Origin of the sequence: Pedobacter alpinus, assembly GCF_042684645.1 — a bacterium.
GTDB lineage: Bacteria > Bacteroidota > Bacteroidia > Sphingobacteriales > Sphingobacteriaceae > Pseudopedobacter > Pseudopedobacter alpinus.
In genome coordinates, this window is sequence record NZ_JBHULV010000051.1 from 1 (window position 1) to 57,671 (window position 57,671).

34 protein-coding genes (1 of these 34 running past the window's edge) are annotated in these 57,671 nt (G+C 33.0%); 4 read left to right on the forward strand and 30 right to left on the reverse strand.

Annotation, left to right across the window (positions count from 1 at the left end):
• Positions 1 to 183: 183 nt before the first annotated feature.
• From ACFSSE_RS14945 to alaS, 18 genes are all read right to left on the reverse strand, one after another.
• Entirely contained in the window at positions 184 to 1,782 is a 1,599-nt protein-coding gene (locus ACFSSE_RS14945) for a family 43 glycosylhydrolase (RefSeq protein ID WP_379041674.1), read from the reverse strand.
• 71 nt (positions 1,783 to 1,853) lie between these two features.
• On the reverse strand, positions 1,854 to 3,806 hold the full coding sequence (locus ACFSSE_RS14950; protein WP_379041672.1) for an alpha-L-arabinofuranosidase C-terminal domain-containing protein: 1,953 nt from the start codon (positions 3,804 to 3,806) through the stop codon (positions 1,854 to 1,856).
• A gap of 89 nt (positions 3,807 to 3,895) precedes the next feature.
• Positions 3,896 to 6,646 (reverse strand): glycosyl hydrolase 115 family protein, encoded by a 2,751-nt coding sequence (locus ACFSSE_RS14955; RefSeq protein ID WP_379041670.1) that lies wholly within the window; start codon positions 6,644 to 6,646, stop codon positions 3,896 to 3,898.
• A 168-nt stretch (positions 6,647 to 6,814) separates the two neighbouring features.
• On the reverse strand, positions 6,815 to 8,578 hold the full coding sequence (locus tag ACFSSE_RS14960) for a RagB/SusD family nutrient uptake outer membrane protein (protein ID WP_379041668.1): 1,764 nt from the start codon (positions 8,576 to 8,578) through the stop codon (positions 6,815 to 6,817).
• Between the two features lie 25 nt (positions 8,579 to 8,603).
• On the reverse strand, positions 8,604 to 11,801 hold the full coding sequence (locus tag ACFSSE_RS14965; RefSeq protein WP_379041667.1) for a SusC/RagA family TonB-linked outer membrane protein: 3,198 nt from the start codon (positions 11,799 to 11,801) through the stop codon (positions 8,604 to 8,606).
• A 23-nt stretch (positions 11,802 to 11,824) separates the two neighbouring features.
• Positions 11,825 to 13,249 carry a fasciclin domain-containing protein gene (locus ACFSSE_RS14970; RefSeq protein WP_379041665.1) on the reverse strand — a complete coding sequence of 475 codons (1,425 nt, stop codon included), beginning with the start codon at positions 13,247 to 13,249 and terminating at the stop codon, positions 11,825 to 11,827.
• Between the two features lie 80 nt (positions 13,250 to 13,329).
• On the reverse strand, positions 13,330 to 15,009 hold the full coding sequence (locus ACFSSE_RS14975) for a fasciclin domain-containing protein (RefSeq protein ID WP_379041663.1): 1,680 nt from the start codon (positions 15,007 to 15,009) through the stop codon (positions 13,330 to 13,332).
• A 19-nt stretch (positions 15,010 to 15,028) separates the two neighbouring features.
• Positions 15,029 to 16,558, reverse strand: a complete 1,530-nt coding sequence (locus ACFSSE_RS14980) for a RagB/SusD family nutrient uptake outer membrane protein (RefSeq protein WP_379041661.1) — start codon at positions 16,556 to 16,558, stop codon at positions 15,029 to 15,031.
• A 20-nt stretch (positions 16,559 to 16,578) separates the two neighbouring features.
• Entirely contained in the window at positions 16,579 to 19,872 is a 3,294-nt protein-coding gene (locus tag ACFSSE_RS14985) for a SusC/RagA family TonB-linked outer membrane protein (RefSeq protein ID WP_379041659.1), read from the reverse strand.
• Between the two features lie 2 nt (positions 19,873 to 19,874).
• Positions 19,875 to 22,094 carry a fasciclin domain-containing protein gene (locus ACFSSE_RS14990; protein ID WP_379041657.1) on the reverse strand — a complete coding sequence of 740 codons (2,220 nt, stop codon included), beginning with the start codon at positions 22,092 to 22,094 and terminating at the stop codon, positions 19,875 to 19,877.
• 319 nt (positions 22,095 to 22,413) lie between these two features.
• Positions 22,414 to 23,730 carry a rhamnogalacturonan acetylesterase gene (locus ACFSSE_RS14995; RefSeq protein WP_379041655.1) on the reverse strand — a complete coding sequence of 439 codons (1,317 nt, stop codon included), beginning with the start codon at positions 23,728 to 23,730 and terminating at the stop codon, positions 22,414 to 22,416.
• 107 nt (positions 23,731 to 23,837) lie between these two features.
• Positions 23,838 to 24,236: a glycosyl hydrolase family 95 catalytic domain-containing protein gene (locus ACFSSE_RS15000; RefSeq protein ID WP_379101011.1), complete on the reverse strand. Its 399-nt coding sequence runs from the start codon at positions 24,234 to 24,236 to the stop codon at positions 23,838 to 23,840.
• A gap of 230 nt (positions 24,237 to 24,466) precedes the next feature.
• On the reverse strand, positions 24,467 to 26,026 hold the full coding sequence (locus ACFSSE_RS15005) for an alpha-N-arabinofuranosidase (protein ID WP_379041653.1): 1,560 nt from the start codon (positions 26,024 to 26,026) through the stop codon (positions 24,467 to 24,469).
• A 10-nt stretch (positions 26,027 to 26,036) separates the two neighbouring features.
• Entirely contained in the window at positions 26,037 to 28,382 is a 2,346-nt protein-coding gene (locus ACFSSE_RS15010) for a beta-galactosidase (protein WP_379041651.1), read from the reverse strand.
• A gap of 162 nt (positions 28,383 to 28,544) precedes the next feature.
• A complete protein-coding gene (locus ACFSSE_RS15015; protein ID WP_379041649.1) occupies positions 28,545 to 30,914 on the reverse strand; it encodes a glycoside hydrolase family 2 protein in 2,370 nt (789 codons plus the stop codon).
• Positions 30,915 to 30,951: 37 nt separating this feature from the next.
• Positions 30,952 to 34,647, reverse strand: a complete 3,696-nt coding sequence (locus ACFSSE_RS15020; RefSeq protein WP_379041647.1) for a DUF4450 domain-containing protein — start codon at positions 34,645 to 34,647, stop codon at positions 30,952 to 30,954.
• 17 nt (positions 34,648 to 34,664) lie between these two features.
• Complete coding sequence (locus ACFSSE_RS15025) at positions 34,665 to 35,951, reverse strand: BNR repeat-containing protein (protein WP_379041645.1); 1,287 nt, start codon at positions 35,949 to 35,951, stop codon at positions 34,665 to 34,667.
• Between the two features lie 1,387 nt (positions 35,952 to 37,338).
• Positions 37,339 to 40,008, reverse strand: a complete 2,670-nt coding sequence (gene alaS / locus ACFSSE_RS15030; RefSeq protein WP_379041643.1) for an alanine--tRNA ligase — start codon at positions 40,006 to 40,008, stop codon at positions 37,339 to 37,341.
• Between the two features lie 253 nt (positions 40,009 to 40,261).
• Here alaS and ACFSSE_RS15035 point away from each other — a divergent pair, with 253 nt between their 5' ends.
• The gene (locus ACFSSE_RS15035) at positions 40,262 to 40,696 is read left to right on the forward strand and encodes a YMGG-like glycine zipper-containing protein (RefSeq protein WP_379041642.1); all 435 of its coding nucleotides are present in this window, start codon (positions 40,262 to 40,264) and stop codon (positions 40,694 to 40,696) included.
• 341 nt (positions 40,697 to 41,037) lie between these two features.
• Here the strand turns inward: ACFSSE_RS15035 and ACFSSE_RS15040 are convergent, their stop codons facing one another.
• Both ACFSSE_RS15040 and gltB read right to left on the reverse strand, forming a co-directional pair.
• The gene (locus tag ACFSSE_RS15040) at positions 41,038 to 42,516 is read right to left on the reverse strand and encodes a glutamate synthase subunit beta (RefSeq protein ID WP_379041640.1); all 1,479 of its coding nucleotides are present in this window, start codon (positions 42,514 to 42,516) and stop codon (positions 41,038 to 41,040) included.
• Between the two features lies 1 nt (position 42,517).
• Positions 42,518 to 47,038 (reverse strand): glutamate synthase large subunit, encoded by a 4,521-nt coding sequence (gltB, locus tag ACFSSE_RS15045; RefSeq protein WP_379041638.1) that lies wholly within the window; start codon positions 47,036 to 47,038, stop codon positions 42,518 to 42,520.
• 360 nt (positions 47,039 to 47,398) lie between these two features.
• Here gltB and ACFSSE_RS15050 point away from each other — a divergent pair, with 360 nt between their 5' ends.
• From ACFSSE_RS15050 to ACFSSE_RS15060, 3 genes are read left to right on the forward strand one after another with little or no spacing between them, the layout of a single operon-like run.
• On the forward strand, positions 47,399 to 47,890 hold the full coding sequence (locus ACFSSE_RS15050) for a D-glycero-alpha-D-manno-heptose-1,7-bisphosphate 7-phosphatase (RefSeq protein ID WP_379041636.1): 492 nt from the start codon (positions 47,399 to 47,401) through the stop codon (positions 47,888 to 47,890).
• Between the two features lie 45 nt (positions 47,891 to 47,935).
• Positions 47,936 to 48,523: a nucleotidyltransferase domain-containing protein gene (locus ACFSSE_RS15055; RefSeq protein WP_379041634.1), complete on the forward strand. Its 588-nt coding sequence runs from the start codon at positions 47,936 to 47,938 to the stop codon at positions 48,521 to 48,523.
• A complete protein-coding gene (locus ACFSSE_RS15060) occupies positions 48,516 to 48,854 on the forward strand; it encodes a HepT-like ribonuclease domain-containing protein (RefSeq protein WP_379041632.1) in 339 nt (112 codons plus the stop codon). Before ACFSSE_RS15055 ends, ACFSSE_RS15060 begins: the two co-directional genes overlap by 8 nt.
• Position 48,855: 1 nt before the next feature.
• Here the strand turns inward: ACFSSE_RS15060 and ACFSSE_RS15065 are convergent, their stop codons facing one another.
• From ACFSSE_RS15065 to bamA, 10 genes are all read right to left on the reverse strand, one after another.
• Entirely contained in the window at positions 48,856 to 49,824 is a 969-nt protein-coding gene (locus tag ACFSSE_RS15065; protein ID WP_379041630.1) for a YpdA family putative bacillithiol disulfide reductase, read from the reverse strand.
• A 69-nt stretch (positions 49,825 to 49,893) separates the two neighbouring features.
• On the reverse strand, positions 49,894 to 50,136 hold the full coding sequence (gene iscX, locus ACFSSE_RS15070; protein WP_379041628.1) for a Fe-S cluster assembly protein IscX: 243 nt from the start codon (positions 50,134 to 50,136) through the stop codon (positions 49,894 to 49,896).
• A gap of 15 nt (positions 50,137 to 50,151) precedes the next feature.
• On the reverse strand, positions 50,152 to 50,484 hold the full coding sequence (locus tag ACFSSE_RS15075) for a 2Fe-2S iron-sulfur cluster-binding protein (protein WP_379041626.1): 333 nt from the start codon (positions 50,482 to 50,484) through the stop codon (positions 50,152 to 50,154).
• 34 nt (positions 50,485 to 50,518) lie between these two features.
• Positions 50,519 to 51,289: a Rossmann-like and DUF2520 domain-containing protein gene (locus ACFSSE_RS15080; RefSeq protein WP_379041624.1), complete on the reverse strand. Its 771-nt coding sequence runs from the start codon at positions 51,287 to 51,289 to the stop codon at positions 50,519 to 50,521.
• Entirely contained in the window at positions 51,286 to 53,730 is a 2,445-nt protein-coding gene (locus ACFSSE_RS15085) for a heme lyase CcmF/NrfE family subunit (protein ID WP_379041622.1), read from the reverse strand. The genes ACFSSE_RS15080 and ACFSSE_RS15085 overlap by 4 nt, the downstream gene beginning before the upstream one ends.
• Before the next feature lie 12 nt (positions 53,731 to 53,742).
• Complete coding sequence (locus tag ACFSSE_RS15090) at positions 53,743 to 54,144, reverse strand: cytochrome c maturation protein CcmE domain-containing protein (RefSeq protein WP_379041620.1); 402 nt, start codon at positions 54,142 to 54,144, stop codon at positions 53,743 to 53,745.
• Between the two features lie 93 nt (positions 54,145 to 54,237).
• Positions 54,238 to 55,050, reverse strand: a complete 813-nt coding sequence (gene murI / locus ACFSSE_RS15095; RefSeq protein WP_379041618.1) for a glutamate racemase — start codon at positions 55,048 to 55,050, stop codon at positions 54,238 to 54,240.
• Between the two features lie 165 nt (positions 55,051 to 55,215).
• Positions 55,216 to 55,728, reverse strand: a complete 513-nt coding sequence (locus ACFSSE_RS15100) for an OmpH family outer membrane protein (protein ID WP_379041616.1) — start codon at positions 55,726 to 55,728, stop codon at positions 55,216 to 55,218.
• A 49-nt stretch (positions 55,729 to 55,777) separates the two neighbouring features.
• Positions 55,778 to 56,305, reverse strand: a complete 528-nt coding sequence (locus ACFSSE_RS15105; RefSeq protein WP_379041614.1) for an OmpH family outer membrane protein — start codon at positions 56,303 to 56,305, stop codon at positions 55,778 to 55,780.
• A gap of 26 nt (positions 56,306 to 56,331) precedes the next feature.
• On the reverse strand, positions 56,332 to 57,671 hold the 3' portion of the coding sequence (gene bamA / locus ACFSSE_RS15110) for an outer membrane protein assembly factor BamA (RefSeq protein WP_379041612.1). The gene runs 1,189 nt beyond the window's last position; only the last 1,340 of its 2,529 coding nucleotides appear in the window; its start codon lies beyond the right edge, outside the window; the stop codon is at positions 56,332 to 56,334.

Below are 57,671 nucleotides of genomic sequence, written 5' to 3' on the forward strand. Positions count from 1 at the left end.
TAACTGTAAATCAATTAGTTAATAATTCCGTTTTACGAAATCGGAAATTGTTCGGACAGATATGAAATAGATTAAAAGATTTTTTTTTGATATCCTGATTATATTTTAGGAAATGTATAGGAAGCTTTTAATTAAGCACAATAAGAACAATCATCTTCATCAATTATCATTTAAAAAAATAAATTAGTTGGTTCCCATTTTCACTAAAGAGACATCATCTATGTAACAGAAAGAGTTAGCCTTAGCATCTGCTTTAAAACCAATTTCTACCCTACCACCACTTACACTAATATTGTCTATTGTAACAGTTTTCCAAGATTTATTCTCTTCCTTAATTATATAACTTATTAACTTTCCATTAGAAATAGCAAACATAGATAGCTTAGAAAAACCAGCACTATTTTTCACCTTTGCGGTAAGCACATATTTACCATCATGTAATTTTACATAAGGCGAAGATTCTATAACTTGAGTCACAATTCTTTTAAAATTCACTTTATCGCTTATGTTAAGGCTTTTTTCTCCAATTACTGTTTTTCTATCTATAGTATTGTTAAAATGATTTAATTGGGGAGAAATGGCAGAGTCTAGATTTATTGAATTTCCTTTAATAACTTTAGATGCCCAACCGGTTAGCTGTTGTTGTAGTGGTTTAACCTTGCTTGGTATAGATCTCCTATCTGCTTCAAAGCTTCCATTTTTTACATAATTGTTATCATCATTAACTTTCCAATTGCCAGTTTTTTCATTTAAACTCCAAGAGCTTATGGAGTTAAAATAAGGTTTTACGCCAGTAAAAGATAATGGCACCCATTGATTGTAACCTAAACCATTACCTGCAAAATTAGACCATCGGTCTCCACAATATATGACAGTTTCTTGGGCTGTTCCTTTTACGGTATAAAAAAATCCAGTTTGTGATACATGGGCGAAATCTTCTGTACAACCATCCATTATTTGCATGTTATTGGTGGGCATATATGGTCCAAGAATATTATCAGCCACTAAATAATAGGCAAAAGAGCCATCCCATCCATAAATATTAGAAGCGCTCATGTAGAATTTATTTTTATACTTAAATAAGCAATTGCCCTCTCTACTTTCACCTTCAAAAATTTTGTTACAATCTAACAAATTCACCATTCCATCTTTTAATCCTATTTCCGAGATGTAAATTTTATTTCTGCCGTTACCATAAGAATATACCAAGTAAGATTTCCCTGTATCTTCATCTGTAAAGACTGTTTGATCGCCAGTGTTTGAAGTCCCAATCATGCTGGTCATATCAATTTCTTGTTGATATTTAAAGGTCTCTGTTGGTGTACCTGCAACAGCAAAAAGAACTTTATTCCCTAACTGAATAACCATAGCATATTTATTTTGTTCTTTAAGATAAGCCACGCCCAATCTACCAACCCATGTTGGTTTACGATTGTTGAATAACTGTTGCTCTGTAAGCACATCGCCTTCAAAAACCCAATTAACCAAATCTGTAGAGCTATAGCAGGTAACAGATTGAAAGGAGGCATTTTTATTTGTAACCGCAGGGTTATGCCTGTAAATATCTGCTTCTTTATACTGTACACCGTACCAAAAATATTTTTGTAATCCGGTTTTTGGATCTTTAAATTTAAAAATACCACCTCCTTGGCTGTAAAGTGGCTTACCATCTGCGGTATTCCAAAATGTATCATTTTTAATGTTTAAATTTTGACCTAATACATTGTTTGCGATTAAAAAGACAATAAATAACTGTAATGAGTATTTGATCGAAGTCTTCAAAAATTTTAACATAATTTATAATGGTTTTTAAACAAAATTTGTTGCTATTAAAAAACAAAAACTTTATTAAACTAAAAATCTATAGTATAAATGGTAAAACTATATGGCTTTAATGTTTTCTTAAATTCTGATTTAACAGATTTGTATATTGAATTATTTAACGGTTTAATCTTATCAGGCTCATCTATCCCATTAAAATCATTTAAATTATTAGCAGTAAGTATTTGTTCTGTTAAAAGATTTAATTTTTTAGCTCCATTAATTTTAAATAAAACCTGTTGCGCTGTAGATTTTGTATTTACTATTTTAATAAATAACTTTTTAGCAGTTTGATTTATAGTTGAGCTGGCATATAAGCTATCTTGTCCAATTAATGGTTTTTGGTTTATTAATATATCTACCACTTTATCTCCTCTATTTAAAGCATACATTTTTTGCACAAAATAATTTGCAGTTTTTACGGCTTTTAAATTATCAAACCAAATTAAATCTGGTCTCCATTGCCAAGCATTAACATGAGCCATTAAAGGAGCATAAGAAGCCATGGTAACTATATCTCCGTTTCGCTCTAACCCCGTAATAAATGCCGCCTCTGATAAAGCACTTAGCCAAGAGTTTTTTCCTTCCGCGGGGTTAACATCTTTAATATGCGATGCATATTCTCCAGCAAACACTTTAGGTCCTTTTCTATCGTAATTATCATATCTATTGGCATTTTTAAAAAACCATTCAGGGTTTTGATAATAATGTTCGTCTAATAAATCTACTTTGGTGTTTTTGAGTTGTTGCCAAGCATATTCAAATCTTTCTCCGTCTGGTGAAGGGCCAGAAGCGGCTATTAACTTAACTTCTGGGTGTTTGGCTTTTAATACTTTTTCAAATGCAGCATAACGCTCTATGTATTGAACGTCCCATTGTTCGTTTCCTACCCCTAATAGCGTTAAATTAAAAGAAGCGGGGTGTCCCATTTCTGTCCTTAATTTCCCCCACTTGGTATTGCTGTCACCATTTGCAAATTCAATTAAATCTAAAGCATCTTGTATGTACGGCTCAAGCTCGTTCATAGCTACAACTTCGCCAGTGTTAAATTGGCAGGCCATACCGCAGTTTAGAATAGGTAACGGTGCAGCACCAATATCTTCAGAAAGTAAAAAGTACTCGTAAAAACCTAAACCAAAAGACTGAAAATAATCTGGTGCAGAGCGATGTGAGAATTCTGTATTCCAACGATTTATCTCCAACCTGCGATCATTAATATCGCCAATGGTATTTTTCCATTGATAGCGATTTAATAAATCTCTTCCTTCTACAATACATCCGCCAGGAAATCTTAAAAAACCTGGTTGCAATTCATTTAATACCTCTACTAAATCCCTTCTCAAGCCTTTTTCTCTGTTTTTCCATGTATTTTGTGGAAAAAGAGATACCATATCTACATCTATACTGCCATTTCCAACAAAAGAAATAGCTAATTTTCCTTTTTCTGCATTTGCATTAGATTTAACCGTTACTTTATATTCTTTCCAATCTTTTCCGATTTTTGTTAAAGTAGCCGAACCTAAAGATTGATCATCAGCGGAAAGCAAATCAATTTTTAGGCTTATATCTGGAGTTTTTGTTTTTGCTGTGATGTAAAAAATATAACTTTCATTTTGTTGAAAACCCATTCCTCTAAACCCTTCGTTCATTAATTGAAAAGTCTTTTTATCATTATTAAAAACAATATGTGCGTAACGGTTATTATTAATTTTCTCCAAACTTCTATTAATAATTAACACCTGATTTTGAGTGTTCTTGTTAAGTTCTTTCCAACCCATTAAAGGTTTGTCAAACTCAAAAGATCTATTTTTCACTAACTCAGCATACAAACCACCGTCAGCAGAAAAATTAATATCTTCAAAAAATAAACCGTAAGAAGGCGGTGTTATATTGGTATTTGTTTTTAGATTAATTTCTATTTTTTGTTGTGCAGATATTTGAAAATCGATTAAAATTAAAAGTGTTAGAAAAATTATTCGTTTCATAAAGTTTTATTGTTGTATTGTAAATAATATGCTAGTAGTTAAAAAATAATAATTGATTAAAAAATTTAGTTTTTTTACACTTACTGAAATCATTTTGTTTCGGCTATTGTAGAATAAGCTGGTTTAAACCCTCCAAAATCTAAAATCATTCTATCTAACATTACCCCAGGGTCTATCATTTTAAATTGTAAAATGTGTTTACCTGGTTTTAATTCTGGCAATGTTATTTTTTGGATAGAAATATTACTTAAAACATTCTGTTTCCATTCGTTATTTCTGTCTTTAGTTGCAAAATCTTTGATAATCCAATCGCCATTATCTACGCTAATCGCATATTTTAAGCTGTAATTTTTATTTAAAGGATGATTTGGCACAGTGAAAACAGACACAATGGGTTTAGCTAATGAGGTATTTATAAATTGATAAGATAAAACGGCATCGTCTTGTGAATGACCCTTCATTACGCTTTCCATTATTTTTTGGGTATAACCTAAGCCATTTATCAAATGCCAATATTTGTTTTTTGATGATTTTATTTCAGTATAATTTTCTGCATATATGGAGATATATCCATTCATTTCTTGAAAAACTAGTTTATCAGTGGTGGAATTTGTGTGATTTAAAACATTAATTTTAATGTATTTTGTACCAAAAGATGTTTTAATTGTTAGTAGAATTTCTTGCTTTGTTTCAAAAACAAAATTGTCCTCTAAACTTATCCAAATTCTTTCTTGTGTTTTACCCTCTTTTGATAAATGACCAGCTTTTACAGAAAATTTTAAGCCTGCTTTATCTGCAAATAATTCCCAATGAAGAGCGCTATCTTTTGTTAGAAATATATCTACAAAGAACTTTTGATTTTTTGATTCATAGTAATTTGGTAATATTAATGTATCTAATTTATCATCAAGTTCTGTTTGCCCTTCGGTAATTAAACCCCAATTAGATTTAGAATTTACAGGATTTAACAATATTTTAGGATTGTCAAAGACTGGAAGTTTTCTTGGTGTCATAAACATCATATTTTTCCATTTACCGTTTGCTAAACTATCATTAAAATATTGGGTAAGTTTAGCTATGTTTTGATAAGCTAAATCTGTAGAATCTTTATATTTTATAGCAGACAACCTACCTTGTTTTGCATATAAAACAGCTTTATCACGATATAAAAACTTTTTACTCATGTTAGATGATGCGATTACCGGATATTTAACCAATTCGAAGTACGAATCTCTGTATTGATTAGCTAGTTTATCAGCAATTCGCAATGCCCTGTTTTCTAAATTTTGATATTTATTTAAACGTTGCTGAGCTTCATCGCCATAGTAGAAATGGTTATACGCTGTAAATGCTATTTTTGTAGTGGGTTCAGTTTGACTCCATCCCATAAATTCTGGCTTTCTTTCTAAGGCAAGCTGCTCGTAATCGTTCATTAAATTAGCTATAGAATTACCTTGATTTGGAAAAATACTTTCGTACCAGTTTTTACGGTGTTGAATTAAATAATTATTATTTTGAAAAGGAGATATATCATAAGCCATATCCATAAATAATTGAGTTTGATACTCAGCAGGTTTGATATCTCCAACATTTAAAACCCATATCTTTTTCGAGTTATTTTGATAAGCCTTCAGCATTTCTTTCCACATTAAACCTGCTGGTATAGTGCTTAACCATAAATAATCATGCGGACGCCCCCAATATGAGGCATGATAATAAACGCCAGAACCACCGGTTCTTTTTGCCTCTTCGGGAGAGTTTAACCTTCTGATGTAACCATAATTATCATCTGGCCAAACCAAAGTCACATCATCAGGTACTATTAAACCCAGATCATAAATATCTAAAACTTCTTTATAAAGTGTAATAGCTTGTGGAATGGAATTTTTTCCTAAAACATCGGCAAGTATTTGTCTTTGGTCTTTTATTACTTGTTCTGTTAGTGGTACCGCTTCTTTATTTGATTTCACACCTTCCATTCCACTATCATGTACACCCCGCATACCCATGGTATAAATCACTTCATTTTTTTTACTTTCTAATATTCTGTTTTTCCAATAATCTTGAATTTTCTCTTTATTTGTTAAATAATTAAATCGCCCCATGGTTTGCTCACTCCATTCATCTACATTATTTCTTAGCATAGGCTCGGCATGTGAGGTACTAATAATGATATTGTAATGTTGCGCCATTTCTAAATTACCTGGCACATTAAAAAATGCTTTTGTACCAGGGTGCATGGCAGGCCAAATCATATTTGCTTTTAATCTCAATAAAAGTTCAAATATTTTGGCGTAAGTTTTTGGTCCAATATTATTTAGCTCTTTATCTATTTGAGTTGCCGCCCAAGGTCTTAAACCCCAATCTTCATCGTTTAAAAATACCCCGCGGTATTTAACAGATGGTGTTTTAGAAATGGTGTCTTTAATAGCAATAGAAAGTGTACTTTTCTTTTCTGTGTGCACATCTGCCCAATAATACCATGGATTAATCCCTAATTTTTCTGAAAGATGAAAAACTCCATAAGCCAAACCTCTATTATCGCTACCGGTAATAATTAGAGCTTTATTTATTTTAGCGTTTGGTTTTTGCAGAGTTTTTATAGAAAAAACTTCCCATTGATTTCTTATTTGACTTGCATTAGATTGTTTGAAATAAGAAAGTTCATCAGCGTTTTCTAAAACGATAATATTTCCTTTAGCCTGAGCCAAACTATTTAAAACCTGAGGTTGATAACCAGTTATAGTAAAAATATCTTTAGCTAAAGTGTGCGCTAAAATAGAGTCTAATTTGGCTGAATTTCGATGGTAAACTAAAGTTATTTTATGCTGAGGAGACATAAAATCAAAATTTTGAGCATTTAGATTGATGCAAAAAAATAGTAATAGAAATATTAAACTACTTTTAACCTTAAACATATAATTATTAAATAGTATAAGTGATATGAAATAATAAAACCGGATTAGTGTCCGGTTCTATCATATTATTTTTTATTTGATTACAAAAATCTAATCAAACTTAAAAGGTAAATACCAATTGTTTTGATCCATTAATTTTGTACGAACCGCTGATGCGTTCGGATTATTCTCTTTTAATAACTTTTGGTAAACTTTATCAGCTAAAAATGCTGGTTCATTTCTTCTTCTAGCTATACGCATTAAATCTCCCCAACGGTTACCTTCAAAAGCTAATTCTAATCCTGCTTCAGCAATTAAACTAGATTCTATGTTGGTAGTACTATCACCTACCACAGCTAGTCGAGGTACATAAGCTCTATTTCTTAAACCTACATTTCTATGCCATGTAGCTCTAAAGCTTGGGAAATCACCATCTCTAGCATCAAAATTATAAGGGGGTACATCAAACGTTTGTTGAATATTAGTTACATTTCTATTCCTGTCGTTAGATGGAGTAGGATCAAATTCATATTTAATCCCATCATTTAATAAAGCATTTGCTAACCTGTGTCTATTATCTCTATTGGCTGCTTCTGCAAAACGTAAATGTAATGTTGCAGCTCTGTATAAAAAGAAGTTGCCTTCTTTTTCAAAAAGTACACGTGGTAAAAATGTTATATCGTCTAAGTAATTGTATAAATATTTCATTACCACCGGTCTTCCAAAATTTTCGTTGATACTAAAAGTTTTTCTTACATCGCCAACTATTCCATTTCTTTGAGTTTGTGCATTCCAATTATCTATAGATTGTTGAGAAGGCTTTAGTAGGTATTTACCCCCCTGTATAGAAAATAAATCTACAAAGGGATTAGTTGGTTGAAAATTTCTGCTAAATGGTAGCGCCCAAATCCACTCTTGGTTCCATAAATTATCTCTTTGTCTAGCAAACAGAGATTTCCAGCCTTGGGTAGTACTGTTGATTAAAGCTCTAGTGTCTTGTTCCCTAAAACGTATATAACCTACTGCTATGTCATTATTTGTGGCTACATCTGCAAATCTTACTTTATAAAGATCGTATCTGTCATTATCATTACCAGTATTTTCGAAACTTGTCATTACCGCTTTATACGCAGTTGCAGCTCTGTTATAATTACCTTTCCATAAATTTAAATCGCCAATTAAACATTGCTTATTAATAAAAAATTTAGCGGTTGGATAGCCATCTACTGTTGTAATTAAAGATGAGTTTGATGCATAGGTATTTTTATAAGGCAAGCCTTCTACAAATGGAACTAATATATCTAATAACTGGTCAAAATTTACTCTTGGAAATTTTGACACATCTTTGATATCATTAATATCTGTTAAAGGATCAGTTATGTATGGAATGGTACCAAAATGGATTCCTAACTGCAAATAAACCCAAGAACGAATACATGCTACATCAGAGTAACGCTGGTTGTACTCATCAGAAGTAAATTTGTTGTCTTTTAACATGATGTCGAAATTTGCTAAAACATCATTACAATTTAATATCACTTCGTAATACTTTTTAGGGCTTGCATAAGGGTTGTCTAAAGTAACATCATGATTGCTAATTTGCCTTAAAAAAGGATCTGAATTTACCGTAACCGACATTAAATCGGCCCTTAACTCGTTAAGTATAACATACTGGCTGGCTAAATCCATAAACTTTCCATAAACACCATATACAGCAGCATCGGCATCAAAAACGTTTCTGTAAGCCTGCTCTTGCACTAACCTGTCTTTAGGTTCTACCTCTAAAAACTTTTTGCAAGAGATATTACTAGTAAAAGCTAATGTTACCGCAGTTACTACTAACCATTTTTTTGTATTTAATTTTAATTTCATCATTTCTATAATAAAAAGTATGATAGGCTTACAGGCCTAATTTGAAACCTAATTGAAACGTTCTAACTTGTGGGATTAAACCTGTATCCACACCCTGAGCGAATAATGCAGAGTTAGCACTAAATTCAGGATCGTAACCTAAATAATTTGTTAATGTAAACAGGTTGTTTGCTGTTATGTAAATCTTTGCTCCTTTAATTAATTTATCCTTTACAGGGATGTTATAACTCAAAGCAATGGTTCTTAATCTTAAATAAGAACCGTCTTCAACAAAACGATCAGAAAATTGTGCATTACCCATTGGATCTCCCCAATTAGCTCTTGGCGTATTAGTCACCTGTCCATCAGCTCTCCATCTGTTTAAAACAACCTGAGTTTGATTTTCAAAACCTCTCATACCCTCTAAAACATTTCTAGTTCCATTGTATAAATCATTACCTACGGAAAAATTAAACATGGCATTTAAACTAAAATTTTTATAGCTAATTGCACTATTAAACATTCCAATAAAATCTGGATTTGGATTTCCGATAACTGTTCTGTCTTCATCATCAATCACATCATCACCATTTAAATCAACAAACCTAACATCACCGCCTTGATAAGGAACTAATGAAGCGTTAGGTAATCTTCTTTGTAAACCTGATGCTGCAGCTTCAGCATTTGTTCTAAAAATTCCATTACTGGTTAAGCCGTAAAAAAGATTAGCGTCTTGTCCTTCTTTGGTGATGTAAGTTGCACCTCCAAATTGAGTTAAAAACTGGCCTGATGGTAAAGAAGTGATTTGATTTCTGTATTGAGAAATGCTAAAACCTAAATCTAACTTCACATCTTTTTTACCTAAAACCCTACTATTTGCAGAAACTTCATAACCATTGGTGCGCATACCTGCACTATTATTTATCACAAAATCAAAACCTGTAAATGAATTAACAGATTCAAAAATCACCATGTTGCTGGTTCTGTTAGAAAATACATCAAATGTTAAACTTAACTTCTCTTTTAATACTGCTAAATCTAAACCAAGGTTTATTTTCTTTACTGCTTCCCACTGTAAACTTGAATTACCAATGTTTCCTCTAACTAAACCTTGTACACCAACTAAATTCTGAGAAACATAATATGATCTTGCTGCATAATTTCCTATATCATCATTACCAGTAATACCATAAGAAGCTCTTAATTTCAAGAAATCTATAAATTTATTGTTAGCCATAAAATCTTCAGAAGAAATTAGCCAACCAGCACCAATAGAAGGCATAAAAGCAAACTTGTTTTCGCCAATACCTACTGCGCCATTTTGTGCATTTTTGCCAAACCTACTAGAGCCATCTAAAGCTAAATTTAACGCAAAGAAATATTTGCTGGCAATACTGTAGCTATTAGCCATGTAAAGGTTTAACCAATTCCAATCTCCTAAAATCCCTCCTACTCTTCTTAAAGTTGTGCTTCCAGCACCAACACTCAAGAAATCATCTGTTGCCGAATTAAAGCCTAGTCCAAAATCACTTTCGGCACTATTAGTTTGTGTACGAAGCCCCAAACGAGAGCTGAAATTATTTTTACTGTTAAAACTCTTATTGTAATCTAAATAAGTATCGTTAAATATACTATACAAACGTTGAATCTCGCTTCCAGATCTATTTAATGCAATTGCTGTATTCAATGTATCGCTTGTTACACCTATCTGAGGTAAAAAAAAGTTTTCTCTGCCTTTATCATAAGTTATACCGGCAATTGTTACCGCCTTTAAATTATCGTTAAATTTGTATCCAAAATGAAGGTTTCCAAAAAAGCGGTATGCTCTATTTATACCTACTGTATTTTCAGAAACTAAAACAGCAGGATTACTTACATTAAAAATATCTGTTCCGCTGAAATTTGGAGATTCTGTACCATCCGCAGCAAATACGTTTTTAGCTAAAAATGGTGCTTTGGTTAAACCTAAATATAATGGGCTAGTGGTAGCAAAGTTATTTCCTTGGTTACGTAAGTTTTGTTCGTTATAGTAAAATGACAAATTAGCTTGCAAAGTTAACTTCGGAGTTAAGTTTAAATCTCCATTTAAACGCATACTGTATTTAGAGAAATCGGAATTTTTAATTACGCTTCCATCATCCTGATAGCCTAAAGATAAAGCATACCTTGCAATGTTATCTCCACCGGTTACTTTCATATAGTAATTTTGATTGTAACTGTTTTCCATTACCTCATTTTGCCAATTGGTATTGTTGTTATAGGTGAAGAAATTAGGATTAGCGGGGTTATCATTATTATACGGCTGATTTTGAATTTGATTTTGGCTTAAGCCCCTTGTTTGCAATAATTGCGTTAAATAAGAACGATAGCCTGATGCGTTTAGTAATGGCAAATTTTTAGGCTGTTGATTAAATCCACTATATACCGCTACATCCAATTTGGTTGTTAAATCTTTTGGGTGTGTAGTACTAATTAAAATTACGCCATTTGCACCTTTTGTACCATATAAAGAAGAACCATCTTTAATAATAGTAATATCTTCAATATCTTTAACATCAATATTTGCAAATGGAGTGTTAAAATTGTTTCCAATCAACTCCGAGCTGTAGTCTTCGGTATCGTATATCATTCCATCAACAACTACTAAAGGTTTGTTAGTTGCATAAAGGGAGTTAAACCCGCGTAGCCAAAGTGTTGCATCACTGTTTGACGTACCAGAACGACGGGTAGAATACAAACCAGCCATACGCCCTTGAAGATAGGTACCTGGTGTCTCTGAAGCTAATTCCCACTGAGATTTCTCTACATTTAAAGATTTTACCGCAAATGGAACTTTACTTTCTGTTTTTAACCCGGTAGAAAGATTTACCTGATTATAAAAAGATGAGTAACCAGCTTCGTAAAGACTAATGATCACATTGGTTCTCCCTTTTAAAGGAAATTCCTTATTCTGAAAACCACTTGCGCTTACAATTAAAGTAGCATTACCATATAAAGTGTTAATATTAAAATTACCATTATCGTCTGTAATTGCAGCAGAATAACCTGGTACAGAAACGTTAACACCACCTATGGGTTTACCAGTTAAAGCGTCTTTAATTATACCTTTTATTGGTATAATTGCAGTTTTTGCTATAATCTTAGCTGTACTTTTATCACTTTGTTGTGCAATAGCTACATTTAAGCTTAAGGCACTTAAGGTAATTAAGCAGCTATATTTTAGAATATTTTTAGTTTTAATTTGCATTTTGAACGTCTAATGATTTAAAATTACTTAAGAATTGGTACTAGCTTTAAATAATCTAAAGTGAGCGTATTATTTCCGTTGGTTATTGTGTTTTGACCTATGAGTGAAATTAATAGTCTATCAGCAGTAGTTGCCTCAAATTCTCCTAATAAAACTTCAGAATAATCTGCAACAGGTACATCTCTGTAAGGAAAAAATGCTAAAGGATTATCAACGCCACCGGTTGTATTTCTTTTGCCTCCAACTCTTAATCTTTGTTGAAAAACATTAGTTTGTATATCGTTTACAGCTCTCCAAAAAACTCTGTATTTGGTGCTATAAAGTATTGGAGAATTATAAGCAATTTCAAAAAACGCAAAAGCATGATTTTGTACCATCAAATCTCTAAAAGTAATTCCATTGTTATCTAATCTTTGGCGATAGTATGTGTTTGCTCTTCTGTCATTTGGGATAAACTGACTTGGATTTTCCCCTTCTATTATGGTAGGTGTTAATCTATCAGCTAAACTAACGTTAACATTACTCATGATATGGATTAAGCCATTACTTGCTTTTATTGTTTGTACTATATTAGAGCGATTTATAGGCACATTAACACCAAACTTAGAGATTAAATTAGCGGGCAAATTTGCTGCTGTTAACTCGCCAGCAAAAACTAAATCTCTTACGGTGTATGCACTAGCCAATAATCTTGTGGAATCATTTGTACCTCTTATCAGGTAAGGTATTAACTTGGTAACTTCAGCATCGTAAGCTGTATTTTGCATTAAAAATAAAGTAAACTTATTGTTTTCATTTCTTACATTATATGTTTCTCTAATAAATTCATTATCTATCAAAACGTCTCCTGTATTTATAGGTGCGTTAGGATAAATTTGTATATTATCTAAAGATGTTATATAGTTAGCTTGAGCATAAGTAGTTTTATTGGCACTTAGATACTCCCAAATACTTAATTTAGGAAGTAATGCATTTTCTACAATATGATAAATACCATTCTCGGCAAATTTATTTGGTGTAATAATGTTTACTTCATCAATTTTTGATTGCAACATTACCAAATTTTTACCATTAAGCATTTTAATAATTAAAGAATCTGATGCCATGTCAGTTCTAAAAGCCGAAACTGCGATGTGATTTCTAATGAAGTTATTTAATCTACCTGTATCAGATAAAATTGCTGGATCCAAAGCTGTAATAGCCGAATTTACAGGTGCAAAAACAGTATAAGTTTTAGATGCAGCAATTATTTTATCAAAACCGGTTTGTACCAAAAGTTTATTAAACTCAGATACATTGCTGTTTTTAGATAACTGAACAAACAAATTATCATTAATAATTGGGTCTGTTATTGCAACGTGGTCTTCAAATTTATCGGTACAGCCATAAATAGCAATAGATAAAAATGCGACAGAAAAAATAGTGCGTATATGTTTGTAAATGTTCATCCCTTATGGATTATAGTTTATGTTAATTTAAATCACTCGAGATTTTGAAAGATGAAAATCTCGAGTGATTAATGTATTTTTTATCTTGGTACAACTTCCCCATTAGGACCAAATCTTGGGTAAAGCTGATCTTGGTCTACTGGAATAAAGTGAATCATATCTATGTTTGTTGGGGTTGACTGATTGGTTAATACATCAAGTCTAAAAATATGCCTATCTGTAGTTTGAATATCAATTGTACCTAAAAGTCTAGCTGCCCAATTGTTATTATTGCCAGATATTGGTCTTTTAAATCCTTGTGCTTCTAATTCGGTTTCGGTGATATTAGTTGATCTAAAGTCAGCAAAGTTTACAGTTCTAGATAATTTAACACCATCAATTGAAGCTTCAGCGGTATTACTTCTAGATGCTATGGATCTATAACTAATCCAAACTTTATACCTACCTCTAATAATAACAGGCGTTCTAAACTCTATCCAAGGGATTACAGCAGATCTTAAGGTTCTAATTTCCAAATAATCTGACCAATAGGCTTGATTAAATGATCCGGTTGTAGAAACATTATATCTTACAACATTTGTAGCTGCACCTCCCCATGTAATATCCTTAAGCGTTCCTAAAGGAAAGACTTGAAACTTACCGCTTACTCTAAAAATACTAGGTAATTGGCGTATTTCTGGCTGGTCTGCAACATCCCAATAAACTGGGGTTGGTACCCTTTTCTTGATAAAAAAATCGTCTTTTACAAAGTGTAAAACACCATTGGTTGTAGTTATATCAGAATTGGTTCTGTCTATTTCAACACCTTTTTCTAAAATACCGTTAAATATTTCTTCGTTTAACAAAACAGAATCTTTAACTAACTTAACACTTATAATTTCTAATGGTGCTTTTGTGTTATGAGAAGTAGCCAAAACTATGTCGGCAATATATTTTAAGCCCGGTAAAACTCTATAAGCTACATATAAATTTAAACTATCTGTTAAGCTTGTTGGGTTTCCTGTATGTGAATATTTCGCTTTTAAATCTGCAAAAGAATTTATACCACTCTTTTTCAAATCATCATTTGTTATTGCTAAAACCGCTACATGGCTAGAGACACCAGCTGTTGTGGTTACCGGAAGATTTAACTTCGTATTCCAACCTGTGGCAACTAATGCTTCATTAAAAATTGATAAACTAGGGTTAGCTGCAATTTCTTGTGCTAAAGTTCTGCTAGATTTTATTAAAACATGGTCTATAGAGTGTATAATTCCGTTACCTACTCTAATATTACCCTTTAAAATTCTAGCAATTTTATTAACAACAATTCTTGTTACACCACCTTCATTTCTTGCACCAGTAGATAAAAATTGCCCTAAAGCTGTTGCTTTACTAATTTTACCATCTGTAAATGCAGTTGTAGATATGGTATCTTCTATAATGTGGAGTTTTATAATATCTTTTAATTCGTTAAGATCTAACTGGTCTATACTGGTTTTTCCTTGCTCTACTAAGTAAGCTTTAAAAGCTTCGTTAGTTGGGCTAAATACTGTGTATCCTCCATAGGCATTTAAATAAGATGCGTTGCCAGTTAAAACTAAGGCTTGCGAAAATATGGAGTAATTTGTAGGATCAGCGTCAAAAAAACCGGTAATATTAACGCTCTCATCTGTGGTTTGCTTAAAGTTATCCTTTTTGCAGGCATAAAAAACCACCATAAACGTTAGCAGTAAAACTGCTAATGTTCTTGTACTTTTTAGATTAATTAACTTTTTCATTTTCTTATTTAATTTAGAATTATTGGTAAAAAGGATTCTGAACTAATGCTTTGTTTGTTCTTAATTCTACAAAGTTTATAGGCAAATAATGACTATTTAGATCTCTATATTTACTTAAAATAGATTGCTGTTTATTTGCTGGGGCGCTTGCAGTTACCATATCTAAAATTATATCTAAGCGCTCATAGTCATTTCTTTTTGCATTTCTTAAAACATCAAACCATCTTTTTCCTTCAAAAGCAAATTCTCTAGCTCTTTCTTTTAAAATATAGTCTGTAACTCCACGCTTATCTGTATTTGGATTTGCAAAAGTTTCTTTTGTAGACTCTAATGCTCTAGCTCTTACTCTAATAGCAGTTTGGTCATTATTATCAGTTCCATTAATTATTTTAATTGCCCCTTCGCCATCACCTAACTCGTTTAAAGCCTCAGCTTTCATTAACAAAATATCTGCGTATCTATAAACAAACCAATGTGTAAATGATTGTTCTAAAGTTTTTCTGGTTTCTCTATCAGCTCCCAAATATTTATAAATAGAATTATCATTTGCTAAAATAGAACCTCTATCTGCTCTAAGGTCAAAATTTCTTTCGTCTAAGAAATCTATTTGATAAATCTCTTCCATAACCCTAGTACTACCGATAAACCTTGGTCTTTGAAAAAACATTACATAAAATGGATTCAACTGTTGCAAATCAAACTGTAACTCAAAAATACCTTCTGATGAATTTCCATTTGCATAAAGTGTAGTAAACCAAGCGTTATTACCTGGCACTAAAGAAAACTTACCAGAGTTTATGATTTTATCACAAGCTTCTATGGATTTTGGATAATCTTCTAACCATAAATATAATTCTGCTTGTAAAGCATTTATGGTATATTTTGTAATTCTTCCCTTATCAGATGCAATATTACCATGGGTTTCTTTAGCTTTGGTTTCTGCTTCTAGCAAATCCTTTTCAATCTGTTGAAAAACTTGTAATTGAGTTGAAGTAGGTATTTGAAAATTATCAGCGTCGCTTTTAGTTGCCGTTAATTTTAATGGTACATTACCCCAAGTTTTAGCCAGTGTTAAGTATAAAAATGATCTAATTCCTAAAGCTTCGGCAACGTAAGCGTCTAAAGCAGCTTGCGTAAAAGTTGGATCTGACTGCCTAACTGCAGGAGCCAAATCAATTACATTATTACAATAGTTAATAATTCTATAAAATGAGGTCCATCTAGTTAAAGAGCTGGTCTCTAAGATATTTACAGATATTAAATCAATCTCATCAATAGAAGCAAAGGGACCTTGTTCTACCATGTCGCCTCTTAACTCTCCGTACATAAATAAATCTTCAACCAAGGGTCTATCTCTATTTCCTGGTGGAGATGTTAACAGTGCAGAATAACAACCAATAACTGCAGATTGTACTTGTTCTTTAGTTTGATAAAATTCTGTACCAACAATACCGTCTTGTGGCTTTAATTCTAACCATTTATTACAAGAAGAAAAGCCTCCTAAAAAAATGGTAAGCATTAATGATATGTATATTTTTTTACGTTTCATAACAATAATTATATTAATAATTAAAATCTAGTTGATAAACCAAGGGTAAAGCGCTTAGTGGGTGGTGTTCTTGAATTATCTATTGCTAAACCAAATACTCCACTTTGCATATTTATTTCTGGATCTTGCCCTTTGTAATTTGTTAATGTGAAAAAGTTTTCTCCTGTTACAAATAACCTAACATCAGCTACATTTAACTTCTTCAACATTTTCTGCCCTAAACTATAGCTAATGGTTGCTGTTCTAAATCTTACAAAAGATGCATCCTCTACATATCTATCAGATCCTAACCAATTATAACCAATTCCAAATAAAGCTCTAGGCATATTAGTTTCATCCCCAGGGTTTCTCCATCTACTTAAAACAGCAGTACTTTGATTGTCATATCCTGTTAAATTAGTAGTAAGCATATCTGTACGGTTAATAACCTCATAACCAATTCTGTAACTGAAAAATGTTGATAATCTGATACGATTTTTATAGTTGAATGATGGACCAAAACCACCCGTGAATTTTGGATTACTATTACCTAAATAAACAACGTCTCTAGAGTCTATATTTCCATCGTTATTGATATCTTCGTACATGGCATCACCAGGTTGGAAAACATAATCTGTTCTTGGGAAATTAAACCTCATATAAATAGGTAATCCAGATGGGCCAACAATTGGCTCACCATCTTTATCTTTAGCAACTGTTGATTCTAAATCTTTATAAACCCCTTTAAATTTGTATCCATAAAAAGAACCAAATGGATTATTGATTTGTAGAAACTGCTTATAACTTCCGTTTCTATCAGAAAATCCATTTTCGTTAGGGAAAAATTCTGATATTTCTCTAATAACATTACTGTTTCTTGCTATATTAAAACCAAAATCAATTGTTAAATTTTCTGATTTAAAAGGTGTAGAGTTAATACCAATTTCCCATCCTCTGTTATCTAACGTACCAAAGTTTAAGTCTATATCATTAAAACCAGATACTGTGGATATTTGTAGGTCCGGAAATAATAAATCGGTTGATCTATTTTGGTATAAATCTACATCAATACTTACTCTGTTATTAAACATTTGTAAGTTAAACCCTAAGTTTGTACCTGTAACGGTTTCCCACCTTAAATTTGATAATTCTATGTTAGCTGGGTAAACACCAGATAGGCCTAAATAATTTGATTGAAAGTTATTGTAAAAATTGTAGAATAAATAATCAGCTCTTGGAGCCTTACCAGACTGTCCGTAACTTGCTCTAACACTTAAATCATCAATAAATTCAAATTTTTGCATAAATTTTTCACCAGACATTCTCCAACGTGTTGAAATAGATGGAAAATAGCCAAATCTGTTGTTTGGGCCAAATTTTGAACTACCATCTGCTCTTAATCCTACGTTAATAATATACTTATCATCAAATTTATACTGTGTACTTATTAAAGCTCCTATTGCTCTAGATTCTGAAAAACCAGTTAATAATCTGAGTTCAGTATTTTGAGTTCTTGACGGAATAGAAGGGTCTGTTAATAAAGAAGACGCCGTATTTGAAGTTAATGATTCTTGAGTAACACCTTTATAATCATCTGTTTGAATAGAAAGAATACTTTGCCATTCATGTTTTTCTTTTAATTTGGGGCTATAAATAAAATTAGCTTTAGATTGAACTCTGAATTGATCTAAGTCAGAATCTCCTGCTCTGTTTACTACAGTTTCTGTATAAGGCCTACCTGTTGCGTTTTGAGGTAAAAAACTATTTACTTTACTGTTGTTGATATCAAACATCACTTGAAAATCAGAAGTAAAAACTTCTGGAACGATATCATAGCGTAATTGGAAAATTGGAGTAATTCTTTCGCCAGTTTGCTGGTTTGAAGCAAATTCTGATAAGGCTACTGGATTGTAAGTTCTTGGATAAGCACCTTGAATGTTTAATGCCGGTGAAAAGTAATTAGGTGTTAAGTTCCCAAAATCGTCGTACTCAAAAATACTCATGTTTGGCATTTTATTATTAGCAACGCTTCTAACACCGTCACGGTTATTATCTGTCCCATCTACGTAATTACGGTCAGTTACAGAGTGTGTGTAAGCAATATCTGTTCTAAATTTAATTCTGTTAGAAACCGTATAATCTAAATTTAACCTAGCAGAAATTCTATTTAAACCTGTACCACGTGTTACACCAGTTTGGTCTAAATAACTAACAGAGCTGTAATATCTGGCTTTTTCTCCACCACCTTGAAGTGATAAAGTATGATCGCCAGATAAACCAGTTTGGTTTATTGCATCTACCCAATCTGTATTATTGCTGTAATTTTTAAACCAATAAACGTCACTTGGATCGTATTGAAATTCTTTATTTATTAAAGTATTTAACGGTGTCCCGTTTCTGTTCATTACCAATTCTGGAATTAATTGCGAATATTGATCGCCAGTTAATAAAGGGATACCAGTAGGCACTGTTGACGCTGACCCTCTAAAAGCATAATTAATTGTAGGTTTGCCAGAAACACCACGTTTTGTGGTAATTAACAATACCCCATTAGAAGCTCTTGCTCCCCAAACTGCTGTTGCTGCAGCATCTTTTAAAATTGTAATGGTTTCTATATCAGCTGGGGCAATATTTAATAGTTGAGCATAGCCATCTTGATCTGCACTACCAAAATTAAAACCAGATGGGACGGTTACTTCATAAGGTAAACCATCAACTACAATTAAAGGTTCTGCACTTCCACTAATAGAAGATGTTCCTCTAATTCTGATAGACATACCAGAACCAGGGTCTCCAGAATTAGATGCAATATCAACACCAGCAATTCTACCTTGTAATGCTTCATCAATAGAGGTAGATTGCATTTCTTGAAGCACTCTTGCATTAATGGTAACATTTGCTGTAGTTAAATCTCTATCTGCAATTGTCATTAAGCCTGAGTTACCAGCTTTTGTTGCTGTAACAGTAACCCCAGCTAAATCGCTTATGTTAGATTCTAAAACAAAATTTATTGTTGTTCTTCTATTTATAGGTACAGTTTGACTTTTATAACCTAAATAAGAAACAGAAATACTATGACTAGGATCTTTAATTTTAAGAGCATAATTACCCTCAATATCTGTTACAACACCTGTAACAGTACGTCTATCTTTATCTAGCTCTACAACAGAGGCGCCAATAACACCTAACTTATCTGTCTTATCTGTAATTTTACCTCTTACAATTAAAGATGCAGCTGGTGTAACAACTGGTTTTTGTTGTGCTAAGATTGATGATGGTATTAAAAATATACCCACCATTAAAATTACTGTATTTAAAAAATATCTATTTATCATATCTATCTGTAATCTAGATAATTATCTACTAAGTGAATTAAAGTTCTATCTGCAAGGTTTATACTTGACGCATTAATAACCCTCGCTGTTCTTGCATTACTTTGTCCGGTAAAAGAAAGGTTATTCAACATATTATTTATTCTAACATTTACAACCTCATCATTACCATCTTTATAAAGTGTTTCTGTTGATGTAACATCTTGGTTTCCGTCTGGTGCAAAAGTATTTCTAGATAAAATGTGATACCTGATAAACGCAATTACTTTTTCTCTATCAACAGTTGCTGTAGGATTATTTGAAGCTGGAAGCAAACCCGCTGTTATTGCGTCTGCAATGGAAGTATTGTTCGGAACCAAAAGTGTGTAAGAAGTACCTAACGCAACTCCGGTTATAACACCTGATGTTCTGTTATAAAGTGAAGAATTATTTAAATAATCAAAAAACCTTTTAAACTCTGAATTTGCAGGTGCAGCTAGTTCGGCTAATTTTAATCCAATTCCACGTTCACTATATTCTAATAAATTGTCTGTGTAATAAACTCGTCCGTTGCTAGTTTCATCGAAACCTGTAATATTAACAACAGTGTTAGCATCTTGGTTACCTGCGGCAAATACCCTATTGTTATTCCATTTTATATATTCACCTGGGACATCTCTATCACCTGATCTTATATAACCTTCGCCCGATAAATCATTTAATTGGTTATTTGGAGTAGAAACAATGTGATTATACAATATTCTTTGAATTCTGGCTCTTGCCAAACCTCCTGCAACTCTTACGCCTGTGCTAGGTGAAGTATAAACCCATTCTGATCTTATTCCGTCATAATCAAATCCTTTAGATCTCAATAACTGATCAGACATCATGAACAAAGTAAATTTTATTCCAATGTTGTTTATAACTCTCCTATACTCTTCATTTAAAGCCCTCGTCATTAATGTATAATTAGGATTTAAATAAGGCCTGCTATAAACAGAGAAGAACGTGTTAGATTCTTGAACTTTATTGGTACCATAAAAAATACCATTACTTAATATTTGCTTATCAACAATGTTTGTTGATGGGCTAAACCTAGCAGTTTCTTCTAATAAGTTTAACTGAGACCCAAATTGAGAAGGCCAAACTGTATTTTGCCACATGTGAGAATTAATAATATCAATTAAAATATATTGAGGAAGTGCATCTAAGGATGGATAAAACTCCAATATTTTTGAATTGATAAATTCTTGTAGAACAGTATTTGTAGGTACAAACATGCTGTAACCATCTGACTGCCCATCATTATCCGTTTGTTTTAGATAATTTTCATTATTTGGCGAAAAAGCTAAACCTGCGTTATAAACTTTAATGTACACATTTTCAGAACTTCCAGTTAAGATTTGATATCTTCTGGTAGCTAATTCGTTAATTTGATAGGTTACTAAATATTTATCTAAAATACTTTTAAATAGACTATACTGTGGCTTACCTTGTAAGTACTGATCTATACTTTGAAGCGGTAAAGAAACCTTATTAACTTCATGAATAATACCGTTTTCCGCAATAATATCTGCCGTTTGTACCGCCCCACCTACAAAATTAAAACCAGTGTATGGTTGGTTAGGGTAGAAATAATTGTAATCGGTAGCAGATAAGCCTTTAGCACTTACATACTTTTCATGAAAATAAGGAACGTACTTATTATTATTATCTCCATCTACGTAAAACGGAGTACCATTGCCTAAAGAATTATTTCTATTAGATGCAAAAACTACTCTCTCTACACCGTTAACTGTTTCTTTGTAGAAACCGTCATAATAAGCAGTTCTTCTTTTGTATGCTTGGTCTGGCACCCATCCAATATTTGATTGAAAATCAGAAATCCTATCTGTTTTAAATGCATTAAAAACTAAAGCATATCTAACAATTTTCTCTGCTAATTCAATACTTACTGCCTCTGCGTTAGCTATAGAGTTTTCTTGAAAAAATACTTGAATAGCAGCATCATTTGGAGCAAATAAAGTCCAATAACCTGCTTTGCTTAAAATATCTTTATAAGAAGCTTTATCTATTAATTTTAAAAAAATAGTAAAGTTGCCTCTAGCTTCTAATTGCTGATAAATTGGCGGTGCTAAATCATCTGGTCTTCCATAGTACTCATCGAATTTCTCTTTACGGCAGCCTACCAGTGCAATACTAGTTACTACAACCAAAAGAAATGAACGTTTGATTAGTGTTAACATAATTTTAATAATTCTTAGAAAATAGTAATTAGATATAGTTTTTTGGAGTAGAATAATTACCCGTTAGAAAAAATGAATATAAAATACGCTCGAATTTAAGAAGCAGCACTTCATAAATAGTAGTATCTACATTTAAGTAAAGTTTAATCATATTAGTTTATTTAGGTTTTTATAATAGAATCCTAAGACTCGGTTAATTGGTTAAGAATAAAAGTAGGTAAACGACTCTCTACCCGCAACCTGTCGCATCCTGTTTTGATAATTATTTTTATAATTTTATCTCATTTAATCTATCACCTCTTGTATATTAAGTGTTTTGTTAATTCCCATCTGGCTTTAAAACGTCGCTTCTTGGGCTCTCTGGCCATATCCATGATGTTATTGAATCTGGTTGAGCTGGATTAAAAAAATTAAAATTTTTTATATATTTTTTTAATTCTATGTTTTGATTTATTATTTCTTGCACAATCATCTTAGATAACTGGTAAGCGCCGTAAGGATTAAAATGAGTATTGTCTGCTAAAGCTGTTTTTTGGTTTGGATAAGAATTGGCAGGATAGTGTACAAAAGCTTTTTTAGATTCTTCTTCGCCTAATGCTTTATAAAATGTTTTTGACATGCTATTCAAATCAATTAAAGGAACATCTAATTCTGATGCTACTTTTTTTGCCGCCGTAGGATAATCGCCTAAAGTTTCTAAAACATTGCCTTCTTTATCAAAAGAACGTCTTCCAGTTGATGTAACAATTATTGGAATCCCTCCTCTTTCTCTAAAACTATTAACAAAAAGCCTTAATCTTTCTGAATATGATTTGAATGCACCATCATTGACTCCTTTTTCTTTTTGATCGTTATGCCCAAACTCTATAAATAGGTAATCACCCTTTTTCATCACACTCCATATTTTGTCTAACCGGTTTGATCCTAAAAAACTACCTAAAGTAAGACCAGACTCAGCATGATTTGCAATGGCCACACCTGCACCAAAAAAATTAGGAATCATTTGCCCCCAAGATGCCCAAGGTTCGTTATCTTGATTAACAACGGTTGAATTTCCTGCTAAGAAAACCGTTATCTGATCATCAACTGGTATAATTTCTAAAGCTATAATTGCCGGATTAACAGCAAATTCTAAAGTAAGCTTGCTATCCCAATCTAATTTATTGTGTTCTCTTTCTTTTAAGATTACATTTTTACTAGCACTAATTATTCTACTTTTTACATTAACAATAAATATCTCTTCATTTACAATTCCTTTTTTCGGAACAATATTTTCCATCATCAACCTCCTAGATTCTGCTTTAATAGTGGTTTTTGATTGTCCATTTGGATTAGCTACCTTAATTTTTACTTGGTAATTACCTTCCGGTATTTTTGTTGAAAAATAAAAAGCTTTATCTGCAGAAATTAATGGGCCATTCATACTTTTTTTAATAAAATTAGGCATGGTATTAAAATCAAAACCATAACCTTTTGCATCATTATAAATACTTTTATCATTTATAATAATGGCGTTTTTAACTCTTTTCTGTTTTCCGAAAACGAAATGATAGGATGGTCTGATACTTTGTTGAGCAAAAACACTTTGCGATATAAAGAGAACTACTAAAACAAATAAGTTGATTATATTTTTCATGATTTTAAAATAGCGTGTTTTTTACCTTATAAGGTTGTAAATATTAACGAATAAATTTTTGTTGATTTATAGTAATTGGGAATAGAAATTAATTTACTATCTTTTATTTAGATAGGCATTTTACTTAAAATAGCACATTCTACACCGTTTCTCACTAAAACATCAGCAGTAGCTAAAGAACCAATAGCCCAATGCGTGTTTATTACAAAATTTCCTCTTGCCCCCAAACCGTTTATGAATCCATTTGCCAAAGCATCAGCAAAAGCCAGCAATAATTGTATTTTATCTAAATGGCTTTGAATTAACATTTCAGAAACTCCAGAAGTTGCACCGAAATTTCCATCAATTTGAAAAGATGGGTGTGTATCAAATAGATTATTTAATGTAGCAGTTTTTAACAATTCTTGATGTATTAAATATGAATGATTTCCATTTAATAACCTCGCCCAAAAATTAATTTTCCAAGCATTACTCCATCCTGTACCTCCCCATCGCCTCTCATTAATAAAATTTGCTTTGTTGCATCTGTTAAATTATGATCTAAAAGCGGAGATCAACTTCAAAAGAAGTGGTAGAAATTGCTTTTGCAATTTTTAAAGCTCTTTTAAAATCCTGATTTACACTTTTACCGATAAATGCTTGTCTGGACTTTGTGAAAGTTTTAGGTTTTAAGCAAATAACTCTACAGATAAAAGCTTTAGTGTAAAAGACCAAGTGTTAATTTTGTTTCTTAGCGTTAAATGAGTGTTATAGCTACCACGCTTAATGGAGGTAAACTTAATTGTAACTGATCTCCGTTTTTGCTTGCGCCATTAAATGACGTGGGCTTGATTTTGTTAGGCTGAACAAAAGAATTGTAATCTGTAAATTTTGCCGAAGTTAAGATGGTTCCATCAGCTTTGCTCCAATTTAAATCTTCGAAATTTAACTTTACAGGAATGTTATTTTTAGCATCAAGATTTACCATGGTTAAATGCACCACGCCATTTTTATCTTTTGATGCAGAAATATTTACAGCTGGAAGGCTTTTATTATTTACCACATAATTTGGTGAAGTAAATTTTACCGGCAACAAAGTAGCCTCTTGATGAGTTTTGTACATATCAAACACCCAATATGTTGGCGTTAACAACATTTTATCTTTTTCTGTTAAGATTAAAGCTTGCAGCACATTTACGGTTTGAGCCAAATTAGCCATTTTCACCCTATCGCTATTGTTATTAAAAATATTTAATGTAGAGCCAGCAACCAAAGCATCTCGCAAGCTATTTTGTTGGTATAAAAACCCTGGGTTTGTGCCTGGTTCTACGTTTGTCCAAATACCCCACTCATCAACTACTAATGCTACTTTTTTATCCGGATCGTATTTATCCATTACGGCAGAATGCTTGGTGATTAATTCATCCATTCTTAAAGCATTTTTCATACTGCTAAAGTATTCTTGCTCTTCAAAATCTGTTGCCGAGCCTTTATTACTCCAACTACCTGTTGGGATAGCATAATAATGTAACGATAAACCCCACATTTGTTTTCTGCTTTTACGCATCAATACATCTGTCCAGTTATAATCATCGCTATTAGCGCCGCCAGCAATTTTCTTAAGCTTTGTGCCCGGATAGTCTCTAGAATAAGTAGCGTAACGGTTAAACTGATCTGCATAATACTCAGCGGTCATATTACCGCCACAACCCCAGCTCTCGTTTCCAACACCCCAAAAACTCACTTTCCAGGGCTCTGTGCGTCCGTTCTCTTTCCTCAGTTTAGACATTGGACTTTCTCCGTCAAAGTTTAAATACTCTACCCATTTGCTCATTTCTTCAATAGTTCCGCTACCTACATTCCCACTAATGTAGGGTTCGGTTCCTAATAGTTTACAAAGTTCCAAAAACTCATGCGTACCAAAGCTATTATCTTCTGTAACGCCTCCCCAATTGGTATTTACCATTTTTGGGCGATTATTTGGCGCTCCAATTCCATCTCTCCAGTGATATTCATCAGCAAAACAACCTCCTGGCCAACGTAAATTTGGAATATTGATGGCTTTTAAAGCATCCACAATATCCATACGAATACGACCTTCTTTTTTTACATTTAGGCTTTTATCTACCCAAAAACCATCATAAATACACCTTCCTAAATGTTCGGAAAAATGACCATAAATATGTTTACTAATTTGCTGGTTTTGGTTTACGGTACTTACATAACCAGAAACGCTGGTTTGGGCATTTAAGCTCAGCGTAAGCGCCAAGCTGCTAAAAAATAATATTGCTTTTTTCATGTAATTTCTAATTTTCATACAGTTAATTTTAAAATTTAAATACGTCTTTCTTTAGAAAAATACGGTAATTTTTTACCATCCCACTTTGGCTTTTATCAGAGCGAGGAAGATATTTTAACCCCATCACCTCAGTTACTTCCCCTAAATCTATCACAATTTGATGCGGATGCTTTGGTTTTCCTCCAACCGCTTGACTTTGCCAAAAAGTAGATTCCTGCTGGTCGTAAACTTTGTCGGCTGCATTGTTGGCTGAAGTAATCTCTTCAGAATCTGCATAAACTACTTTCCATTTTAATGTCGAAATTGAATTTCCATCTTTTCCAATCAATTCTAACTCGGCAATAGCGCTTAAAACATCTTTTTCTTGTTGTGAATTTAAGGCTTCAAAACATAAATAGCGCCCTTGCTGCACACCCTCAAATTTCACTTCTTTCCATCCATTACTAGCTGCGAAAGCACCTGTTGCAATTGGCTTTTCGGCAGAAAGGTCTAAGTTTTGATTTTTAGTACGGTGTAGTAAAGATTCATCTTGATTTAATTCATTCAAAATCGCTTCTTTATGTCCGGTAATTTTGGTTTCTTTTGGACTATCCACATCTAAAACAATGATTTCATTCTTTCCTTTTCTAAGCCAAATACCAGGCATAAATAACGTTTGCTGAGGACCAATTTTCCAAAATCTTCCAATATTATATCCATTAACCCAAACCATCCCTTTTCCCCAAGTGCTAACATCTAAAAAAGTATCGCCAGTTTCTTCTAGGTTAAATACTCCTTTATACCAGGCTGGGCCATAATGTTTTAATTTTTTAAATTTAGCCTTGGCTTGAAAATCATAATCTACCGGGAAATTATAAACCGTCCAATTCTTTAATTCTATATTTTCTTTTCCATCAATTAATTCCACTTTTTCTGTAATTCCTTTTCTATCAATAATGGCTTTACCGTAGTTTACCCTGCCAGTTGCCTCTACTAAAATATCTAATTGTATGGCTTTTGCCGATGCTGGAATTTCAACCGTATTGTCGCCTCTTCTACGGTCTAATCTACCTATTGATACTCCATCAATAAATACGTTTGCCCAATCATGCACCTCGGTAATCACTAGTTTGTGCTTTACAGCCGATGGTTTTAAGGTAGTTCTATATATAATGCGTCCCCAACCTTGGTTAAACATTTCCATAGGTTTTATATTTTCTGATTTAATGCCTTTAGGAAGATTATCGAAAATATTAGCAGTTTCTTTTAAATAAAAGGTAGGTATTGCAATCACGGGCATAGCGGTTGGAATATCTCCCAAAGTCTCCCCTTCTTGCAAATAGTTTTTAAGTAAATCTCTTACTGCAAAAAACTTATCAGTAGTATTTCCTTGTTCTCCAATAGGTGCATTATAATCATAAGATGTTGCCATAGCAGAATATGGAGGTGCGTTTGCGCCGCCCCATTGCCCAAAAGATGTACCGCCATGAGCCATATACAAACTGAATGAAATTTTCCTATCTAGCATGTCTTTTAGACTCCCAATGAATGAGGAAACCGACCGAGTTTCATGCGGACGACCCCAATGGTCAAACCAACCCGTCCAATACTCGCTGCACATTAACGGCGATGTAGGATATTTTTCTTGAAAGGTTTTAAACTGTTTATCAATATCTGAACCTGCCCCAAAATTTAAAGTAGTAGCCACCCCATCCAATTCATATTTGTTAAAATTAGAAGACCAATCACACCTAAATAATTGCACTTTATCAAACCCCGCTTTTATTACTTCATCTCTAACTGCTTCCATATAAGGTTGCTCGTTTCCAAAAGATGCGAACTCATTTTCTACCTGCACCATAATGATATTACCTCCATTTTGGATTTGAAAAGGCGCCAACTGTTCTCCCACTTTTTGCAAATATTTAGCAGTGCGTTGCATAAAAAAAGTATCCTTAGCGGTACGAACTTTAATATCCTCTTTCTTTAACAACCACCAAGGTAAACCGCCCATATCCCACTCGGCACAAGCATAAGGACCAGGCCTTACAATACAATACATTCCGTTTTCTTGTATCAGTTTCACAAAGGCAGCTACATCTTTTTGTCCGGTAAAATCAAAAACATCTTGTTCCTGTTCATGAAAATTCCAAAAAAGATAAATACAAATGGTATTCATTCCCATTGCCTTTGTTAGCTTTATTCTTTGATCCCAATACTCTCGTGGAATTCTTGGAAAATGTAATTCTCCAGCCCTTACAACATATGGCTTTCCGTTCAATAAAAATTCTTTGTTACCAGCAGTGAATGTTTGTTGATTAGTTTTTAATTCTTGAGATTTAACTATATAAATAAAACTTAAGCATAAAAATATTACTAAAACGGCCTTTTTCATCTTGTTTGCTTGATCTTATTTATTTATTGGTTTACTTAAAATTAATTCGGATTTATACTGAGATTAATGATTTTTTTTTACAAAAAATGAATCTATTTCTATCTACTATGATTGTCTTTTGAAGTATAATTTTAAGACCTTGTGAATAATCTTCATGGTTTATTATTTACTACTTTTAAAAGATTTAATCATTAATTGTCCTTCTACTAATCCTTCTGATTTTGCAATAACTTTAATTTTGCCTGGCTTACTTCCAGCTTTTAATAAAATGGCTGCAATTCCCGCTTCTGCTTTAACTAATTTAGGCGCAACGTTTTCTGCATCTCCTTGTATTTCAAATTCAATGGCATTTGTTGCATCAGGTATTATGGTTCCATTTTCATCTAGGATCTCTGCGTAAACAAAAACTAAATCATTAACACCTGCTTTTATATTTTTACCGCTGTAATCTACTATTAAATTGATTTTAGATGGAGTTTTTGGCGTTGAAACCGAGTGTTTAATTACGGTTCCATCTATTTGATAAGCTACTGCAGATAATGTTCCAGCTTCAAAATTTTTAATCGAAAAAGTAAAAGGCGGATATGCCAGATTAGTTGAGTATTTGTCTGAATCGGCTTTTTGCTTTCCTAAAGATTTTCCGTTTAAAAAGAGTTCAACCTCTTTACAATTACTGTAAACTTTTACGGTTGAGTCGCCGATATTTTGCCAATAATTAGCAATAAAAACCATGGGCTTATTAAACTCGCTTTTGCTGTTTTTTTCAGGAATACTCTGACTTTGATAGAAATAAAAAGCAAATTTTGGGAGTCTTACGATATCCATAATTCCAGATGATTCAATATCATCTGCATAACCTCTTTTATAATCAAAAATTAACCAATTTGCATCTCCTATGGCCTTATTATAAAAATTATCATTATGAGACTCTTGATAATTTAAAGCCTGCTGCAACAACCTTTTTTGACCAAAAGCCCTTAACTGCCTAGATGTTTTTTCATCCTTCTTTAAGTTCTGATAATCCTTCTGATTAAAACCAGCATTACCAGCGTAATACTCCCAATCGCCATATTCGGCAATTAAAAACGGTTTGTCCTTTTTATAGTTTTTCCAGTAAACTGGATATTTCCCATGCTGACGGGCTGGTAAAAAAACATCATAAGCATCGTCTATCCAACCTGCAGAATAAGTATCATCGAAAGGTAATTCCTCATGTACAATTTCATGAGTTTTTTTCATGTAAGCCTTGCTCATCCCCGATTCGTTTAGCGATGCTTCCCACATAATAATTGAAGGATGATTTCTATCTCTACGCATCATATCACGAGTATCCTGATAGCTATTTTCTATGAAAGCTTCTTTACCCACAAATTGCCAACCTGGGATGGCATCCATCACTAAAATTCCTAACTCGTCACAAGCATCTAAAAAAGAATTTGCATGAGGATAATGAGAACTCCTTACAAAATTAAAACCCGCTTGCTTAATTTTATAAGCGTCTCTATACTGTGCATTATCTGATAAAGCATTACCTACATAAGGATATTCTTGATGTCGATTGGTTCCTCTAATGGTTATTTTCTCATCATTTAAAGTCAAAGAACCTGCTTCAATTTTTAAGCTTCTAATTCCAGTTTTTATTTCCTCCATATCAACCACTTTCCCTTTTTCTAAAACCTCCACTCTTAAAGTATAGAGATATGGATGAGTAGGCGACCATAATTGGGGATTTTGGATTTCTATAACTTGTGTAAAAGTCTCAAAATCTTTTTCTCTAATATCTAATGCAAGAGGAATACGATTAAAAGCAACCACTTTCCCTTTAGCATCTAATAATTTGGTTCTGATTGATGCAGTTCGCTCTCCTTCTCCTCCATTTTCTACTTCTGTTTGCACAGTCATTGTAGCTGACGATGAGCTTACATTTTTATAATGAACTAATAAACCTCCACCCGCTTTTCTGTTAGCTGCTACTGCATCAGAAATATGCAATTGTTTTTTTTTGATGAACCAAACGTTTCTATAAATACCGCTGTAATAGTTAAAATCTAAATCGGCAATGGGTTTTCCTGGAGGTATAATAGGATTATCACGATTATCTAATCGTACCAAAATCACATTCTCAGCTCCGTAATTAACTAATTTAGTAACGTCTACATAAAAAGGCAAATAACCTCCTTTATGATTTTGGATTTTTTGTCCGTTAATGTAAACATCAGCCTCTTGCATCGCCCCATCAAATTTTATAGCAATATGTTTTCCTTTATCAGATGCCGAAATCACGAAAAATTTACGATAAAAAGCGAAGCCTTGCCATTGCTGTTTCACCTTTTCTATCGGTTCAATATTAGCTGTATGCGGAATGCTGATTTTTTGCCAATTTACTGTGCTATTTCTGTTAAATAAATTTTGATTGATGATCGTATCAACATCTTTTACAAACTCCCAATCTTGATTAAAAAGTTGTGTTTGCGCAGAAGAGGCTTGAATAAATATTAAAGAAATAAAAAAGACAAAAATTGATTTAAACATATATGGGTAATTTGTTTTTTGTGATCTTAATATAAATTTATTCTCTAATTAATGTTACCGCCATTAAACCTATCACCACATCATTAGCAATTGTTTTTAGGGTAATTTTCTTTAATGATTTAGACAAATCAAGCGGAATATCAAAGACCGTTGCTGCACCACCTTTAATTTCTTTTCCGTTAAATTTCACTTTAGATTCCTCTCCCGAAACTATCAATCCTGTTTTTAAATGTATCCTTGGCGGGCGGGCTTGCTTTAATGAGAAAGCAAAACCATCGGTATAATAATCTTCCTCAATTGGCCACCAAGTTTCTGGATTTCTTAACGAGAGTTTATCCATTGTTCCATCCATGTATTCAACCATAACAATTCCATTTTCTAACTGACTTTGCATAGGGTTGGTAGAACCAGCCATTAATAAATAAGCATGTGAAGCTTTTCCTGATAAAGGAATACTAGCCTCTTTTGGATAATTATCCCATTGTGAAGTAAAGAGAATGTTCTTCTTATCTATGTTATTTGGAGTACTAAAACTGATGCCTTGAGGAATTGTAAAACGATTGGATGTTCCTGCTAAATTTCTTAAACCTGTATCATCAATTTCATGGGTTTCTAATGGATGCGGCCAGTCGCCTGTACCTTGCCAAGGTAATTGTAAGGTAGTAACTTGCGGACGAGGAGTTAAATATTGGTTCTTAAAAATTTGAGTGACTTTATCATTAAAAATATTTGATAAGTCTATTTGTTCTTGCTTTTTAATCGTTTTGATATTCCAATTTGTAAGTTTTTCTGAAATAACATTTCCATTAGGCAATTGCATTTTAAGGATGCTTGTCCCTGTAATTAAATCAGCCTGAGGGATGATAATTTCATTGGATATTTTCCCTGATGCTATTTCTAAATCGGTTTTAAATCCGTTAACGGAAACATTTATAATCTGATTTTGGCTAGTGTTATTTTGGATTTTAAAACTCTGTTGATTGATTTCTGCATCATCTGATTTCATTAAAGAAACTGCATTTTCAATCTTAAAACTATAAGGCATCCACCACATTAAATCACCTTGAGTTAGTTGAATAAAAACAGTATAATTTCCTCTTTCAGCGTTCAATTCTCCACTAAAACCATTATCAGTAATTTTAAATGTTTTAAAAGCTTCTTGTGGATCATACAATTTAAAAACTTGGGCTCCATTAATTTTTTCAGAAATAGAAGCACTCTTCTCATAGATTTTATCTTGCAAAACCATAGAAGGTTTCTCTCCGTCCCAAATGATGGAAATTTTATAATTATCTGCTGCTTCGCTATTTATTTCGATGATAGGATTACCTACCGAAGTCTCCATATTTTTCCATTTTGCACTTTTACCGTTAATCATTATAGATTTCACCTGACCTTGTGCAATCACTTGAAAATTTAGTTTTAGCTTGGTTGGGAATGTTGGAATGATTTGATAATTATCGATTTTACCCTGTCTTTTAAAATTAAAAGAAACATCGGGTGTTGAGAAAGAGGCATAATCCCAATTTGAAGGTAAACCAGGCTTAATAGTTACTATTTTATTAAAAGCATCAGGCTTAATGCCAAATAATCCTTCTACCAAAGCTCTAGAAAACATCCCTACTGGATCGGCGAAATCTCTATAAGCTTCTGCCCTAATGGCATCGTAATGAGAAATTTGAACAATCGCACCCGGACTGCCACCTAAATACATTGAGGCTAAAACCTCGCTTTTAAAAAGGTGAAATGCATCTTCATTTCTTCCTGCCTGCCAATTGGCTAAAATGGTGTGCATAGACTCGGCTAAAGCCACATTATTTAACGACCAAGTGTAAGGCATCCAATTGGTTGTAGATAAGGTGTAATAGTTATTATCAACCAATCCTTTAGCTTTAACCGGAATATGCGGAATTTCATGATCAATATATTTCATGCTTTGATAAGCTTGAAATGGATTCATCGTTTCCGAATCCATACTATGATAAATGGTCCATAAAGCAGCAGAAGGATGAATCAACTGGTTTCCTAAAGCATCTTTGAATTCTGCATAGGCACCTTTTTCCTTCATCCACAATATGGAATTCATGGCGTTTAAAATCTTATCTGCTTCCTTTTGATAAGGAGTTGCATCCTCACCCAATATCAAAGCAATTTCTGCTGCTTTTTTATAAGCGAAATAGTTATACGCTGAGGTATGAGCAACTCCGCCCCCACTGTATTGAAGCGCATCACTAGCCCAAATTGCTGCATATGCATCGTATAAACCGTCTCTGTCTACATCAAAATTTCTGGTTTCCCATGCTAAATGGTCTTTTAAAACTGGCCATGTTTCCTTCAAAAAGGTTAAATCTCCATTCCATTGATAATGTCTTAACAAGATATCGATATATACCAAATTCATATCGTAATGATGCGCTCTTAAAGATTTCCCCATCGGGTCTCTACTAATGTAGCCTTTAGTAAACATTCCCACACCTAGCTTTTCTAAACTTCTAGAAAAGTGGGAAGTAGAATCTGGAGTTATCACACCAACTTCAGGAGTTTTGACTTGAGACAAAGCATAACTTTGCAAATGAGTTTTGGCTCTATCATGCCAACCCAAAGCATCAGCCATGTAAGCACCTCGCCAGCCATTCAATCGCATTCTCCAACCAATTGCACCATGCAGGTAAGATGGTGTTTCCCAGTTGGCATCTGCAGCTATGGCTAAAGAGCCTCCTATGGTGTTGATAAATGGATCAGGAGTATTGATTTTTATTTTATCAGCAATCTGCTTTCGAGCTTCTTCGGCTTTTTGAAAAACTTCGGTGGAAGCCTGATTATTAAAGTTTGATTTTGAATCGGGTTTGTAAATAATGAAATAATAATCCTGATTTGATTCAATTTTAAGCTTTCCAGCTAAAGCTGGAGTTTTAGAAACCTGAGAATTGTAATATATAATAGGCTCGCTTAATGTAGTAGCATCAACAATTTTTAATTCGGTTGATGAGGGAAAAACTCCTTTTAAAATTTGTTCTTTACTTAGCTGAGATTGCTGTCTTAAATCCTCTGTAAAATATCTTCCATCTTGTCCAACCTGCAATCCTACTCCATATTTTATAGTAAAGTTTGCTTTATTAAGCAGATAAAGATTATCGATACAGTTCTCTGGTTTTAAAAAGAAATTTGAAGCAGGATCTGGCCCCATATCTCCATCTCTAGAGAATTTTTTACCCGTTGCTCCGCCAAATGCAGTTATTAAATTTAAAGACTTACTTAGGTTTTTAGCCGAAACTTTAAGGATAAACCCTTCTGCATCTGTTAAAGCTAAAATATTTAAAGAAAGTATTCCGCTACCTAAAATTGGGTCTGTAACTTGATATAATCTAGCTCCCGCTCTATATCTGGCTTCCACATTTTTAGCATCGTTTAACCAAATATTAGCGCCATTTCTTTCTATACCTAGCTTAAAATTGCCTCCCATGCCGGGCATATATAATGCAAATTCAGGTTTATCACCTGTTTCTACCCTAAAAGCTGTATTGGTTCCATACAATGCTCTAGTAAAAAGGCGGTTACCGTTAGTAATTACAAAATCTTCTCCATCAGGCTTGTACCTTAATTCCCTTTCTTGGTTATGCCATAGTTGTTTGTTAAATGTGTTTTGTGCTGATGCTGCGCTAGAGATGAATAGCAAAGCTGTTCCAAAAATAACTTTAGAAACTAATAACCTATGTTTAAGAATAAATTTCATTTACGAATTATTTATGCTTATCTACTCAGCTTTATACCAATAATCTTTACCATTTGAGCAGGTAAATTTTCGGTTTTCTCACCATCTCCTTGCCCTGTTTTTTGCACAAACAGGTTAAGTTTCTTTTTCTTTTGCCAAAGTTCAGTATCATAAGACGGTTCCCATTGCCCAACATCATCATTATTTACATCTGTAATATTCCAAACTTCACTATCAATATTGCTATTAGTCGCAATTGAAATTTTACTTCCTCGCTCTTCATCCCTAAATATTACTGAAACCGTCTTTTTGTCTACTACTACCTGAGGTCTAGAAATAGGTATTCTCTTAGTGCCAACGCCACTTAATGAGAAAGGTGTTATTCTACTAGAAACCTGTTGAACTTTCCATTCATTATCATTTAAATAAATGAGTTGATATTGTGGAATAGTAGAATTTTGAGTTCTCCAATAAGTAGCGATGTAAGGATTTCCTTTATCATCAGTAGTCATTGAAGTAGAGTTTATCAATTCGCTTTTTTGAGGAATAATTAGAATTGGTTTTGTATTAGAAATGTTCATTGGGATAGTGTAATTATCATTTTTAGACGACAACCAAGTTTTACCTCCGTCTAAAGATTTAGCATAACTCATATCATGATTGGTTGCTACATCACTTTTTTCTCGCCATACCCAACTCAAATGAAAAACACCCGATTTATCAATACAGGCTTGCCAATATGCATTCCGTTTCCCTTGTCCATCTATCAAATTATCATGAATACGAAACCATTTCTTCGTTTTAGTTTCGTATCGATTTAAAACCAAATTTCCTTTACCTGAAGCGCCTTCTCTGTATAAGAAAATTAAATCGCCACCTTTAATTTTATAAAATTCTGGATAAGTTACTTGGGTCTCATTTTTACCAATCATAGGTGTTTCAGGCCCTAATTCTAAAGAGTAAGGCGCAATACTTTTTGCATATCTTAACTTGCTAGCATGATGGTCCCATGAAACATGTAAAAAGCCATCTCCATCGATTATAATACTAATAGAATTATGAGCATCTTTATAATTTCCCTTGTATTGAGTTTTTTTAATTTCCCATGTGTTACTATTTAAAAATCTTTTAGCTAAAACAACATTTCCAGCCGAATCATAAAAAGAAGTAAATTGATTTTTTTTATAAGTAATTACGGAGTTCCTCCTAAAAACAACTGTGTTTACACTATTACCAGCCCAGGCTAAACTTACATTTGATATTTCTTGTGAAAAGATAAAGGAAGCATTTGAAAGCATTAAAATAAATAAACTTAAAAATTTCATTATTTAATAAATTTTTAATTTTGAATACACCTTAAAAGTAATTACTACTACAAAAACGAATATTGTTTCAACTTGACTATATCTCTTATTTCTAATTCTCTTTCCTAATCAAAAAAACCTATTACACTTTTTCCTTTTTATTAAAAAAAGCACCTAAATATAAGATAATGCTTACTCCCAAACTATTAATCAATTTTACCTAAAACTAATAGGGCAACTATTTACAATTACTTTTTTTCTTGAATCTAAAAAGCACTTTTTTAAATTAAACGGTCTTATTTTTTCAAACACTGTTTTTATAAAAAAACTAAGTCTCAAGAACTCCATTAATAAAAATATGCTCACATAATAGACCTATTAATTTCAGCATTAGAAAGATGTTAAGTTGATTAGATAAATGAACTGAAATTCACTAAAATAAACTATTAATACATCAAAATAGTTGGCTTAAAACTAAAATATAATTGGATAATTCAAAAATGACAATAATTAAAACAGAATTCATCCTGCCTCATCCTGATGATAAAAGCATAGCTGAAAAATTAAAGAAAGAATTAAAAGTTTTTTCCTACAGAATTATGAGCTATTTATCCCCCTAAAGTAAGATTCTATCTTCACCTCTTAACCCAACTTGTTTGTTTTAAGTAGTGTCCAGAAATTTATATTTAGAATCACTATCAACCGACAAAAACAGAAAGTCAGCACATAAAATTGCCCTAACGCTGTTAATTCCGAGTATTTTTCTGAGGCCGTTAAAATCTACCTCCCTATGTTTAAAGCAATTTAGGGGCCAGCTAAATAATCTGGGATTGGGCGAAAAGTTTTTCCAATTTAAAGAGGAAGAATTTGACATCAATTACCCCTATGAGATTAGCTTTAAAGAGTTTTATTTTGGAGTTAAACTATTTGTGTTATGTTGATGGATAAGGTTAGGATGGTTTCCTCATGGCAATTAATGCTTTGGCAGCGGTGTTGAAATCATCTAATTTCAGTTCTGTCAACTAAAAAAAACCGTTTAAGCAATACTTTATTTTTGTGACTGCCCCATTAATTTACTGATAACGCTGGTTAAGTTTCTGATTTAATTGACCAAAAAATCATTCATTTCAGTAAAAGTTGGTATCATTCAAAGTACTGCGGTGCGGGGTGTAGGATAGTCGAAAATGATTAAGCTTATCTCCATAAGCCGTTATACTTGGTTCTACGATATGTACTTTTAATATAAAGCTGAATAGTTAATGAACAGTTTACTTACTCGCTTTATTAATGCTGTTTGTTTATCTCAAAAGCAAATTTAAGCTTAAATTTATCCTCAAGAACAAGGATTATTACAAAAAAGTCAGCCTTTTTAGAAGACTGACTTTAATTACAATAAGTAATCAAATACCTAAACTATAAAACTTTTAGCTTTAGTTAAAGCAGCTATTAAACCTTCAACATTTTTTCCTCCGGCTGTCGCAAAAAACGGCTGACCGCCACCACCTCCTTGTATTTCTTTAGCTAGCTCACGTACAATATTTCCAGCATTCATTCCTTTCTCTTTGATGAGGTTTTCAGAAATCATTACGGTTAATAATGGTTTATCGTCTATGTTAGCAGCTAAAACTACATATAGATTTTCAACTACATCCTTAAGTTGGTAGGCTACATTTTTAATGGCTTCTGCATTTGGTAATGCTACCATTTCGGCAATAAAATTAATACCATTAATATTTTCTACTTTAGCTTTCAACTCGTCTTTTAAGCCAGATGCTTTTGCCAAAACGGCTTTTTCTACTTCTTTTTTAAGCTTATTATTTTCTTCCACTAAAGCTTCAACAGTTTTAGCTAAATCGGTAGGTTTTTTTAAGATTTCTTTTAAGCTTTTCAGTAATTCATCCTGTTCATTGATGAATGTTTCTGCTTTGATAGCCGTAATGGCTTCAATTCTACGAACACCGGCCGCAACAGCACTTTCAGATACAATTTTAAAATAACCAATTTGACCAGTTGTAGGAACATGAGTTCCTCCACAAAGTTCTTTTGAATAACCATCCTGAAATGTAATTACCCTTACAAAATCACCGTATTTTTCGCCGAATAAAGCCGTTACGCCACTATCTAAAGCCTGCTGATAAGGCACATTTCTTTCTTCTTTAAGTGCAATATTTTCTCTTATTTTTTCGTTAACGATGCCTTCAATTTTTTTCAATTCTTCATCAGTTACTTTAGAGAAATGAGAGAAATCAAAACGTAAAACATTTTCGTTAACTAAACTTCCTTTTTGATTGACATGCGAGCCTAAAACCATTTTTAAAGCAGCATGTAAAAGATGTGTTGCCGAGTGGTTGTTCTCTGTTAGCATTCTTTTCTGACTATCAACTCTGGCGACAAAATTAGCTTCTAAATTCTTTGGCAAAGCATCTACAAAATGAATAAATAAGCCGTTTTCTTTTTTGGTATCAGTAATTTTAATTTCTTCACCCTCTCCTATCAATAAACCTGCATCTCCAACCTGACCACCACTTTCTGCATAAAAAGGTGTACGATCTAATACCAATTGATATTGTTCTTTTCCTTTTGCAGTTACCTTACGATATTTTAAAATATGGGCATGAATTTCTAAATCATCATAACCTACAAATTCTACTTCATCGCCTACAGTAACTTTGATCCAATCTTCTGTATCAACTGCGGTGGCAGCTCTTGAACGTTCTTTTTGTTTTTGGAGCTCGGTTTCGAAACCTTGCATATCAACTTCTAAACCTTTTTCACGAGCCATTAATTCTGTTAAATCTATCGGAAAGCCGAAAGTATCGTAAAGCTCAAAAGCAAAATTTCCAGAAACTGTATCTGTTAGTCTTTCATCTATTGAAATCGCTTTTTCATTCTCAAAATGATGAACCCCTGTGAATCCATCTGTTATTATTCCTTCAAATCTTGAAATCCCCTTTTCTAAAGTCCTTAAAAAGCTGTTCTCCTCTTCCAATACTACTTTCTGTACAAAATCTTTCTGACTATACAATTCATCAAAAACACCTTTAAACTGATCGGCTAATAATGGCACTAATTGATTTAAAAATGGTTCTTTCAGGTTTAAGTATTGATAAGCATATCTAACTGCTCTTCTCAAAATCCTACGGATGACATAACCAGCTTTATTATTTGATGGTAATTGTCCGTCGGCAATAGCAAAAGCAATGGCTCTAATATGGTCAGACATTACACGCATGGCAATGTCGGTTTTCTCTTCTTTTCCGTACGCAATTCCACTTTTTTCAGCAATGAATTGAATCATTGGTTGGAAAACATCGGTATCGTAATTTGAGGTTTTATTTTGAATAACACGCACCAAACGCTCAAAACCCATTCCGGTATCCACATGTTGTGCTGGTAAAGTTTTTAAGCTTCCGTCTTTTAATCGGTTAAACTGCATAAATACATTATTCCAGATTTCAATTACTTGAGGATGGTCTGCGTTTACCAAGGTAGCGCCTTCAATTTGAGATCTCTCTTCATCAGGGCGACTGTCAAAATGAATTTCTGAACATGGCCCACATGGACCAGTTTCGCCCATTTCCCAAAAATTATCCTTTTTATTTCCTAAAAGTATTTTGTCTTCATCAACAAATTGTTTCCAGAAATCAAAAGCTTCTTGGTCTTTTGGTAAACCTTCTTTATCATCACCTTCAAAAATGGTTACATATAACCTATTTTTTGGTAGTTGATAAACAGCAGTCAGTAATTCCCAACTCCAGGCAATAGCATCTTTTTTAAAATAATCACCAAAACTCCAATTACCTAACATCTCAAACATGGTATGGTGGTAAGTATCAATACCAACTTCTTCTAAATCGTTATGCTTGCCAGAAACACGTAAACAACGTTGTGTATCCGCAACTCTTAAGTACTTAATAGTTGCTTCACCTAAAAACAAGTCTTTAAATTGGTTCATCCCGGCATTGGTAAACATCAATGTTGGGTCGTTTTTTACAACTATAGGGGCCGATGAAACAATTTGATGTTCTTTACTTTTGAAAAAATCTAAAAATTGTTGACGAATTTGTTGTGCGGTCATACTCATAAGCTGCAAATATAATGAGATTAAGCAGTTTAAAAGGATGATTTTCACTTAATCTTTAAAAATATTTACCTCATAAATCTTCATTTTTAATGTAAATTAATGTCCTAGATAATAAAAATGCACTAAATAGAGTACATTAATGCAATACTAAATATGAACAAATCAACCTATAAATGTATTATTTGGGATTACTTAATTTTGGCATCATACTTACATAGTGGCTATTGTAGTATATAAATTTAGAATCATGAAAAAGTTATTAGGAATAGTTATAATAGCAGCAAGTTTAGCCGCTTGTAACAACAAATACAAAGCAAGTTCTGAAGAAAGGGCAGATTCAATTAAAATGATGAAAGACAGTTTAACTCTTGATAGTTTTAAAAGAGTAGAAACTGCCAAATTAGAAGCAGAAAAAGAGCAGCAAGAAGCCGCGGCAATAGCTGCAAGTAAGCCTGCTGTAGTTAATAACTATAATACAACAACTACACAAGCAGAGCCACAGAAAAAAGGTTGGAGTTCTGCTGCTAAAGGTGCAGTTATTGGTGGCGCAGCTGGTGCAGTTGGTGGTGCTTTGATAGATAAGAAATCAGGTAGAGGTGCAGTAATAGGTGGTGCAGCTGGTGCAGGTGCTGGTTACTTAATTGGAAGAGATAAAGATAAAAAAACTGGTAGAGCTCAATAAGTTAACACTCATAAACTCAATCATATATTAAATCCTCGGTTTTTTAATTCAAACCGAGGATTTTTTTATACATCTTCACAGAGATTTTTAAGTCGATAATCTTAAATATATATTATATGAAAGTATTTTTTAGGTTAATTAACCGCGTAAATAAATCTATATTACCAAGCTTATACAAAAGAGACCCAAGCAAATTATCGAAATTTGAGAAATTAATTACTTGGTTTAGATATTGGGTTTTATTAAAAAGCTTAGACTGATTATTAAACTATGAAATTGATTAAAATAAAAAAGGCTATCTCAATTTCTTGAGATAGCCTTTTTGTATCAATAGTATTTTATTAAAATGCGTTATCAAAAACGTTAATGGCATCTTTACTTTCTAAAGATGAGTATCCCATTAAGTATTCATCAACTTTACGAGCTGCCTCTCTACCTTCTGAAATTGCCCAAACAACTAAAGATTGTCCTCTACGCATATCTCCTGCAGCAAAAACTTTATCAACGCTAGTTTTGTAATTCCCTTCTGTAGCGTCAACATTTTTTCGTCCATCAAGCTTTACACCTAATTGCTCCAGCATTCCTTCATATTGAGGATTTAAGAAACCCATTGCTAAGAAAACTCTTTCGCAAGGAATTGTTTTTTCAGTTCCTTCAATTCCAGTAAACTTAGTTGGACGCCCTAAAAAGTCTGTCTCCCACTCTACTTCACTAATTTTTAATCCTATTAAATTACCATCAGCATCACCAATAAATTCTTTTGTATTGATGGCCCAAAAACGTTCGCAACCTTCTTCGTGAGAGCTTGTAGTTTTTAACAACATTGGATATTGCGGCCAAGGCATATTAATGGTTCTTTCTTTTGGTGGTTGAAACATCAATTCAAACTGTGTTACAGATTTTGCACCTTGTCTATTTGAAGTACCTACACAATCAGAACCTGTATCGCCACCACCAATAACTACAACATTTTTGCCTTTCGCAGAAATTTCTTCTTCATTAACAGCAACGCTTGCAACTTTTTTGTTTGATTGTTTTAAAAATTCCATAGCGTAATAAACACCTTTAAACTGGCGACCAGGAATTGGTAAATCACGAGGAACTGTAGAGCCACCTGCTAAAACAACAGCATCGAAATTAGCTACTAGTTCATTAGCACTAATGTCTTTACCAACTTCAGTATTAAACTTAAAGTTGATACCGCTTTCTTTCATCACGTTAATTCTACGCTCAACAACAGCTTTATCTAATTTAAAATCTGGAATCCCATATCTTAATAAACCACCAGCATAATCATCTCTTTCAAAAACAGTAACTATATGCCCAACTTTATTTAATTGTGCAGCTGCTGCCATACCTGCCGGGCCAGAACCCACAATAGCTACAGATTTACCTGATTTTAAAATTGGTTGGTAAGGCTTAACAAAACCTTTTTCGTAAGCAATTTCGATAATATGTTTTTCTATTTCTTCTATGGCAACCGCAGGTTTGTTAATCCCCAAAACACATGCAGCTTCGCAAGGTGCAGGGCAAATTCTGCCTGTAAACTCCGGAAAGTTATTTGTAGAACTTAAAATTTTATAAGCTTCTTGCCAGTTTTCTTTATAAACAGCATCATTAAATTCTGGTATAACATTACCAAGCGGGCAACCATTATGACAAAACGGAATTCCACAGTTCATACATCTTGCAGACTGTTGGTTCAGTTTTTCATCTGAATACATGCCTACAAATTCATTATAATTTTTTACTCTATCTTGAGCAGGTACTTTTTCTGGAAGTTCTCTTCCGTACTCCTTAAATCCTGTTATTTTTCCCATTTTAATAAATTGATTCTAATTGCTGTTTCTGAGCCAATACTTTTTTAAACTCTTTTGGAAACACTTTTATGAACTTAGAAGACTCATCTTTCCAATTATCTACTAAGCGTTTAGCTAAAGAACTTTGTGTTAATTGGTAGTGTTTGCGTAATAACTTAATAATTAATTCTTCGTCTTTAGGATTTAAAGGATCTAAATCAACCATTTCTAAATTACAGTTATCTGCAAATTCGCCATCAATATCATAAATTAAAGCAATACCTCCGCTCATTCCAGCAGCAAAGTTTCTACCTGTTTTACCAATAATTAATGCAATACCACCTGTCATATATTCACAACCATGGTCTCCAACTCCTTCAACAACAGCGGTTGCTCCAGAGTTTCTTACTGCAAAACGTTCTCCTGCTTGCCCTCTTATAAACAACTCTCCAGATGTTGCACCGTATAAAATTACGTTACCAACAATAATATTATCCTCTGGCACAAAAGAGCTCTCTTTTGATGGGTAAACAGCTAACTGTGCTCCTGACAATCCTTTCCCTACATAGTCATTTCCTTCTCCTTCTAATTCAAAAGAAATACCTTTTGCTGCAAAAGCACCAAAACTTTGACCTGCAGAACCTATAAATTTATAGTTAATGGTATTGTCTGGTAAGCCAGCAGAACCGTAAATTTTAGCAATCTCGTTTGATAAAAGGGTACCAACTGTTCTGTCTGTATTCTTGATTGGGAATTCGCCAAAAACTGGAGTTCTACTTTCTAAAGCAATTTTAGCTGCCTCAAATAATTTCCAATCAATGATATTATCCATTCCATGATCTTGAGATTCGCTATTATATAATGTCATTCCTTTTGGATATTCCATAGGGTGTAACATTGCAGAAAAATCTAATTTTTTAGCTTTCCAATGCGTAATATCTTCTCTCATTTTCAAGAATTGAACTCTTCCAACCATTTCATTAATGGTTTTAAAACCTAGTTCGGCCATTATTTCTCTCAATTCATGCGCCATGAATTGGAAAAGATTAACCACGTGTTCTGGCTTACCACTAAAAAGTTTTCTTAATTCAGGGTCTTGAGTTGCAACACCTACAGGGCAAGTATTTAAATGACATTTACGCATCATAATACAACCTCCTGCAACTAAAGCTGCTGTAGCTACACCCCATTCTTCGGCACCTAATAAAGCTGCAATAGCTAAATCTCTACCCGTTTTTAATTGTCCGTCGGCTTGTAAAACAACCCTACTTCTTAATTTATTTTTAACTAAAGTTTGATGCGCTTCTGCTAAACCAAGTTCCCAAGGTAAACCAGCATGTTTTACAGAACTTATTGGCGAAGCACCTGTACCACCATCGTAACCTGCAATTAAAATTACATCGGCATGTGCTTTAGCAACACCTGCAGCAATGGTACCTACACCAGCTTTAGAAACCAATTTAACGTTAATTCTTGCTGCTCTATTGGCATTTTTTAAATCGAAAATAAGCTGAGCTAAATCTTCAATAGAATAAATATCATGGTGAGGTGGAGGAGAAATTAATCCTACACCAGGTGTTGAGTGACGAGTTTTTGCAATCCAATCATCTACTTTATCGCCGGGTAATTGGCCACCTTCTCCTGGTTTTGCACCCTGAGCCATTTTAATCTGTAACTCATCTGCATTGGTTAAATAATTGATGGTAACACCAAATCTACCAGATGCAACTTGTTTAATGGCAGAACGCATGGAATCTCCGTTCTCCATTGGTTTGTAACGCATCTCATCTTCACCACCTTCTCCAGTATTGCTTTTAGCACCAATACGGTTCATAGCAATAGCTAAGGTACTGTGTGCCTCGTGAGATACAGATCCAAAAGACATAGCACCTGTAGCAAAACGCTTCATGATGTTTTCTGCTGGTTCTACTTCATCAATACTTATTGGCTCACGGTGTTTTGCAAAATCAAGCAATCCACGTAAAGTGTACATTTTATCTTTTTGATCATTTACTGCACTTGCATACTTTTTATAGGTTTCGTAATCACCTGTTTTAGTTGCATGTTGTAACAAATGAACTGTTGTTGGGTTAAATAAATGAGCTTCTCCCCTACGTTTCCATTGGTAAAAACCACCTTCTGGCAGTAATTGCTCTGCATCACCTTTAAAACCGTTAATATGTTTAGACAAAGCTTCGCGAGCAATTTCATCTAAACCCAAACCGCTTATGCGGCTAATTCCTCCACAAAAATATTTATCTACAACTTCCTTGTTTAAACCTAATATCTCAAAAACTTGCGAGCCATGGTATGATTGTAAAGTTGAGATTCCCATTTTAGAGAAAATCTTTAACAAACCATCACAAACAGATTTTACATAGTTTTTAACTAAAACAGTTTCTTCTAAAGGAGTGTCGTATTTATCGTCAGCTTTAATAGCTGAGATTGATGCTATAGCTAAATAAGGATTAATGGCCGTTGCACCAAAAGCCAATAAACAAGCAAAATGATGAACTTCCCAAACATCTCCAGCTTCAACAACTAAACCAACAGCACCTCTTAAACCTTTCTTAATTAAGAAATGGTGCACTGCTGAAACAGCTAATAAAGACGGTATTGGAGCATGTTCAGAATCTATCGCTCTATCAGATAAAATTAAAACTTCAAAACCATCATTTACAGCGTCTTCTGCATAACGGCAAAGTCTGTCAATTCCTCTTTCTAAAGAGCCTTCTAAACCATCGGCTTTAAAGTAAGTTTGTAAGGTTTTAGCGTTAAATAAACCTGTATCAATACTTCTTAATTTTTCAAGTTCGCTATCTTTTAAAATAGGTTGTTTTAAGGTAACGCAATGGCAGTGCATTTTATCTTCATCTAAAATATTACCATTATTCCCTATAAAAGTAGCTAAACTCATTACCAAACGCTCTCTAATTGGATCTATTGGTGGGTTAGTTACTTGGGCAAAAAACTGTTTAAAGTAACTTGATAAATGTTGAGGACGATCTGATAAAACTGCCAAAGGAACATCAGTACCCATTGAGCCAATTGGCTCTTTGCCATCTAAAGCCATAGGCTTAATAATGGTATCTATATCCTCGCGACTGTAACCAAAAACTTTTTGGTAACGATAAACAGATTCTTTAGACATGTTAGTAAAAGAAACCCTTGGCTCAGGTAACTCTTCTAATCTAATTTTATAATTATCTATCCAAGTGCCATAAGGTTGGCGACTTGCAATCTGAGTTTTAATTTCATCATCGGTGATGATTTTGCCGTTTTCTGTATCAATTAAGAACATTTTACCTGGCTGCAATCTTCCTTTTCTAAGAATTGTTTTCTCATCTAAAGCAATTACACCCGCTTCTGATGCTACAATAACGGTGTCTTCATTGGTAATGGCATATCTTAAAGGACGTAAACCATTTCTATCTAAAATAGAACCTATTAATTTACCATCTGTAAAAGTTAGAGCTGCTGGGCCATCCCAAGGTTCCATAATTGTTGCATGAAACTCGTAAAAAGCTTTTTTCAACGGGTCCATTGCTTCATTGCCATCCCAAGCTTCTGGAACCAACATCATCATTACATGTGGTAATGAGCGCCCCGAGTGCATTAAGATTTCAACTATATTGTCTAAACAAGCAGAGTCTGATTGGTTATTATCAATAACTGGCAATAAAATTTCCATCTCTTCTTGTGTAAAGAATGGAGAAACTAAAGACCTTACACCTGCATAAAACCAGTTTAAATTACCTGTTAAAGTATTAATCTCGCCATTGTGAGACATACATCTAAAAGGTTGTGCTAGTTTCCAAGATGGAAAAGTATTGGTAGAAAAACGAGAGTGAATCATCCCGAAAGCTGAAACCACTCGCTCATCTTGTAAATCTTGATAATACTGACGAACTTGATAAGTTGTTAACTGACCTTTGTAAACAATTACTCTTGAAGAGAGAGAAGTGAAATAAAACTCGCCAATATCTGTACCTACTTTTTCTGCAAGTGTTTTACTTATTAATCTTCTTAAAACATAAAGCTTTCTTTCAAAATCATCGTTATTGGTGATATGATTTGGTTTACCAATAAAAATTTGTCTTACAAGAGGCTCTACTGATCTTGCTGTTTCACCAACAACATGAGAGTTTACTGGCACTTTTCTGTAACCTAAAACAGGAAGTCCCATTTTGGCTGCACAAGCTTCAATAATTTTCCTTAATGCTTTTCTGTCATGATTATCTTTGGGAAGAAACATCATCCCTACCCCGTAATTTCCTGGTTCTTTTAAATCTATAGCTTGAGCCATACACTCATCAAGAAAAAATTCGTGTGGTATTTGTATCATTATACCTGCTCCGTCTCCACTATCCGGGTCGCATCCACACGCTCCTCTATGCTCCATATTTTCCAGCATAGTAAGTGCATCAACAATGATATGATGAGACTTTTTTCCATTAATGTTTGTGATAAATCCTGTACCACATGCATCATGTTCAAACTTAGCGTCGTATAATCCTTGTTGAGTTTGATCTGGTTGATTCATTAAATTCTATTTTTAGTTCGGTTTGGAGTTCAAAATATGAATTTTTTTTCGGATATAGTAAATCGGCATTTCTTTTATGAAAAATATAAGAAATGAATACCGAAATGCTTTGCATATTAACAAAAACACAATTTTAACGCCAAATTTTTTAAAAAATCAAAATTAAATATCATTTGTTTTATGCAAGCATAATTATTATTGCCAATACTTTTAAGGCTTTAAATGTGTTTAATCGTCGTATTTTCACAAAACTGAGTGTATTTTTTACACAAGAGGCTTATTTTTAATACTACCCATAAGCACTGTAATCTCAATATTTTTTTTAGCAATAATTATTTACCTTCGCAAAAACAGGTGAAAATGACAAAGCAAAAAGCAATTTTTTTAGATAGAGACGGTGTTATTAATAAAGAACTTGGCGACTATGTTTGTAGGTTAGAAGATTTTGAAATTTTAACCCATAATTACGATACCTTAAAAGAATTGCAAGACAGAGGATACCTTATTTTAGTTGCAACTAACCAAGGTGGTTTAGCTAAAGGTTGGTACACAGAAGATACCTTAAACCAAATGCACAAACTCATTAAAGAAGACTATTTAAAACACGGTATAATAGTGTCTCATTTTTACTATTGCCCACATCACCCTAATTTTACAGGAGCTTGTGATTGTAGAAAACCCAAACCTGGCATGTTGTTAAACGGCATAAAAGATTTTGATTTGGAACCTAATAAATGCTATTTTATTGGTGATAAATTTACTGATGTTGAAGCTGCTGAAGCTGCTGGAGTTAATGGTATAAAAATTGAAATTGACCAGCCTTTAGGCGAAATATTGCACTTGATTAAGTAACTATATGAAATTTTGACTATTTTTGTCAAAATAAAATTATTCAAAATGGAAACTTTTGGAGATTCAATTAAAAACTTAAGAGAAAGTAAAAATTTACCGCTCAGGGTAGTATCTGCTTATTTAGATATAGACCAAGCTATTTTAAGCAAAATTGAAAGAGGCATAAGAAAAGCGAATAAAGATTTAGTGATTAAACTAGCCACTTATTTTGAAACCGATAAAAACGAATTATTGGTATCTTGGTTGTCTGATAAATTAGTTTTAGAATTAGAAAATGAAGAAACAGCTTTAAAAGCTTTGCAACTAGCCGAAGAAAAAGTTATTTATCATTCTTTAAAGTCTTCTCCGTTAAATATTATTGATTCTTTAAAGAAAACACTTTTAAATGATGGGAGAGTGAAATTAGCTTGGTTGTTTGGTTCTGTTGCAAGGGGTGAAGATCAATACAATAGTGATATTGACTTAATGGTTGAATTAAATGAAGATAAAAAGTATTCTATGTTTGACTTATTAGACTTAGAATATTTACTAGGAAAGCCAATAAACCGTAAAGTAGATTTAGTTGAAAAAGGCTATTTGAAAGGTTTCTCCTTGGCTAATGCAGAAAATGACTTAATAAAAATATATGGATAAGGTAGCTTTAAAAGAGCGGATTATCCATATATATAATGCAATAGGCTTAATAGAAAAATTTATTAAAGATGTTTCTGAAAGCAATTTCTTGGATGATATTAAATTGCAAAGTGCTGTACAATATCAATTTTTGATTATTGGTGAAGCAGTTAAATATATAGATATTACCATTTTAGAAAAATATCCTTATCCTTGGCATATTCCACGTTCTTTCAGAAATTTCATCATTCATGAATATCACGGTGTAAAGATGGAACGGATTTTTTATGCTTCTAATGATTTAAATTCACTAAAAACACAAATTGAACAAATTTTAAAAAACGAATTTTAGTTTACTGTTTTTTTAGAATGTTATCAATAATTAAATCTGCATGAATCCTAGAATTTTCTATAAACCACAAATGTGTATCCATACCACCACAAACTACCCCTGCTAAATATATTCCTTTTTGGTTAGTTTCCATTGTTAATGGGTTATGGTTTGGATATTTTTTATCGTCATCACTTAATTGAATGCCTAAGTTTTTTAAAAATTCAAAATTTGGCTGATAACCAGTTAGCGCCAAAACAAAATCATTTTCAATTTCTACATCTCCATCTTTGGTATTAATAATTACTTTATTGGCTTTAATTTCTTTAATATTAGCTCTAAAAAAAGCCTTGATACTCCCCTCTTCTATCCGATTTATAATATCTGGACGCACCCAATATTTTACTCTTTCCCCAATTTTACTATCACGCACTACCATGGTAACATTTGCACCTTTTCTATAACATTCTAAAGCCGCATCAACAGATGAATTACTTGCTCCAACTACCAGTACATTTTGCATGGCATAAAAATGCGGGTCTTTATAATAGTGGTTAACTTTTGGTAAATCTTCTCCATTAACGTTCAATAAAGCTGGTAAATCATAAAAACCAGTAGATACAATTATATTCTTACAGCTATAACTTTGCTTACTGGTTTCTATTTTGTAGTCATTATTTTCATGTTTTATGACGGAATTTACAGTTTCGAAAAGATGAATATTTAAATCAAACTTTAGAGCTACTCGCCTATAATATTCTAAAGCTTCTGAGCGGGTTGGTTTTGGACTGTTTGATACAAAAGGAACTCCCCCAATTTCTAACTTTTCTGATGTTGAAAAGAAAGTCATGTTTTGAGGGTAATTATATAATGAATTTACTAAACATCCTTTTTCTAAAATTAAGTAAGATAAACCTGCATCTTTAGCTTTAATAGCACAGGCTAAGCCTATGGGACCGGCACCTATAATGATAATATCGTATGTTTTCATAAAAATAATTATAATAGAAATTTTCTTAAATAAAAAAGGGCTCAATTTAATTTGAACCCTTGTAAGTATTTATTTGTTATCTCTCCACTCATACACCCAAGCAGATTGTATTTGCTCTAAATGTCCTTCTGTACATTCTTCTTTTGTTCCTTTAAAATTTGGAATGCTTAAAACCCAATCCATCAAATCGGTAAATCTTATGCGGTAGATTTTTGATTCACCAAAATCTTCTCCAAACTTCTCATATAATCCCATGGCAATATCTTCATGGTCGTTCCAATGTATTGGAAGTGCAAATTTATCTTGATTCATTTTTTTCTTTATTTTTTAATGCCCCATAAATTGAGACTGATCTGGTATGGTAATTTCTAAATTACCATCTATTAAGATACACTGGCAACCTAATCTTGAACTTATTCTTGGATTAATTGCCCTATCAATAAAATCCTCTTCTTTATCTGAAATTTCTTGAATGTTATCTTCGCCTTTGTTTACATATACATGGCAAGTACTACAGCCACAAACACCACCGCAATTGTGTTGTAAATCTATACCGTTATCCAAACAAACATCTAAAACCGATTCCCCTTCGGCAATTGGCAGTTCTAAACTTTCGTGATCTTTTTCTTCGAAATTTATCTTTAATTTAAAAATATTCATGCGGGTGCAAATTAAGGATTTATTTAGATGCTATTTAAGATTCACTATACTTTTTTACTATGTTTTGACTTAGTAAAGCATATAATTCTTTTAACGTTGGTTCGCTTTCTAACAATTCTAAATGTTTTTTAATGGTATTTTGATCATTCCTTTTAGCCGGACCAGTCTGTACATCAACAGGTTTTTTTTCCATTGCTTTGCTTGCGGTTTCTTGTATTAAAGGCCTTATAAGATCGAAATTAAGTTGAGCACCGGACATTAAATCTTGAGCTATACCGAAAAAATAATTGGAGAAATTACATGCAAAAACAGCAGCAATATGTAAGCGCATTCTACTATCTGAATTTACAAATACTACATTATTTGATAATCTATTAGCTATCAAATTTAATTGATTTAAAGTATCATCATCATTAGCTTCAATACACAGCGGTATTTGGCTAAAATCTAAGTCAGTGTTTTTAGAAAATGTTTGAAGTGGATATAAAACACCAAATTTTTGGTGCTTATTTAAAGTATCAATAGCAGTTGAGCCGGAGGTGTGTAATACAACTCTATCGGCATTTATAGGTAATCTATTTGAAATTTCAGCAATAGCATCATCTGCTACTGCTAAAATTACTATATCAATATCTGTACTTACTTCTTCAATTTTAGCAATAGAATTTGCTCCAATTTGCGAAGCTAAATCAACGGCGTTTTCAATATTTCTACTCCAAACTTGGGCAACCGGAAAGCCTGCATTAATTAAAGCTTTACTTAAATGCGTAGCTACATTACCAGCACCTAGCATTGCTATTCTCATACTGTTTTTACTTCTTTAGATCTTCTGAAGATAGATAGTATAAATCCAATTACCATGATAATTGTACCACCCCAAAATAAATTTATATAAGGAAATTCTATCGCTTTTAAAACAATCCAATCTTTTTTCTCAGCTTTTGGCTTTTCGTAAACAGTTAATTCTAATTTGTTTTTTTCGGGTAATACGTTTGTAAATCTTAATTTCAAACCTGCTTCATCTACTTTTTTACCAAAATCAACCTTACTATTTCCTTTTATCAAAAATATTGGTTCTGCTTGGTAGGTTGCATTGTTGGCATTAATTTCTAATTGCATCCCTATTGAAACATCACCTTTATTTAGAGGAATGTCTTTTATAGTTGCATTTTTATTAACGTTTTTAACCACTAAAAATCCAGATCTAAATCTGATGGTATCTCCTACAGTAACTTCATGCACTACCGGTGTTAAGTAGTTCTCATCATCGGAATGGCCTTCATGGTCTTCGTGGTGCTCCTCTTTTAATGGCACACTACTTACGTGGGTATAGATATCATGAAACAAATAATGTTTTGTATCTGGCGAAGCTATAATTTGCTTCATTTTAGCATTTTGTTGTGCATTTGGATAAAGGTTGAAGTTTTCTGTAACCTTACCTTCTGTATTAATTACTTTATAATTTACCCTGTAATAAGTATTTACACCTGAGGTAGAATCTCCTAAATAAGTAACCGTGTACTTATCCATTTTTGCAGGTTCATCTTTATAAAGTATAATATTTTCTCTTGGATTGTTATTTTTCGCAAACTCGTCTCCAAAACCAATACCGGTATTATTTAATGAAACTACTTTATTGTTTGCTGCTGCTACTAAAGCACCAACTAGCAATAGCGCAAAACCTATGTGTGCAACCGCAGAGCCAGATAGTTTCCATTTACCTTTAAATGCCTCGCCTAAAACTTTGGCATTACATAATATGGAGAAAACCGCAGCCCACGTCATTAATATATACATTAAGTTACTGTATATATCCATTGCGTAAACCAAACCTGCGGTTAAAAATATTGAAACGATAAAAGTTACTGCCAAACTGATGAAAAATTTACGAACATCCGTTTTTTTGTATTTCAAGAATTGAGAGAAAGCAGAAATTGTGGCTATTACAAAGGCAAATGCAATTTGCCATTTGTTGTAATGCTGTATAGCATCTGTTGGTGGCGCTATTTCTGTACCAAAAATTGCGTTAAAAACAGGAATAGATGTTGTAGCGATAATTTGAATACATGATACCAATAGAACTATTGCTCCAATAAATAACCAAAATTCTCTTGAATAGGTATCTTCATCTTTTTGAGTAATTGGCAAATGCTTCCAATTGATAATGATCAATACAAAAGGTAGAATGGTAAAAACAGCAAGATAAATTAGTAATTGTTTATCCATACCCATAGAAGTAAAGGCATGTACAGATGTATCACCTAATATACCGCTACGCGTTAAGAAAGAGGCATATAAAACCAATACAAAGCTTATAATAACTAAAAATAAAGCTGTAAAATAAGAATGACCAGAGTTTTTGTAAGCTATCATTACGTGAACACCAGCAATAAGTGTTAACCAAGGAATTATAGAAGCGTTTTCAACTGGATCCCAAGCCCAAAAACCACCGAAATTTAAAGCCTCATAAGCCCAAAAAGACCCCATTATAATACCAGTACCTAATATCATTACGGCAAACAATGCCCAGGGTAAAGCGGGTTTAACCCAATCTGAATATCTTTTTTCCCATACAGCTGCAACACCGTAAGCAAAAGGTATGATCATTGAGGCAAAGCCTAAAAATAAAGTTGGTGGGTGTATAACCATCCAATAATTTTGCAATAATGGATTTAAGCCATTTCCGTCTTCTATTAAAGATAAATAATCTGCTCTTGAAAATATTGGAGCTTCCAATGCATCTCTTAGCAATACAAAAGGGGAAGAACCTATTTTGGCGCCTAAAATTTCAACGCCTAAAATCATACTGGCTAAAAACACCTGAGATAGAGAAATAACAGTCATTACACTATTCTCCCATGTTTTTGCTTTAACAATTACAAAACATCCTAAAACACCTTGCCAAAATGTCCAAAGCCAAAAACTACCTTCCTGCCCTTCCCAAAAACAAGAAATGATATAATATACAGGTAAAGTTTTAGATGAATGCGCCCAAGCGTAATGATACTCGAACATGTGGTTGTAAATGATATAAAACAAACAAGCACCAACACCGATAATAGCGAAAAGATTTAATCTGTAAGCTAACCTACCTAATTTTTGCCATGATAAATCAAGCTTATCTTTTGCAGTGGTGGCAAAATAATAGCTCAAAAGGGATAATATTGAAGTACCAAAAGATAAGACTATAAAGAACTGACCGAGTTTACCCGGCAACAGGTTTTCACCTGTAAATTGTATATCCATTAAAAATTATATTTAACTAGTGGCTTTAACCTCTGTAACTTCTATTTTATCTTTAGTATATTTTGAAGGGCATTTCATCAATATTTTACTTGCATAAAAATTTCCTTCTTGCATTTGACCGGTTAGTACAATTGACTCTGAGCGCTCGAAATCTTGAGGTTTAGAACCTGTGAATATAACTTTGCAATCTTTACCTTTATTGTCTTTTAAATAGAAAGAAAAATAATTTGCATCTTCCTGTGGGTTATAAATCATTGCTTTAGTGGTATCTAATGTACCAACTACATGCAACTCTTTTTGTGATTCTTGGGCATCGGCAAAAGAACCGTAAGTACTACTATCCGCGTAAGTACTAATAATTACTCCAATTGCTATGGCAATAATTATCATCCCTATAATTGAACTTTTTTTCATGATTTATAAAATAAAGTGAATTGATTTGCAAAAATACGAAACCATAAGTTTAAGAACTAATCTTAACAACAATGAAACTTATTAAGAATTATTCTAAATAGAAGTAGCCCAAATATTTTTTTGCACCAAATTAATTTTATCACCAAAAAAAAGTTGCGTACTTGTTTCAAACGAACTTGTTTTATCTGAGACAAAAAATTGATGTTTGGGCTTTGCTGTTGAATGATTAATGAGTTTTAACTGGGTAAGTTTTTCTTTAACGTCATCAGCTACAATGCTTGCTGTATTTAAAATCTCTACTTTCTCTTTAAAAAAAGCGTCAATTTCATTTCTTATTAAAGGATAATGCGTACAAGCTAATATTAAAGAGTCAATTTTTTTGAGCTTAGGTGATGATAGGTAGGAATTAATAATTGTTTTGCTGATATTATTTTCAAAAAAACCTTCTTCAATCATTGGGGCAAGCAATGGCGTTGCTAAAGATTGTACATTAATTTTAGGTAAAGCGGCTTTAAGCTTAATTGCATAGATATCTGACTTAATGGTTGCTTTGGTGGCTATTACTCCAATTTTATGGTAATGTGTTTGTTTTGCACAATAAGCTACAACAGGGTCAATAACATTTAAAATTGGCAAATCATTACCCAAAAAATCTTTCAAATCTTGATAACCCAAAGATGAAGCTGTATTACAAGCTATAACAACTGCTTTACAGCCTTGTTGCTGTAAAAATTTTCCGATTTTTAATGAATAGTACTTTATCGCTTCTGCAGATTTATCACCATAGGGCATGTGTGCTGTATCGCCAAAGTAAATCAGGTTTTCATGAGGTAAAACTTTCCTTATTGCATTAGCAACAGTTAAACCACCTATACCTGAGTCGAAAATTCCAATTGGGTTTTGCATTCTTAAAAAAAGCTGAAGGCTTAAAGCTAAAGGCTTAAAGCTGTTGAACAAGAGACTAAATTAACGCTTAAAAATTAAAAACTATAAGAAATAAAAATGCGAAGCAGAATATTATCCGACTTCGCATTTCGCTTTAAGCTTTTTGCCTTCGGCTTTAAGCCTAAACTATTTTAAGCCTAATTTAGTTTTAACGTCAGCTAAAATATTGATACCACCGTCAAAATAAACGATACCTGGTTGTGTTGTGTCAAATACGTAAGCATATCCTTTTTCTTTGGCAACTGCTTTTACTGCATCTTCTGCTTTTTTAAGAATTGGATCATAAAGTTCCCCTCTTTTTTTCTCGAAATCTTCACCAGCTTTGGTTTGAAATTCTTCAATACGTTTTTGCAAATCTTGAATTTCTTTTACTTTAGCATCTTTTAAAGCATCACTCAAAGTTTTCTCTTTACTTTGAAAATCCTGAACTTTTGATTGATACTCTGTGTACATTGTTTTTCCATCTGCATCTAAAGATGTTTTAAAAACCTCTAATTGTTTATCTGCTGTAGCTACTTCCGGCATGGTTTTAATCAATTCTGCCGAGTTGATATGTGCAATTTTTTGTTGTGCATTTACCAAATTACCTGCAAATAATAATCCTCCTGCTACTAATGCAATCTTAAATAATTTTTTCATTCTTTTAATTGTGTGTTAATTTTAATTTACGATTTTAAAACAAATATTTCTATTTAGCAAATGCACCTGGTTTATAACCTAATTTAACGATTACATCATTAGTACCATCAAAGGTTGGCCTTGCAAATAGCAATGTTACTGAACTTTTATCAATAATAATATCAATACTTTCTCTGCCTGCGTATTCTTCTACTGCTTTTGCAACTTTATCTTGTATTGGTTTTATTAGTCTTAATTTTTGCTTATAAAGTTCACCTTCATAACCAAACTTACTTTGCTGCAGATCTTTAGCTTCTTTTTCTTTTAACAAAATATCATTTTCTCTTTTTTTCTTCATCACATCAGTTAATAAAACCTGATCTGCAATAAAGTCTTTTTGCATCTTATCTACCTCTGCAAATTTACTATCTATATCACTTTGCCATTTTTCTGCCAAAGCATTCAACTGTTTTTGAGCAGATGAGTATTCTGGAATATGCTGCAATACGTATTCAGAATCTACATAAGCTAACCTTTGCGCTTTTGCTGTTATACAGAGCATAACGGTTAAAATAGGAAGAATAATATATTTTTTCATTATTTAGTTAAAGCTAAAATAAGAAATTAATTAAAACCACCTAATTGTTGTGCAATACTAAAGTGGAATTGCCCTTTGTTAGCTTGGCTATTTCCAGGTATTGCATCAAATCCGTATCCGTAATCAATTCCTAATAAACCAAAGATAGGTAAGAATATACGAGCACCCACACCAACTGAACGTTTAACGTTAAACGGATTAAATTCAGAAAACTTATTCCAAGTGTTACCACCTTCTGCAAATGCTAAAGCAAAAACCGTGGCAGATTCTCCCAAAGTGATGGGATGTCTTACCTCTAAAACATATTTATTGAAAATTGGTGAGCCCGCTGTGGAGATGGCACCCTCTGGCACAACAGAGTTATTTGCATAACCACGTAAACCAATAACCTCTGAACCTTGTAAAAAATCGAAGCCTTGTAAACCATCACCACCTACTTTAAACCTACCAAATGGTGCCTGACCAACATCTTTACTATAAAAGCCTAAGAAACCAAATTGAGCTTGCGCTTTCAAAATTAACTTACCATATATCTTTTGAAAAAATTGAGACTCAAATTTCCACTTATGATATTCAGAGAATTTATACTTTTCTGAAGTTGCAAGATTATCGTAGTTTTTACCGTTAAATGACGAGTATGGTAAGGTTGCTTGAACTGTAAATTTAATATTTGAACCCGATGTAGGGAAAATTGGAGCATCAACAGAGTTACGGCTTAAAACTTGGCTTAAACTTAAATCATAAGAATCTCCATTTTCAAACAGGTAACCAGAGTAGTTAGTTAATTTAAACTGCTGTAAGTTTGCGGCATAATCTATACGGAAATAATCATCAGGAAATTTCAATTGCTTACCCAAACTAAATGTTAAACCGTTTAATCTGATTTTTTGTAAGCTAGGGTTACTTCTATTTAAACCATTACTTTGTAAAGATGTAAAAGCACTAATACCTAAATAAATTGGTTTTTTTCCTCCAAACCAAGGTTCAGAAAAAGAGAAACTGTATGATTGGTAAAATTTACCATTAGTTTGGCCTCTAATGCTTAATTTTTGACCATCCCCTTTTGGAAGTGGCTTATATGCTTTCAAATTGAATAAATTTCTGGCAGAAAAATTATTGAATGTTAATCCTAAAGTACCAACAATTCTACCACCGCCAAAACCACCAGAAAGCTCAATCTGATCAGAAGGTTTTTCAACTACTGTATATTGAATATCAACAGTACCATCAACTGGGTTTGGAATTGGTTTAATATCTACCTTTTGCTCATCAAAATTACCTAGTTGGGTAATTTGTCTTTGCGAGCGTACCAACATATCTTTAGAGAATTTTTGACCAGGTTTTGTTCTAATCTCTCTTAAAACTA

What these genes read in the sequence shown, in the direction of transcription:
- ACFSSE_RS14950 (WP_379041672.1), bottom strand. Translation starts at nt 3,806, where the DNA reads ATGAAACGAATAATTTTTCTAACACTTTTAATTTTAATCGATTTTCAA.
- ACFSSE_RS14955 (WP_379041670.1), bottom strand. Translation starts at nt 6,646, where the DNA reads ATGTCTCCTCAGCATAAAATAACTTTAGTTTACCATCGAAATTCAGCC.
- ACFSSE_RS14960 (WP_379041668.1), bottom strand. Translation starts at nt 8,578, where the DNA reads ATGATGAAATTAAAATTAAATACAAAAAAATGGTTAGTAGTAACTGCG.
- ACFSSE_RS14965 (WP_379041667.1), bottom strand. Translation starts at nt 11,801, where the DNA reads ATGCAAATTAAAACTAAAAATATTCTAAAATATAGCTGCTTAATTACC.
- ACFSSE_RS14970 (WP_379041665.1), bottom strand. Translation starts at nt 13,249, where the DNA reads ATGAACATTTACAAACATATACGCACTATTTTTTCTGTCGCATTTTTA.
- ACFSSE_RS14975 (WP_379041663.1), bottom strand. Translation starts at nt 15,009, where the DNA reads ATGAAAAAGTTAATTAATCTAAAAAGTACAAGAACATTAGCAGTTTTA.
- ACFSSE_RS14980 (WP_379041661.1), bottom strand. Translation starts at nt 16,558, where the DNA reads ATGAAACGTAAAAAAATATACATATCATTAATGCTTACCATTTTTTTA.
- ACFSSE_RS14985 (WP_379041659.1), bottom strand. Translation starts at nt 19,872, where the DNA reads ATGATAAATAGATATTTTTTAAATACAGTAATTTTAATGGTGGGTATA.
- ACFSSE_RS14990 (WP_379041657.1), bottom strand. Translation starts at nt 22,094, where the DNA reads ATGTTAACACTAATCAAACGTTCATTTCTTTTGGTTGTAGTAACTAGT.
- ACFSSE_RS14995 (WP_379041655.1), bottom strand. Translation starts at nt 23,730, where the DNA reads ATGAAAAATATAATCAACTTATTTGTTTTAGTAGTTCTCTTTATATCG.
- ACFSSE_RS15005 (WP_379041653.1), bottom strand. Translation starts at nt 26,026, where the DNA reads ATGAAAATTAGAAATTACATGAAAAAAGCAATATTATTTTTTAGCAGC.
- ACFSSE_RS15010 (WP_379041651.1), bottom strand. Translation starts at nt 28,382, where the DNA reads ATGAAAAAGGCCGTTTTAGTAATATTTTTATGCTTAAGTTTTATTTAT.
- ACFSSE_RS15015 (WP_379041649.1), bottom strand. Translation starts at nt 30,914, where the DNA reads ATGTTTAAATCAATTTTTGTCTTTTTTATTTCTTTAATATTTATTCAA.
- ACFSSE_RS15020 (WP_379041647.1), bottom strand. Translation starts at nt 34,647, where the DNA reads ATGAAATTTATTCTTAAACATAGGTTATTAGTTTCTAAAGTTATTTTT.
- ACFSSE_RS15025 (WP_379041645.1), bottom strand. Translation starts at nt 35,951, where the DNA reads ATGAAATTTTTAAGTTTATTTATTTTAATGCTTTCAAATGCTTCCTTT.
- alaS (WP_379041643.1), bottom strand. Translation starts at nt 40,008, where the DNA reads ATGACCGCACAACAAATTCGTCAACAATTTTTAGATTTTTTCAAAAGT.
- ACFSSE_RS15035 (WP_379041642.1), top strand. Translation starts at nt 40,262, where the DNA reads ATGAAAAAGTTATTAGGAATAGTTATAATAGCAGCAAGTTTAGCCGCT.
- ACFSSE_RS15040 (WP_379041640.1), bottom strand. Translation starts at nt 42,516, where the DNA reads ATGGGAAAAATAACAGGATTTAAGGAGTACGGAAGAGAACTTCCAGAA.
- gltB (WP_379041638.1), bottom strand. Translation starts at nt 47,038, where the DNA reads ATGAATCAACCAGATCAAACTCAACAAGGATTATACGACGCTAAGTTT.
- ACFSSE_RS15050 (WP_379041636.1), top strand. Translation starts at nt 47,399, where the DNA reads ATGACAAAGCAAAAAGCAATTTTTTTAGATAGAGACGGTGTTATTAAT.
- ACFSSE_RS15055 (WP_379041634.1), top strand. Translation starts at nt 47,936, where the DNA reads ATGGAAACTTTTGGAGATTCAATTAAAAACTTAAGAGAAAGTAAAAAT.
- ACFSSE_RS15060 (WP_379041632.1), top strand. Translation starts at nt 48,516, where the DNA reads ATGGATAAGGTAGCTTTAAAAGAGCGGATTATCCATATATATAATGCA.
- ACFSSE_RS15065 (WP_379041630.1), bottom strand. Translation starts at nt 49,824, where the DNA reads ATGAAAACATACGATATTATCATTATAGGTGCCGGTCCCATAGGCTTA.
- iscX (WP_379041628.1), bottom strand. Translation starts at nt 50,136, where the DNA reads ATGAATCAAGATAAATTTGCACTTCCAATACATTGGAACGACCATGAA.
- ACFSSE_RS15075 (WP_379041626.1), bottom strand. Translation starts at nt 50,484, where the DNA reads ATGAATATTTTTAAATTAAAGATAAATTTCGAAGAAAAAGATCACGAA.
- ACFSSE_RS15080 (WP_379041624.1), bottom strand. Translation starts at nt 51,289, where the DNA reads ATGAGAATAGCAATGCTAGGTGCTGGTAATGTAGCTACGCATTTAAGT.
- ACFSSE_RS15085 (WP_379041622.1), bottom strand. Translation starts at nt 53,730, where the DNA reads ATGGATATACAATTTACAGGTGAAAACCTGTTGCCGGGTAAACTCGGT.
- ACFSSE_RS15090 (WP_379041620.1), bottom strand. Translation starts at nt 54,144, where the DNA reads ATGAAAAAAAGTTCAATTATAGGGATGATAATTATTGCCATAGCAATT.
- murI (WP_379041618.1), bottom strand. Translation starts at nt 55,050, where the DNA reads ATGCAAAACCCAATTGGAATTTTCGACTCAGGTATAGGTGGTTTAACT.
- ACFSSE_RS15100 (WP_379041616.1), bottom strand. Translation starts at nt 55,728, where the DNA reads ATGAAAAAATTATTTAAGATTGCATTAGTAGCAGGAGGATTATTATTT.
- ACFSSE_RS15105 (WP_379041614.1), bottom strand. Translation starts at nt 56,305, where the DNA reads ATGAAAAAATATATTATTCTTCCTATTTTAACCGTTATGCTCTGTATA.